A 54,187-nucleotide genomic window follows, 5' to 3' on the forward strand; every position below is an offset into this window, starting at 1 on the left:
GGGGGGTTGGGGGGGGGGGGGGGCGTCCGGCTTGTCCGGTGATGAGGTCAGTACGTGCTGAACAGCATCCCGATCCGCGCCGGCATCACCCAGGCTGCTCTTTTGCTTTGCAAGAGACCTGAAAGATGAACGCCGAAAACCGAATCCACGAACTGCGCGCCGAACTCGACCAGCACAACTATCGCTACTACGTGCTGGACGAGCCCAGTGTGCCCGACGCCGAATACGACCGGCTGTTCAACGAACTCAAGGCCCTGGAAGCCGAGAACCCACACCTGATCACCCCCGACTCGCCCACTCAGCGTGTCGGCGGTGCAGCCCTGGCCGCCTTTACCCAGGTGCGCCACGAGATCCCCATGCTCAGCCTGGGCAACGCCTTCGAAGAGGCTGACTTGCGCGAATTCGGACGGCGTGTGGTCGAAGGGCTCGACCAGGCCGAGGCGGTCGACTACAGCTGCGAGCCCAAGCTCGATGGCCTGGCGGTGAGCCTGTTGTACCGCAACGGCCAGCTGGTGCAAGGCGCCACCCGTGGCGACGGCACGACCGGCGAAGACATCAGCACCAACGTGCGCACCATCCGCAACGTCCCGTTGAAGCTGCATGGCAGCGGCTGGCCCGAAGTGCTCGAAGTGCGTGGCGAGGTGTACATGAGCAAGGCGGGCTTCGAACGCCTCAATGCCGCTCAGGCCGAAGTCGGCGGCAAGACCTTTGCCAACCCGCGCAACGCTGCCGCTGGCAGCCTGCGTCAACTGGACTCGAAGATCACCGCCAGCCGCCCGCTGGAATTCTGCTGCTATGGTATCGGCCAGACTTCGGCGAGTGTCGGCGACAGCCATATCGGCATCCTTGAGCAGCTCAAGGTCTGGGGCATGCCGATCAGCCCTGAGCTCAAGCACGCCGCCGGCATCGAAGAATGCCTGGCCTACTACCAGGACATCGGCGCCCGCCGCAACGCGCTGCCCTACGAGATCGACGGCGTGGTGTTCAAGGTCAACAGCCTGGCGGCGCAGCGCGAGCTGGGTTTCCGTGCGCGTGAGCCACGCTGGGCCATCGCCCACAAGTTCCCGGCCATGGAAGAACTCACCGAGGTGCTGGACGTCGAGTTCCAGGTCGGCCGTACCGGCGCGGTCACTCCGGTCGCCCGTCTCAAGCCGGTCAAGGTGGCCGGGGTGACCGTATCCAACGCCACCCTGCACAACATGGACGAGATCGCCCGCCTGGGCCTGCGCATCGGCGACACGGTGATCATCCGCCGTGCCGGTGATGTGATCCCGCAGGTGATGCAGGTAGTGCTCGAGCGTCGCCCCGATGACGCCCGCCCGGTCGAAGTGCCGAGCGCCTGCCCGGTGTGCGGCTCGCAGGTCGAGCGCACCCAGTTGGTCAAGCGCAGCAAGGGCAAGGAAACCACCAGCGAAGGGGCGGTGTATCGCTGCGTCGGCCGTCTGGCCTGTGGCGCCCAGCTCAAGCAGGCGATCATTCACTATGTGTCCCGCCGGGCGATGGATATCGACGGTCTTGGCGAGAAGAGCGTCGAGCAGTTGGTCGACGAGGGGCTGATCGGTTCGCCGGCAGACCTGTACAAGCTCCAGTTCGAGCAGATCGTCGACCTGGAGGGCTTCGCCGAGGTCTCCAGCCGCAAGCTGCTCGAAGCCATCGAGGCGAGCAAGCGCCCGCCGCTCGCGCGCTTCATCTTCGCCCTGGGCATCCCGGATGTGGGCGAGGAGACCGCCAAGGTCCTGGCTCGCTCCCTGGGTAGCCTGGAGCGGGTGCAGGTGGCACTGCCGCAGGTGCTGACCTACCTGCCGGACATCGGCCTTGAAGTCGCCTACGAGATCCACAATTTCTTCGAGGATGCGCACAACCGCCAGGTCATCCAGCAACTGCTCGACAGCGGCATGCAGTTGCAGGACCAAGGCGAGTTGGCGGCGGAGTTCGCCGCCAGCACCACCCTCGCCGGGATGATCGCCAAGCTCGACATCCCCTCGGTCGGCCCGACCGGCGCCGAGAAGCTGGTGGACAAGCTCGGCACCCTCGACAAGATCATCGCCGCCGACGGCATCGACCTGCGCCAGGCCCTGAACACCAAGCAGGCCGATGCCGTGCGCGAGTTCTTCAAGGTCGAGGCCAACCAGCAACTCGCCCGCGCCATCGAAGCCCAGCTCGAAGCGTTCGGCATGCACTGGCAGAGCGAGAAGAAAACCACCGAGGGCCTGCCCCTGGCCGGTCAGACCTGGGTGCTGACCGGCACCCTGGAGCGCATGAGCCGCGACATCGCCAAGGACAAGCTGGAAAGCCTCGGCGCCAAGGTGGCGGGCTCCGTGTCCGGCAAGACCCACTGCGTGGTGGCAGGTCCGGGGGCTGGGTCGAAGCTGGCCAAGGCCAGTGAGCTGGGGGTCAAGGTGCTGGACGAAGAGGCCTTCGTCGCCTTCCTGGCGGGGCAGGGCATCACGGTCTGATGTTGCCTGCCCTGGCCTCATCGCGGGACGAGCCCGCTCCCACAGGTGCGCCTATACATTTATCCTGTGGGAGCGGGCTCGTCCCGCGATGAGGCCGGCACAAATCCCCGAGAACCTCATCCCTGGCGGACAAGTCCTTGAGAAATGATGGTTTTTTTGCCGTCAAAGGTTGTAACTTCCCCCCGTAACGGTACAATGGCGCGGCTCGTCACCTGATGAGCTGCGTTATGGTGGCCCCACCGGTCCCCCCGCATTGATTACCCGTTAACCTGGTCAGGCCCGGAAGGGAGCAGCCATAGCGGGAACATCGAGTGCCGGGGTGTGGCTGGTGGGGCTGCCTCCATTTCTCTCGAAGTCCTGCTCTCGAACGGCTTTCGCTCTTCACCGCCTGGTGATCCAAAGCGTTACGCACCGTACGCCTAGCCCTCCCTGCTTTTGCTTACCCCGCCACTTGGTCCCATTGTCAACGTTTACGCGTGAACTGCTGTTCCGTAACCGTCGAGCCCCATTGGCTGCCTTGCTCTTCATGAGTCAGTTCGAGGCCCAGCGATTCGAAGAGATGCCGGGCGGGGTCGATCATTGTTGAGGTCTCGCCAGGAATGGTTGCGTAGTACAACCATCTTTGGTTGCATCATGCAACCATCCGTTGGCCCATGGGCGGTTTCGCTGTGGGTGAAGACTGCTTCACAGCCTTGAGGTCCGGTTCTGGACAACTGAAAACACCCTTGTTAGTTTGCGTCCGCCATATATTTCAAAATATGACAGTGACACTTGAGTGATATTGATCTGATATCAATTTATGACGAGCAAGGACGCATTGAATGAAAAGCCTGCAAGGTTTGCCCAGTCTTATCAGCGCTTCGGTAGGCACGCCCGGTAAAGCCCGAAACTTGCCCGCCGATGTTCAATGTATCCAGTACCTGTTCAATCTACTCATTCCGCGGCTCGGTTTTCCGTTGCCCGAGAATGGCCGTTGCGACGGGCAGTTGGTACAGCGCATCAGTCAGTACCAGTTTCGTCATCTGAAGTACGCGCATCCCGATGGCGTCGTCGATCCGAATGGGCGCACCTTCAACAGCCTGGTCGAGGAGGCTGTTCGAGTACCGGTCAAGTTGATTCCCGCACTGCGCCTGCCAACCTTCATCAACGTCTTCGCCAATAATGTCGACGCCCAGGTGCAGGCCACGGTCAATCATTACCTGGACCGGATGCGCGCGGTAATCGAAGCCGAGCGGCGCAATCGGCAGATGGTGCTGCAGGTCACGTGCGATGGCGGCATGACGCTCAGCGACAGCGACTTCCAGAACGCCGCGACTCAATTGGGCAACGGGATTTCAGCCAACCTGATCAAGGCATTTGCCACGGTGGAGTCGGGTGGTCGTTCGGGTTTTGGGCCGGCCAAGCTGCCGGTGATCGCCTTCGAGGGGCATCACTTCCAGCGCTATACCAAGCACAAGTACGACCAGACTCATCCGCTGCTCTCGTACAAGTACAAGAAGAAAGCCGGCCCGCAGTGGCAAGCCAATAACAAAGACCAGACCAAGGCCTGGGAAACCATGGCCACGGCGTTTGGGCTGGATCAGGAGGCGGCATTGAAGTCGGCGTCCTGGGGTATGTTCCAGATCATGGGTTTCAACTTCGCCGATTGCGGACATGCCAATGTGTTCGAATTCGTCGCGGCCATGAAACTCAATGCCGGGCAGCAACTCAAAGCCTTCCTCGGTTTCTGCAGCAAGAACCCGTCGTTTATCAAGGCGGCGAAGAACAAGGATTACGCCGGCATGGCCGCCAGTTACAACGGCAAGGATTACGGCGACTATGACGTGCGTATCAAGAAGGCCTACGAAGCACTTGAAGGGAAGAAGTGACATGGCAAAAAGTTTCTCTCGCCGACTGACTGTTCTGGCCACCGCACTGCTGGGATTGTCCGGGTCTGTTCATGCAAACGCCGCCGTACTGAAGCCTGGGCAATACGATGCGCTGATGCTGGCGGTCACGCCGGATCGCCAGGTGGAGGGCTACTATTCCGAGACCCTTGGCGAAGGTGTGACCCGGCATTGCACCTTCTACCTCAAGGGGCAGATCAGCGGCGATGGGCCGGTTGCGCTGGCCACCTGGGAAGATCAGACCTTCCCCGGCAGCCTGGCGGCCACGGGCGATGGCGTCACCCTCACCGTGGCACGCGGCCGCGAGCATCCCGGCTGCGTCAGTGTGCTGATGCCGGAGATCGCCACGGGGCTGGAGCTCAGCCGCTATGCGGAAAAGCCCTGGATCGCGCTGCTGACGGTCACTGCCGACAAGGCCTATCTGCGCAAGCAGGCGGGCAGCAGCGCGAGCAAACGACCCTATATCGTCAAGGGCGATGTAGTAGGCGTGCTGGCCTTCAAGGACGGCTGGGCCAAAGTCGAGTTCATCAACCAGGACGACCGCTCGTTCACGGGTTGGATCAGTCAGGATCAGTACAGTCGACTCGTTGTGCCAAAGGGCTGAAGCTGTGTGCGGGTGACGGGCCGAGCCCGCCGTACCTGCATTTATCGGCAAACAGGCTTATGATGCGCCTCTCGCAGCCCACCCATTTCTGAGAGAGGCCATCAGCATGGATCAGGTTGACGATCTGACCCGCCAGCGCATCCGCGACTGGCAAGCGCGCCGCCTGGAGATCAAAGACCAGATGGCCACGCACCCCGAGCGCACCCTTGAGCTTTCGAAAGTACTCGACCAGATGGAAGAGGAACACGAGCGCATCCTTGGCGAAGCCACGCCCGCAGCCGACACCATAGCAGCAGTCGATCAGGCGCCGGGGCTGGATTTTCGCCTGAGCGTTTCGGCGCGCAATGCCCAGGACCTGCGCAAGCTGCTGGAAATGGCGCTGCACGAACTCGATAGCGCGCTGGCTGCCGAAGCCCGCTGCGAGAATGACGCGCGGCGTGTCTATCCGGGTGGCATGTCCGGCTCCCTGGGTGCCTACGCCTATGAACTTGAAGCCAATCCCGACACCAGCGAATGACCTGCGCGCATGCAACCTGAACATTACGACTTCGCCGACACCGTGTATCTTCCCGTCGCCCTGGAGGTGTGCCAGGGCCTGCTCGAGGACGCCTCCGGGCTTGATGGGTTGAGCGATCCGGAGCTGGCGGCGGTGCTGGTGATCCAGAACCTGTCCCAGGCGCGCGAGCAGGTGCTCGACCCTGCGGCAGCGGAAAAGGTGCTGGCCAAGTTGCTGCAGTGGTCGGTGCAGGGTCCGCATTCGCCGGGCGTGGGGCTGGGGTCCGAGGCGCGCCGGCTGTTCGATGCGCGCAAGCTGTATTTCGGCCTGGAGGTCATCAAGGGCTCGCGCTTGCAACTGCTGGGGGCCGAGGAGGTGGCGCAGCGCGAATACTTGTTGGAAGACGGCACCTGGGACATGCGCTTCAGGTCGCTTCGCCACCCGCGTCACAATCCGTTCAGCCAGCAAGCCATCACAGGGTTCGATAAAGAGCGCTGGCTGACCCGCGAACAAGACAAGTTGCTGCGAGTGCTGCGCGCCAACCCTGACGAGGACCTGCATGTGCAGGGCTATGCGGGCATCGGCAAGAGCTACCTGCTGGGAGCGCTTGTCGATTGCCTGCCCAGGGGGCGGGTGCTGGCACTGGCGCGCACGCCCGGCAAGCTCGACGCCCTGCGGCGGCGTATTGGAAAAGGCTCCAAGGCTGGCAAGACGTTCGCCGAGTTTTCCCAAGCCCTGCTGAGCGTGCCTGGGCGGCCTGCCGCACGCGCATCGGCACGCCTGCCGGGCAAGCGTGCGGTGGCCGAAACCTTGAACATCCTGGGCTTTCGCCAGTACAACGGCGAGAAGACCCTGGATATCTGCCTGGAGCTGCTGAAGAACTACTGCGAGTCACGCGATCACAGCCTCGCCGGGGGCCACCTGCCGCACTTCGCTCAGGCGCTTTCGCGGCTGGATAGCCAGGTGCTGCTCGAATACGCCAGCCGCCTGTGGACCTACCTGCAGGACAACCCTGCCTGGGATCGCCAGACCGGCTTCCCCACGTTGCTGCTGCTCAAGCGCGCCAGCCTCGCTGGCCACAGTGTGCCGAGCCGCTACAGCCATGTAATCGTCGACGAGAGCCAGGACATGCCTGGCCCGTTGTTGCAGATCATCGAGCGGGGCCGCCAGGTGTTGATCACGCTGGGTGACGAATACCAGCGTGCCGACGGGCCCGGACTGCGCCGCGCGCGTCAGGTGCGCCAGCGCGATATCGCCTTCTCGGTGCGTTGCGGGCCGAAAGTGGAGCGGCTGATCAACCCGCTGATCGGTGTGCATTCGCAAAAATCCAAGCTCGCCTTCGAAGGCGCCGGCAGCGTGGATGTCGGCATCGAGTACTACCCCCTCGATTTCGTGCCGCCGCAAGGCTGTGTGGTGCTTACCGCATCTCCCTGGGATTCGATGAAGTGGGCCATGCAACTGGCCGACAACCAGTGCCGGGTGGGCTTCTCCGATAACGTTGGGATGCAGCGTTTCATGTCCAGCGCCGTGCAGTTGTTCCGTGCCGACCTTTATGGCGCGGGCAGCGATGGCCAGGACACGCACGCCTATTTCGCCCACGCGCTGAACTGGCGACAAGTGCATGAGGACAATCGCTTCGACGAGTCATTCCTGTGGGTCGAGGCGCGGCTGCAGGACGGTTTTCGGATTGCCGAACTCAACGCCTTGTCGGCACGCTTCTCCAATCAGCCGGGCAGCCTGTTGCTGATGCCGGCGCAGGAGGCCGGAGGGCAGGAGTTCGACCACGTGCTGCTGACCCAGGAGCTGATGGCGCTGAACCCGTTCAAGGATGCCTACGCCTTCGACAACCGGGTCTGTGCGGTGTATATCGCGCTGTCGCGTGCCCGGCGCCATCTCTATCTGCCCTACGATGTGGACGAGTGGGTGGCCTACCATAAGGGCCAGAAATTCCGCGAGTCGCACGGCTACTGATCGACCGACAGCGCCTCCTGCACCCGGGTGTAGCGTTCGATGATCCGTTCGATCTCGCCGGACTGCTTGAGGCGCACCAAGGCGCGCAGCACCTGCTGCGCCGGAATGGCCGGGTCGTTGCGCACCATGCAGCCCAGGTCCTGCGCTTCCAGCAAGGCCAGCGGGCGCAGGCGCTGCTCCCGGGGTTGCTGGCGGTTGAACCATTGCAGCGACAATTGGTTGCTCACCGCATAACGATAACGGCTGGCTTGCAGTTTCTGCAGGGCCAGGTCCTGGTTGCGGCTGTCTTCGCGCTTCAGTAGACGCTGCGCGAACAGCGGGTCCAGGGCCGGGTAGGTGTAGCCCAGCACCGTACCGATGGCTTGTGTGGGCAGTTGCGCCAGGCCGCCGGGCAGGCTGTCGCCGGCACGCCCGACCAGCAGGTCGCGTTGATGGATCAGCGGTACGCTCCAGATGAACTCACCGGGCCGTTCGTTGAGCCAGTTGCTGGCCACGTAGCAGCGCACGTCGATGTCGCCATCGGCCATGGCCTGCTCCAGGCGCAGGCGTGCCATTACGTGGTATTGCGGGCGCACCCCGGCTTCACGGGCCAGGGCCTGGATCAGGTCGAAGAGAATGCCTTCCACCGGCACATCGCCCTCGGTGCGCATCAACGGCATGCTCCAGCTCTCCGCGACGGAGAAGCGCAGCACAGGCTGCTCGGCAAGGCCGGTGGAGCACCATAGCAACAGGATGGCGAGAAGTCGCCGCACGTCTATCCTCCTTGGACTTTCTATGTTCACCGGCAGCGTCCAAAGTCTAGACGAGCCTGGCAGGGTGCAATTTTGCCCCCGCTCCGCTAGCATTAGCGATCTTCCGCTCGATCAGGCTGCGATGGTTTTTTGATGAGTTATCAGGTTCTTGCACGTAAATGGCGCCCGCGCTCGTTCCGCGAGATGGTAGGCCAGACCCATGTGCTCAAGGCATTGATCAACGCCCTGGACAACCAGCGGCTGCATCACGCCTACCTGTTCACCGGCACCCGCGGGGTCGGCAAGACCACCATCGCGCGGATCATCGCCAAGTGCCTGAACTGCGAGACCGGTATCACCTCCACACCTTGCGGCACCTGTTCGGTATGCCGGGAAATCGACGAAGGCCGCTTCGTCGACCTGATCGAGATCGACGCCGCCAGCCGCACCAAGGTCGAGGACACCCGTGAACTGCTCGACAACGTGCAGTACGCGCCCAGCCGCGGACGCTTCAAGGTCTACCTGATCGACGAAGTGCACATGCTTTCCACCCACTCCTTCAACGCCTTGCTCAAGACGCTGGAAGAGCCGCCACCGTACGTCAAATTCATCCTCGCCACCACCGATCCGCAGAAGTTGCCGGCCACCATTCTTTCGCGCTGCCTGCAGTTCTCGCTGAAGAACATGAGCCCGGAGCGGGTAGTCGAGCACCTCACGCACGTGCTCGGTGCCGAGAACGTGCCATTCGAGGAAGATGCCCTGTGGCTGCTTGGCCGCGCCGCCGACGGCTCGATGCGTGATGCCATGAGCCTGACCGACCAGGCCATCGCCTTCGGCGAGGGTAAGGTACTGGCCGCCGATGTGCGGGCGATGCTCGGCACGCTCGATCATGGCCAGGTGTACGGCGTGCTGCAGGCCTTGCTCGAAGGTGATGCCCGGGCGCTGCTCGAGGCGGTGCGCGCCTTGGCCGAGCAGGGGCCTGACTGGAACGGCGTGCTGTCCGAGATGCTCAACGTGCTGCACCGGGTCGCCATCGCCCAGGCGTTGCCCGAAGCGGTGGACAACGGCCAGGGCGATCGCGACAAGGTGCTCGCGCTAGCGGCTGCGTTGCCGGCCGAGGATGTGCAGTTCTACTACCAGATGGGCCTGATCGGTCGGCGCGACCTGCCGCTGGCGCCGGATCCGCGCGGTGGCTTCGAGATGGTCTTGCTGCGTATGCTCGCGTTCCGTCCGGCCGATACCGATGACGCGCCGAAACCTGCGCTAAAGCCGGTGGGGATCAGCCAGGCCACAGCTGATCCAGCCAAGCCGGTGGCAACTGCGACCGTGGTTGCCGAGCCTTCCGTGGTTGCCGCTGCGCCTGAGCCTGTTGCGCCGCCCGCACCAGTGGTCGATGAAGCGCCCGCCGCCGAGCCGGTCGCTGCTGTTGCGCCCGCTGTGGCGCCGGAACCGGCCCCTATGATGGAACCTGAACCCGAGCCCGAGCCCGAGCCCGAGCCAGCCGTTGCGCCGCCAGAGGCAGTGGTCGACCTGCCATGGGAAGAACCTTCCCCGCCCGTCGCAGCCCCGGCGCCGGTCACCCCGGCCGTTGTCGCGCAGCCTGCTGGCGAGCAACCGGACTACGACGAGCCGCCCTTCGATCCGTCGGCCTATGCGTCGGTCGGCATGGAGCGCGACGAGGACGGCCCGGATGACGACTATTACGCACCGCAAGCCGATCCGGCAGGTTTCAGCTATCTGGACGAGCTCGCCGAGCATATCCAGGAAGACGCCCCTGCGGCGGCGCCCGAGCCTCTGCCCGCGGCGCAACCGGCCACGGGCCTGGCCTTGCAATGGCTGGAATTATTCCCACAGTTGCCTGTCTCCGGTATGACAGGCAACATCGCCGCGAACTGTACGCTGATCAGCGCCGATGGCGATGACTGGCTGCTGCACCTGGACCCAGGCCAGGGTGCGTTGTTCAACAGCACCCAGCAACGCCGGCTCAACGAGGCGCTCAACCAGCATCTGGGGCGTACGCTGCGCCTGCAGATCGAGCTGGTTCGCCCCGAGCAGGAAACCCCGGCCCAGGCCGCCGCGCGCAAGCGCGCCGAGCGCCAGCACGATGCGGAGCTGTCGATCGAGCAGGACCCGCTCATCCAGCAGATGATCAAGCAGTTCGGCGCCCGGGTGCGGCACGATACAATCGAACCTGTAGACGCGGCCCTGGCAAACCCCGGGCAGTGAAGCGAACCCCTTGCGCCCGGCCTCGTGCCGGCCGCACATACGACCCAATCGAGGATTCTCCCATGATGAAAGGTGGCATGGCCGGCCTGATGAAGCAGGCTCAGCAGATGCAGGAAAAAATGGCCAAGATGCAGGAAGAGCTGGCCAACGCAGAAGTCACCGGCCAGTCCGGTGCAGGTCTGGTCAGCGTGGTGATGACCGGTCGTCACGACGTCAAGCGCGTCAACATCGACGCCAGCCTGATGACCACCGATCCGGACGACAAGGAAGTCCTCGAGGACCTGATCGCCGCCGCACTCAACGACGCCGTGCGCAAGGTCGAGCAGAACAGCCAGGACAAGATGGGCAGCATGACCGCCGGCATGCAACTGCCGCCTGGTTTCAAGATGCCGTTCTGATCGACGGTTTGCAGCACATGGGGAGCACGATCGGCTGATCGCTGCTCCCTTCTTCATTCTGTACCACTGACAGGCCTGCCTACATGAGCTTCAGCCCCCTGATCCGCCAACTGATCGATGCCCTGCGTGTGCTCCCGGGTGTCGGCCAGAAAACCGCCCAGCGCATGGCCCTGCAGTTGCTCGAGCGCGACCGCAGCGGCGGCACGCGCCTGGCCCAGGCCCTGAGCCAGGCCATGGAGGGTGTTGGCCATTGCCGCCAGTGCCGCACCCTGACCGAGCAGGAATTGTGCCCGCAGTGCGCCGATCCTCGCCGCGATGACACCCAGCTGTGCGTGGTTGAGGGGCCGATGGATGTGTATGCGGTAGAGCAGACCGGCTACCGTGGTCGTTACTTCGTGCTCAAGGGGCACCTATCGCCGCTCGACGGCCTGGGCCCGGAGGCGATTGGAATTCCGCAACTGATGGCGCGGATCGAGGAGCAGGGCACCTTCAGCGAGGTGATCCTGGCGACCAACCCCACGGTGGAAGGCGAGGCGACGGCGCATTACATCGCCCAGTTGTTGGCCGAGAAGGGCCTGACTGCCTCGCGGATCGCCCATGGCGTGCCGCTGGGCGGAGAGCTGGAGCTGGTGGACGGTGGCACGCTTGCGCATGCCTTTGCCGGGCGCCGTCCTATCTCGCTGTAAGTGTTGGGGCGCAGCGCGCCCCAAGCCAGTTACTTGTTGGTGTAGATCTGGTCGAACACGCCACCGTCGTTGAAGTGGGTCTTCTGTACGGTGCGCCAGTCACCAAAGGTCTTCTCCACCGAGAGGAAGTCGACTTTCGGGAAGCGGTCGGTGTATTTGGCCAGGACCGTGGCATCACGCGGGCGCAGATAGTTCTGTGCGGCGATTTCCTGGGCTGCCGGCGACCACAGGTACTTGAGGTATTCCTCGGCCACGGCGCGGGTCTGCTTCTTCTCGACGACCTTGTCGACCACGCTCACCGGCGGCTCGGCTTCCGCCGACACGCTTGGGTAGACCACCTCGAACTGATCACGACCGAACTCGCGGGCGATCATCTCGGCTTCGTTCTCGAAGGTGACCAGCACGTCGCCGATCTGGTTGGTCATGAAGGTCGTTGTGGCAGCGCGGCCGCCAGTGTCGAGCACCGGTGCCTGCTTGAACAGCTTGCCGACGAAATCGCGGGCCTTGGCTTCGTCGCCGCCTTGCTTGAGGACGTAGCCCCAGGCCGAGAGGTAGGTGTAGCGGCCGTTACCCGAGGTCTTGGGGTTGGGCACGATCACCTGTACGCCATCCTTGAGCAGGTCCGGCCAGTCTTTCAGCGCCTTCGGGTTGCCCTTGCGCACGATGAACACGGTGGCCGAGGTGAACGGGGCGCTGTTGTTCGGCAGGCGGGTAACCCAGTTGTCCGGCACCAGCTTGCCGTTGTCGACCAGGGCATTGATGTCAGTGGCCATGTTCATGGTGATGACATCGGCCGGCAGGCCGTCGATCACCGCCCGCGCCTGTTTGCTCGAACCGCCGAAGGACATCTGCACATTGACCTTCTCCTTGTGCTCTTCTTCCCAGTGCTTCTGGAACGCCGGGTTGTAGTCCTTGTAGAAGTCGCGCATCACGTCGTAGGAGACGTTCAGCAGGGTCGGCGCGGCCTGGGCCAGGTTGCCGAGAGCCAGGCCTGCGGCGAGCAGCGAGGCGCTGAAGAGTTTTTTCACAGGGGCGTTCCTTGTTGTGAGTGAAAGTTTGGCAATGTGCCAGCAACTATAACCTTTGGTTCTTGAGCCATTAAAGATCAAAACAGACTTTGCTTATGCCTGCTCGGTCACTGTCTTGGGGAACAACGCATTGCCACAGCGCGAACAGAATGCCGCCGTCGGCTCATGGGTTTTCTTGGCACAGGTCGGGCAATCGTGGCGCAGCTGTTCGCCGCGCATGGCGTTGGCCAGCTCGGCGGTGAAGATCCCGGTGGGCACTGCGATGATCGAGTAGCCGATGATCATCACCAGCGAGGACAGTACCTGGCCCAGCGGCGTCTTGGGCACGATGTCGCCGAAGCCGACTGTGGTCAGGGTGACGATGGCCCAGTAGATGCCCTTGGGAATGCTGGTAAAGCCGTGCTCGGGCCCTTCGATCACGTACATCAGCGTGCCGAACACGGTCACCAGGGTCGAAACGCTGACCAGGAACACGATGATCTTCTGTTTGCTGCCGCGCAACGCCTCGAGCAGATAGTGCGCCTGCTTGAGGTAGGGGCTGAGCTTGAGCACGCGGAAGATCCGCAGCATGCGGATCACCCGAATGATCAGCAGGTACTGGGCGTCGCTGTAGTACAGGGCGATGATCCCCGGCACGATGGCCAGCAGGTCGACCAGGCCGTAGAAGCTGAACGCGTAGCGCAGCGGCTTGGGCGAGCAGTACAGGCGGGTGAGGTACTCGGCGAGGAAGATCGCCGTGAAGCCCCACTCGATGCCGGCCAGCAGGCCGGAATAATTGCGGTGCACATCGTCGATGCTGTCGAGGATGACGGTGACCAGGCTGGCCAGGATGATCAGCAGAAGGATCTTGTCGAAGCGTCTTCCAGCGACGGTGTCGGTCTGGAAGACGATCACATAGAGCCGCTCACGCAGGCTCGCAGTGGTGTTCATGGGCTCGTTCCGTTATGCGTTGCGGGTGAGCCTAGGGCCTGCTTCTCAGCCGTGCAAGCGCTGCGCGCTGCGCCGCCGCCCCTGTTGCACAAGGTGGCTGCCCAGGTGCATCAGCCAGCAGGCGATGACGAACGGGGCGGTGAGCGCCGGCAGCGGCCACAGGCTGGACAACGCTTGCAGCAACAGCGCCAAGGCGATGGCCAGCAGGGGGATCCAGGGGCGCTCGCCCTGGCGGCTGAACGCCAGGGCGGCCAGCGCCGCATTGAAGCCATACAGCCCCATCCAGGCCACCGCAGGTTGGTCGGCCAGCAATGCCGCACCGCCGCCGATGGTCGAGCCGAGCAGGGCCCAGAGCGCCGCATAGGGGTTGGCGACCAGCATCCCTAACACGATCAGCAGGCCTGCCAGGGGCTCGTCCAGCAGGAATATCTGGCCCAGGCCGCGCAATACGCCGTGCAACGGGTCGGGCGCGGCCTGCGGGCTGGCCAAGGGTTCGGCCGCCAGCAGGATGATCCAGCCGAGCAGCACGAAGGGCGCGGTGTAGGCGACCAGCAAGGTGCCGCCGCGCTTGCGCCACTGGTGGGTGAGGATGCTCGACAGGCCACCGGCGGCGAGGATCAGTGGCGGCAGGATCGCTGACCAGGGCAGCACCGCGCAGATCAGCACGCCGATCAGCACGCCGTTGTAGCAATACAATCCGGCCTGGCGGTCGGCGCGTTCATAGCCGCGCCGTTGCGCGGTCAGCAGGCCGGCCAGTGCGCCGAGCAGCGCGCCGCCGACCAGGTCGGGCGCAGTGAGGAGGATGGCCAGCAGGCAGCACAGGCCGCACAAGGGACTGCGCAGCAGCAGCACCTGGCTGAAGCCATTGAGCAGTGCCGTGGCCCAGTCTGGGCACGGGTTGACGAAATTCTTGGTGTACATGGGCAGTCGGCAAGGTGAGTGAAAGGCGCTGGGCCTCTTCGGGCCTCGGTTGTGCGCCATCGGATTGTTTTTTGTAGGAGCGGGCTCGCCCGCGAACACGGGCGCAGCCCGTGCCATTCACCGCTGTGCCCTTTTCGCGGGCAAGTCGCAGCGGCGAACCGCCGCTCCTACAAAAGTGCAGAGCCGGTCTTCAGATCAAAGTCTCGATCCGCAGGGTATTGGTGCTCCCCGGCTGGCCGAATGGCACCCCAGCGGTAATCAGCAGGGTGTCGCCGCGGCTGGCCATACCTTGCGCCTGGGCGATCTCCAGTGCAGTCGAGCAGATCTCATCGACCTGGCGCAGACGGTCGTTGACCACCGAATGCACACCCCAGGTGACGCTGAGTCGGCGCGCGGTCTTGAGGTTCGGCGTCAGGTTGAGGATGGGCGCACGCGGTCGCTCGCGGGCGGCGCGCAGGGTCGAGGCCCCTGACTCGCTGTAGTTGACCAGCACCGCCACCGGCAGGATGCCGCTGATGCGCCGAATCGCGCAGCTGATGGCATCCGAAACCGTGGCCTCGGCCTTGGGGCGGCCGACGTCGAGCTGTGCCTGGTAGTCCGGGCCGTTCTCCACCTGGCGGATGATCTTGCTCATCATCTGCACCGCTTCCAGTGGATAGTCGCCGGAGGCGGTTTCGGCCGACAGCATCACCGCGTCGGCGCCTTCGGCCACGGCATTGGCCACGTCGGTGACCTCGGCGCGGGTCGGTGCGGGCGAGAAACGCATCGATTCGAGCATCTGCGTCGCTACCACCACCGGCTTGCCCAGTTGGCGGCAGGTATTGATGATGCGCTTCTGGATCTGCGGCACGCTCTCGGCCGGCACTTCCACGCCCAGGTCGCCCCGGGCGACCATGATCGCATCGGACAGCTCGGCGATGGCCTGCAGTTGCTCGACCGCCGAGGGCTTCTCGACCTTGGCCATCAGGTAGGCACGTTCGCCGATCAACTGGCGCGCCTCGACGATGTCTTCGGGGCGCTGGACGAACGACAGCGCCACCCAGTCCACGCCCAGTTCCAGGCCGAAGGCCAGGTCGCGGCGGTCTTTCTCGGTGAGCGGCGAGAGGTCCAGCACCGCCTGGGGGACGTTGACGCCCTTGCGGTCGGACAGCTCGCCGCCAGCCAGCACTTCGGTGTCGATGGCGTCGGCGTGCTTGGCGGTGACCCGCAGGCGCAGCTTGCCATCGTCGAGCAGCAGGTCCATGCCGGGCTCCAGCGCGGCGATGATTTCCGGGTGGGGCAGGTTGACCCGGCGGCTGTCGCCCGGGGCCTTGTCCAGGTCCAGGCGCAGGGCCTGGCCACGCTGCAACTGCACCTTGCCTTCGGCGAAGCGGCCGACACGCAGTTTCGGCCCCTGCAGGTCCATGAGGATGCCCAGCGGGTAGTTCAGTTGCTGCTCGACCTCGCGGATCCACTGGTAGCGCAGGGCGTGGTCGGCGTGTTCGCCGTGGCTGAAGTTGAGGCGGAAGATATTCACCCCGGCCTCGACCAGTTGGCGGATGTCATCGATGCCGTTGATCGCCGGCCCCAGGGTGGCGAGGATTTTCACTTTTTTATCGGGCGTCATGATTGCGAGGTCTCGAGGATCAGGATGGCGCGGAAGTCGTTGACGTTGGTGCGGGTCGGCTCGGTGACGATCAACGCATCGAGCGCAGCGAAGTAGCCATAGCCGTTGTTGTTGTCCAGCTCATCGCTGGCCGACAGGCCCAGGGCCTGTGCGCGGCCGAAGCTGTCCGGGGTCATCAGGGCGCCGGCGTTTTCTTCGGAGCCGTCGATGCCGTCGGTGTCGCCGGCCAGTGCGTACACGCCAGGCAGGCCCTTGAGGCTTTCGGTGAGGCTGAGCAGGAATTCGGCGTTGCGCCCGCCACGGCCATTGCCGCGCACGGTGACGGTGGTCTCGCCGCCGGACAGGATCACGCAGGGGGCCTTCAGCGGCTGGCCATGCAGGACGATCTGCCGGGTGATGCCGGCGTGCACCTTGGCCACTTCGCGCGATTCACCTTCCAGATCCCCCAGGATCAGTGGGCTGAAACCGGCCTGGCGGGCTTTCACTGCGGCAGCCTCGAGTGATTGCTGGGGTTTGGCGATCAGTGTGAAGTGGCTGCGCGCCAGGGCTGGGTCATCGGCCTTGACGGTTTCCGATGCCGGGTTGTTCAGCCAGTCGATGACCGCTTTGGGCGCCTCGATGTCGTAGCGCTTGAGGATCGCCAGGGCATCGGCCGAGGTGCTCGGGTCGGCCACGGTGGGGCCGGAGGCGATGACGGTGGCCAGATCGCCCGGTACGTCGGAAATGGCGTAGGTATAGACAGTGGCGGGCCAGCAGGCCTTGGCCAGGCGTCCGCCCTTGATCGCCGAGAGGTGCTTGCGCACGCAGTTCATCTCGCCGATGGTCGCGCCGGACTTGAGCAGCGCCTTGTTGATCTGCTGCTTGTCGGCCAGCGTGAGGCCGTCGGCGGGCAGTGCCAGCAGGGCCGAGCCGCCGCCGGAGAGCAGGAAGATGACGCGGTCGTCTTCATCGAGGTTGCTGACCAGTTGCAGCACGCGCTTGGCGACCGCAAGGCCGGCGGCGTCGGGGACCGGGTGGGCGGCTTCGACCACCTCGATCTTCTGGCAATTGGCGCCATGGCCATAGCGGGTCACGACCAGGCCGGAGACTTCGCCCTGCCAGCTCTTCTCGACCACTTCAGCCATGGCGGCGGCGGCCTTGCCGGCACCGATGACGATGACCCGGCCGCTGCGGTCGGCGGGCAGGTGAGGTTCGAGGACCTGACGGGGGTGGGCGGCGGCGATGGCTGTGTCGAACAGCTCGCGCAGGAGTTTCTGTGGATCGACCGACATGGCAGGCTCCCAAAATTCTTGTTGTTCTGCGAAATCGAAAACGCCCCTGGAACTGCCTCCGTGCAGGCCGAACCAGGGGCGGGTGTTGCTCGGGGTCACCGCTGGGCCTGTGGTCGCAGGTTCAGCGGTGTTGGCTTCTTCGCTCCTAGGAGCGGGCTTGCCCGCGAAGAGGCCGGTATGGCTTACAAATTACTGGTCGTCACGAATCGAGAAGTTGGCCATGTGCTCCAGCCCCTTGATCAGCGCCGAGTGGTCCCAGTTGCTGCCACCCAGTGCTGCACAGGTGTTGAATACCTGCTGCGCATTGGAGGTGTTGGGCAGGTTGATACCCAGCTCCTTGGCGCCCTGCAGCGCCAGGTTGAGGTCTTTCTGGTGCAGGCTGATACGGAAGCCCGGGTCGAAGGTGCCCTTGATCATGCGTTCGGCGTGCACTTCGAGAATCTTCGAGGAGGCGAAACCGCCCATCAGCGCCTCACGCACCTTGGCCGGGTCTGCGCCGTTCTTGGCGGCGAACAGCAGCGCTTCGCTGACGGCCTGGATGTTCAGGGCGACGATGATCTGGTTGGCCACCTTGGCGGTCTGGCCATCGCCATTGCCACCGACGCGCGTGATGTTCTTGCCCATGGCTTCGAACAGCGGCAGGGCGCGCTCGAAGGCTTTCGGGCAGCCGCCGACCATGATGCTCAGGGTTGCGGCCTTGGCGCCGACTTCACCGCCGGACACCGGGGCGTCCAGGTAGGCGGCGCCGGTGGCCTTGATTTTCTCGGCGAAGGCCTTGGTGGCGGTGGGGGAGATCGAGCTCATGTCGATCACCACCTTGTTCGGGCCGACACCTTCACCGACGCCATTCTCACCGAACAGCACGCTCTCGACCTGCGGGGTGTCGGGCACCATCACGATGATGAACTCGGCTTCCTGCGCCACCTCTTTAGGGTTGGCCAGGGCCACGGCGCCTGCGGCGATCAGGTCGGCGGGGGCGGCATCGTGGTGGGTGGAAACGAACAGGCTGTGACCTGCCTTTTGCAGGTTCTGGGCCATGGGCTTGCCCATGATGCCGGTGCCGATGAAACCGATTTTAGCCATGAGAATGTGCCTCTCTTGTTATAGGACGCGCGGATCCTGTGGGAGCGGGCTTGTCCCGCGATGGCGGTGGTGGGCTCACCGCCGCCATCGCGGGACAAGCCCTACTCCCCCAGGGAGCGACTGTGTTCGTTAGATCGCGTTATGGGTTTTCAGCCAGGCGAGCCCGGCCTCGGTGGTGGTCTTGGGCTTGTACTCCGCGCCCACCCAGCCCTGGTAGCCGATGCGGTCCAGGTGCTCGAACAGGAAGCGGTAGTTGATCTCGCCAGTGCCTGGCTCGTGACGACCAGGGTTGTCGGCGAGCTGGATGTGATTGATCTGCTTGAGGTGGGTTTCCATGGTCCGGGCCAGGTCACCTTCCATGATCTGCATGTGATAGATGTCGTACTGCAGGAACAGGTTGGCACTGCCCACCTCGGCCTGGATCTCCAGGGCCTGGGCGGTGGTGTTCAGGTAGAAACCGGGGATGTCGCGAGTGTTGATCATTTCCATGACCAGGCGGATCCCGGCGGCTTCGAGCTTGTCGGCGGCGTACTTGAGATTGTCGACGAAGGTCTTGCGCACATCGGCGCACTGCAGGCCTTGCGGACGGATACCGGCCAGGGCATTGACCTGTTTGTTGCCCAGCACCTTGGCGTATTCGATGGCCTTGTCGACGCCGGCGCGGAACTCTTCGACGCGGTCGGGGTGGCAGGTGATGCCGCGTTCACCTTTGGCCCAGTCGCCTGCAGGCAGATTGAACAGCACCTGGGTGAGGCCGTGGGCATCGAGCTGCTGTTTGATCTCGCTGGCGCTGAAATCGTACGGGAAGAGGTATTCGACACCGCTGAAGCCCGCGTCTGCGGCGGCCTTGAAGCGGGCCAGGAAATCCTGTTCGGTGAACAGCATGGACAGGTTGGCAGCGAAGCGAGGCATGGTTGTCTCCTTGCAGATGAAAGCCCCCGGCAGCCTGCGCGGGGGCGTCGGCAATCAGTCGAGCAGCGAGATGGCGGTCGGCGCGTCGTTGCCGACCAGTGCGAGGTCTTCGAACTCGTTGACCGCGTTGATCTCGGTACCCATGGAAATGTTGGTGACGCGCTCGAGAATCACCTCGACCACCACTGGCACGCGGAACTCTTCGGCCATTTTCTGCGCCTTGAGCAGGGCAGGGGCGATCTCGCCCGGCTCGAACACGCGCAGCGCCTTGCAACCCAGGCCTTCGACCACGGCGACGTGATCCACGCCGTAGCTGCCGGCTTCGCTGGAGTTGATGTTCTCGAACGCCAGTTGTACACAGTAATCCATGTCGAAGCCACGCTGGGCCTGGCGGATCAGGCCGAGGTAGGCGTTGTTCACCAGCACATGGACGTAGGGCAGGTTGAACTGCGCACCGACCGCCAGTTCCTCGATCATGAACTGGAAGTCGTAGTCACCCGACAGCGCGACCACCTTGCGTTTCGGGTCGGCCTTGACCACGCCCAGCGCTGCCGGGATGGTCCAACCCAGCGGGCCCGCCTGGCCACAGTTGATCCAGTGGCGCGGCTTGTACACGTGCAGGAACTGCGCGCCGGCAATCTGCGACAGGCCGATGGTGCTGACGTAGCAGGTGTCCTTGCCGAACACCTGGTTCATCTCTTCGTACACGCGCTGCGGCTTGACCGGCACGTTGTCGAAGTGGGTCTTGCGCTGCAGGCTCGACTTGCGCTCCTGGCAGTCTTCCAGCCAGGCCTTGCGGCACTTGAGCTTGCCGGCGGCTTTCCATTCGCGGGCCACTTCCAGGAAGGCGTCCAGCGCGGCACCGGCGTCGGAGACGATGCCCAGGTCCGGGGTGAACACACGACCGATCTGGGTCGGTTCGATGTCGACGTGCACGAACTTGCGGCCTTCGGTGTAGACATCGACCGAGCCGGTGTGACGGTTGGCCCAGCGGTTGCCGATGCCGAACACCAGGTCGGACTTGAGCAGCGTGGCGTTGCCGTAGCGGTGCGAAGTCTGCAGGCCGACCATGCCGACCATCAGTTCGTGGTCGTCAGGGATGGTGCCCCAGCCCATCAGGGTCGGGATCACTGGCACGCCGGTCAGTTCAGCGAACTCGACCAGCTTGTCGCTGGCGTCGGCGTTGATGATGCCGCCACCTGCGACCAGCAGCGGACGTTCGGCGTCATTGAGCAGGGCCAGGGCTTTCTCGGCCTGGATGCGCGTGGCCGAAGGCTTGTGTACCGGCAGTGGCGCGTAGGCGTCGATGTCGAATTCGATCTCGGCCATCTGTACGTCGAACGGCAGGTCGATCAGTACTGGGCCTGGGCGGCCGGTGCGCATTTCGTAGAAGGCTTTCTGGAAGGCATAGGGCACCTGGCCCGGCTCCAGCACGGTGGTGGCCCACTTGGTCACCGGCTTGACGATGCTGGTGATGTCGACGGCCTGGAAGTCTTCCTTGTGCAGACGGGCGCGGGGGGCCTGGCCGGTGATGCACAGGATCGGGATGGAGTCGGCCGAGGCGCTGTACAGGCCGGTGACCATGTCGGTGCCGGCTGGCCCGGAGGTGCCGATGCACACACCGATGTTGCCCGGGTTGGCGCGGGTGTAGCCCTCGGCCATGTGCGAGGCACCTTCGACGTGGCGAGCGAGGACGTGATCGATGCCGCCGACTTTCTTCAGGGCCGAGTACAGCGGGTTGATGGCAGCCCCGGGAATGCCGAATGCCGTCTCTACGCCTTCACGGCGCATGACCAGAACGGCTGCATCGATTGCTCTCATTTTGCTCATGATTTGTGCCTCATCGATTTTGTAATTGTATACAACCTACTTTGCTCCAAAGTGTATTCACGCTCTGAGCTTCAGGTCAATGTATTTTCATCGGGTAGATTGGCTTTCGCTGGAAACCCCACAGAAAAGGCGCTCTATCTGATTGAGTACGATCGTTCAAAAATATTGTATACAAAAAATCTTTCTGTTGTGTTCTATTTGCTTATCGGTTTTCAACTGCCCCTCAGGGCTTCTCACAACAAGAAGAGGACCTTTCCATGAACGCAATGACGCTCAACGTCGCCAACACCTTGGTCGCCGCTGCCCTTGCCGCCGGGCGCAAGATCGACGCCGCACCGCTGACGGTGGCGGTGCTGGATGCCGGCGGCCATCTGCTGGCCTTGCAACGCGAGGACGGCGCCAGTCTGTTACGTCCGCAGGTGGCCATGGGCAAGGCCTGGGGGGCTGTGGCCCTGGGCAAGGGGTCACGCCTGCTGGCGCTGGATGCGCAGCAGCGACCGGCGTTTTTCGCGGCGTTGAACGGCTTGGGCGAGCGGTCGGTGGTGCCCGCGCCAGGTGGGGTGCTGATCCGGGATCAGGCGGGAAAAGTGCTGGGTGCGGTGGGGGTCAGCGGGGACACGTCGGACATCGACGAGCAGTGCGCAATCACTGCCATCGAGGCGCTGGGGCTTACGGCTGATGCTGGCGTGGCTGTCTGATACAGCGTTGGCCTGCGCTCCCGCCAGGGCCAGTCGGCCACGGGTGGGAGCGGTGTACGCCGACCGTCAGGCCGCCTCGGGCTCACACCCCTTGAGCACCAGGCGGATGATGGTTTCGGCGGCGGCGTCGTAATCGCTGTCGGCGAGCTTTGCCTTGCCGGTCACCACGGCAATCTGCCAATCGAAGTCGGCGTAGGTTTGCGTGGCCGCCCAGATGCTGAACATCAGGTGATGCGGATCGACCGGGGCGATCTGGCCGCGCTCGATCCAGCGCTGGATGCACTCGATGTTGTGTCGTGCCTGCTCGTTGAGCTGCTCGACCTGCCCAGGCGACAGGTGCGGGGCGCCGTGCATGATCTCGCTGGCGAACACCTTGGAGGCATGTGGCAGGTCGCGGGAGATGCGGATCTTCGAGCGGATGTAGCCGCTGAGCACCTCTTTGGGATCGCCGTCGGCGTTGAACGGCGTGGACGCCTGCATGATCGGCGCGATGATGCTCTCGAGCACCTCGCGGTAGAGGTTTTCCTTCGACTTGAAGTAGTAGTAGACGTTCGGCTTGGGCAGCCCGGCCTTGGCAGCGATATCGCTGGTCTTGGTGGCGGCGAAGCCTTTGTCGGCGAATTCCTCGCTGGCCGCGCGCAGGATCAGTTCCTTGTTGCGCTCGCGAATCGTGCTCATGGTGTCTGAATCTTCCTGTGACTGGCCGCCTCTAATAGCGATCGGGCATGGTAGCACCGGCCCGGAGAACGGCTCAAGGCGACGGCATTGGGCTAGAATCGGTCCTTTGCAATCATTGGAAACACAACGACATGGCAGGAAGCAGCTTACTGGTGTTGATCGACGACATCGCCACGGTGCTGGACGATGTTTCGCTGATGACCAAGGTCGCGGCGAAGAAGACCGCAGGTGTGCTGGGCGATGACCTGGCGCTCAACGCCCAACAGGTCACCGGGGTACGGGCCGAACGGGAGATTCCGGTGGTCTGGGCGGTGGCCAAGGGTTCGCTGCTGAACAAGGCGATCCTGGTGCCGGCGGCCCTGCTCATCAGCGCTTTCATCCCCTGGGCGGTCACGCCGCTGCTGATGCTCGGGGGTGCCTACCTGTGCTTCGAGGGCTTCGAGAAGCTGGCGCACAAGTTCCTGCACAGCCAGGAGGAGGATCAGGCGCAGCACATGGCGCGCAAGGAAGCCGTGGCCGATGTGAATGTCGACCTGGTGGCCTTCGAGAAGGACAAGATCAAGGGCGCGGTGCGCACTGACTTCATCCTCTCCGCCGAAATCATCGCCATCACCCTCGGTACAGTGGCCGATGCGCCGCTGAGCCAGCAGATCATCGTGCTATCAGGCATCGCCGTGGTCATGACGCTGGGTGTGTACGGGCTGGTGGCCGGAATCGTCAAGCTCGATGACCTGGGGCTGTGGCTGACTCGCAAGGGCTCGAGCCTGGCGCAAGCGGTCGGTAATGGCATCCTGCGTGCGGCCCCCTACATGATGAAGGGCCTGTCGGTGATCGGCACTGCGGCCATGTTCCTGGTCGGTGGCGGCATTCTCGTGCACGGCATCGCGCCGTTGCACCACGCCATCGAGGCCTTTGCCGACGGCCGTGGCGGGGCACTGACCGGAGCGTTGATCAATGGCGTGCTGGGGGTAGTGGCCGGGGCAGTGGTGCTGGCGGTGGTGAGCGTGGTTGGCAAGTTGTGGCGGGTGGTGCGGCCAGCAGCGTGATCGTCGGTGGGTCTGCTTCGCGGTTTTACCCGCGAAGCAGACCCACCGCTCAGATCAGAAGTGCACCTTGACCAGGAAGCTCATGGTGTTCTGGTCGGTGGTGAAGGCATCGCTGTCCTTGATCCCGTACTTGTCGCTCCAGTAGTCATACTCGATACCGACGTACAGTTGCTTCTCGCCCAGGTGCAAGGCCTTGCCCAGGTCATATTTGACCTGCGGGTTGAAGTGCAGGTTGGCGTGGTACCTTCCACGGCTGTTCTCGTCGTTGTCCACCACCCAGTCCATGAAACCGTCGATCAGCACATCCGATGAGCCCACGGGAATGGTGTAGGACCACACCGGAGTGATCTGCCAGACATGATCACCCGGACGGCTGCCATCGGTGGTGCGGTGGTAGAAGTTCAGCTGGAAATAGTCGAAGCCGGGAATCGCCAGGTCGAAGCCAGGGCCGATCAGGTACGCCTCGGTATCACCCTCGCCGAACTCGTAGGTCATGGCCAGCAGCACATCCTTGACCGGGCCGAACTCCAGCTTCTGGTCGAAGATCTTGCCGAACGACAGGCGTGGGCTGATCTCGCCGTAGTAGGTGTTCGGGCCGTTGTTGGCGTCCTTCTTGCCCTGGTAGAAGATCTTGTCGACGAAGATGAAGTTATCGCCGTACTTCCAGGCATCGGCGTGCTCGAAGGTGACGGTCTGCTGGGTCTCGGGGTTGACCTTGAAGTTCTTGCCCCAGAGGTAGGTCAGGCTGTTGGTCTGCCACTGCAGCAGGTCTTCGGCGAAGCTGGTGCCGCAGGCGAGCAGGCCGCCGGCGAGGATCAGGCTGTTGATGATGCGCATTGCGTGTGTCGCTCCCTTGATTGGATATTGCTGTCAGCGCTCGTGTCGGCGCCTTTCTTGTCTTTCGGGTCAGTTTTTTCGGGTTGGCCACAGCTCTCTGGCAAGTGCTGCGCCAACTTTCCGGGTTGGTCACAACCATCCTGCTCGACGTCGTTCTGAACGGATGAAAAGGGTGTTTCTGGCTGGCAAAACATCTACCAACCGCCCGAATTCATTGACTGAGCGGTCAGTAAACGCGGGCAGGATCCGGCCTGCCCTGAGCGAGGGGGCGCGCAGATTACTGGCTTGCGCGCCGGTCCTCAAGTGCTCCGTCCTGGAGCGCGGTGATACAAAATTGGGCGTTCGGTCAGGTTCTTAGAAATGCACCTTGACCAGCGCACTGGCCACGCTCTGGTTGCTCTGTAGATTGCCGCGGCTGTCGATGCCGTACTTGTCCTTCCAATAGCTGTACTCGAAGCCCACATACAACTGCCTGGCGCCCAGGTTGAGGGCCTTGCCCAGGTCGTACTTGACCTGTGGGTTGAAGTGCAGGTTGGCGTGGTAGGTGCCGCGGCGGGTCTGGTCGTTGTCGGTCACCCAGTCCATGTAGCCGTCGATCAGAAGGTCGGAGCGGCCCAGGGGAATGGTGTACGACCAGCCGGGGGTGAACTGCCAGACGTTGTCGCCGGGGCGACTGCCCTCGGTGTTGCGCAGGTAGATGTTGAGGTAGAAATAGTTGAAGCCGGGGATGTCCAGGTCGAACCCTGGGCCGATCAGGTAGGCCGCGTTCAACCCTTCGCCACGCTCGTAGGTCATGGCCAGCAGCACGTCCTTGACCGGGCCGAAGGCCAGCTTGCGGTCGAGGATCTTGCCGAACGACAGGCGCGGGCTGAATTCACCGTAGTAGGTGTTCACACCTTTGCTGGCGTCGGTCTTGCCGTTGTAGAAGATCTTGTCGATGAACAGGAAGGTGTCACCGTACTTCCACTTGTTGGCGTGCTCGAAGGTGATGGTCTGCTGGATGTCCGGGTTGACTTTGAAATCCTTGCCGTAGAGGTAGGTCAGGCTTTCGCCGTGCCATTGCAGCCAGTCGCCCGCGAAGGCGGGGAGGGTGGCCAGCAGGCTGCTGCCCAGCAGCAGGGACGAGGTGGTGCGCTTCATGTGCGAATTCCCGTGCTCTTGTTGTTGTTCGAGGTGTCTTCGGCGCGCAGGCGCCCCGGACGGCCCGCTCCCGTGGGCCGCCGGTACTGCGTTTCACTGCTTGGATGAGACGGGCGACCAGGGCGCCGCCCGCTGACTCAGTGCGGGTGACAGGCCTCGTTGTGGGCCGCGCGTTCGGCGCCCCCGAGGATGTTGAACAGCACGTTCAGCACCAGGGCGCTGAGCGTGGCCATGGCGATGCCGCTGTGGGTGATGGGCTCCATCCACTGCGGCATCTGCGCAAAGAACTCCGGACGCACCACAGGGATCAGACCGAAGCCCACGCTGACCGCGACCAGCAACTGATTGCGCCGATCACTGATGTCGGCCTCCTGGAGGATCTTGATGCCGGTGGCGGTGACCATGCCGAACATGGCAATGGAGGCGCCGCCCAGTACCGCAGGCGGGATCGAGGCGATCAGGAAGGCCGCCTTGGGCAGCAGGCTGAGCAGGATCAACAGTGCGCCTGCAACCACCGTGACATAGCGGCAGCGCACGCCGGTCATCTGCACCAGGCCGATGTTCTGGGCGAAGGAGGAATGGGTGAAGGTATTGAAGAAACCGGCTACGAACGAGGCGCCGGCATCGCACAGCAGGCCGCGACGCAGCATGCCGGGTGTCACTTCGCGGTCGGTCACCTTGCCCAGGGCCAGGAACATGCCGGTGGACTCGACGAAGATGATCACCACCACCAGGCACATCGACAGGATCGGCGCGAGGCTAAAGGTCGGCATGCCGAAGTGCAGCGGTGTGACCACCTGCAGCCACGGCGCTTCGTTCAGGCCCGACAGGTCGACCATGCCGATGGAACCGGCCAGCACATAACCCAGGCCCATGCCCACCAGCACCGACACGTTGACCCAGAAGCCACGCATGAAGCGATTGATCAGCAGGATCACGGCCAGCACCAGGCCTGCGACCATCAGGTAGATCGGCGAGCCGAAGGTTTCCGCCTGCTGCCCGCCGCCAGCCCAGTTGACCGCGACCGGGAACAGCGACAGACCGATGGAGGTGATCACGGTGCCTGTGACCAATGGCGGGAAGAAGCGCACCACCTTGGACATGAACGGCGCGATCAGCATGCCGAAGAACCCGGCAGCGATGGTCGCGCCGAAGATCCCCTGCAAGCCCACGCCGGGCATGCCGGCCATGGCCACCATGCTGCCGACGGCGGCGAAGCTTGCGCCCATCATCACCGGCATGCGAATGCCCACCGGGCCGATGCCGAACGACTGGATGATGGTGGCGACGCCGGCCACGAGCAGGTCAGCGTTGATCAGGAAAGCGACTTCTTCACGGGACAGCCCGGCGGCCTGGCCGATGATCAGCGGTACGGCGATGGCGCCGCCGTACATCAGCAGGACATGTTGCAGGCCCACCAGGATCAGTTGGAACAGGGGCAGGGGCTGTCGTGGCGGCGCAACGGGGATGTACGCCTTGGGTGACTCGGACATGCAGCACCTCGAGTTTTGTTTTTATTCTCGGATCCAAGCGGGCGGCCTCGGGCGGCAGGCCCTTTGTTCAAAGGGCCTGGGGTTCCCGCCAGAGGTCGAACGCTCGATGCTTGCTTGTTGCGGTGTTTCATTGGAAGCGAGGCCGGCAGCACCGGCCTCTATGCGGGCAAGCCCGCTCCCACAAACAGGAAGTGGGGTGTCAGTTGACCGGGGCACCCTTGGCGATCCAGTCGCCGACCAGCTTGCGTTCCTCGACGGTCATCTGGGTGATGTTGCCCAGCGGCATGATCTGGCTGGCCACGGCCTGCGCCTGGATGCGCGCGGCCTGGGCCTGGATCTGCTGCGGGGTGTCGAACATCACGCCGCCCGGGGCGGTGCTGAACAATGGGCTGGTCGGTTTCGACGAGTGGCACACGGTGCAGCGTTCCTGGATGACGTTGTGGATCTTCTCGAAGTTGCCGGGCGCAGCCTGGGCGGTGGCCTGGGCCGGAGCTTCGGCAGGTGCCTGGGCAGCCTTGGCCGCTTCCTCGGCGCGCAGCTCGGCAGCGGTCTTGCCGCCGACCGCGGTGGCTGGCAACGGCTGGTACTCGATCTTCGCGGCAGCCTGCTCGGGCGAGGTCGGCAGCGGCTTGGGACCGGTCACATAGGCCAGGCAGATCATCGCCAGGGCACCCACGGGCAGGGTCCAGGCGTACTTGTTGCTGTCGTGGCGGGTGTTGAAATAGTGACGGATCAGTACCGCAGCCACTGCGATCCCGGCCAGGATCAGCCAGTTGTACTGGCTGCCGTAGGTGCTCGGGAAGTGGTTGCTGATCATGATGAACAGCACCGGCAGGGTGAAGTAGTTGTTGTGTCGCGAGCGCAGCAGGCCCTTGGCCGGCAGTACCGGATCAGGGGTCTGGTTGTTCTCGATCGCCGCCACCAGCTGGCGCTGGGCCGGCATGATGATGCGGAACACGTTGCCGACCATGATGGTGCCGATGATCGCGCCGGTGTGCAGGTACGCGCCACGACCGCTGAACACCAGGCTGAAGCCCCAGCACGCGGCGATGATCAGCACGAACAGCACGGCGCCAAGCAGGGCAGGGCGCTTGCCCAGCGGTGAGTCGCAGAGGAAGTCGTAGACGAACCAGCCGACGATCAGCGAACCGATGCCGATGGCCACGCCTTCTGCGCCGCTCAGGGTGCTGCCCGGTGCCAGCAGGTACAGGGTTGGATTCCAGTAGAACACCACGCACAGCAAGGCGATCCCGGACATCCAGGTGAAGTAGGCTTCCCATTTGAACCAGTGCAGGTTCTCGGGCATTTTCGGTGGTGCGAGCTTGTATTTCTCCAGGTGGTAGATACCACCGCCATGGATGGCCCAGAGGTCACCTGACAACCCATCGCGCGGGTTGCTTCGATTCAGGTGGTTCTCCAGCCAGACGAAGTAGAACGATGCACCGATCCAGGCCACGCCGGTGATCATGTGAACCCAGCGAATGCTCAGGTTCAGCCATTCGTGAAGGTGTGCTTCCACAGTATGTACCTCTGCCGATCACCGACGGGCCGAGACCCGGGATGACCGACCTTTTCTTATTGGTGGGGATTGAGGATCAACATCTGTTCCTCGGTGAAGTAATGCTCGTCGCAGTTGTTGCCGGAACCACTGCGATCAACCACCAGGAAGTCATCCCGCTTTTCGATCGTCAGCACCGGGTGGTGCCAGACGCCGCGATGGTAATTAACGCCCTGCCTGCCGTTGCTGCGGAAGGCTCGGACCAAACCTGATACAGGTGCATCGCCAACTGGCGCGACCACGATCAGAAAGGGGTTGCCGAGCAGCGGGATGAAAGCCTGGCTGCCCAGCGGATGGCGCTCCAGCATGCGTACGGTCAGCGGCATCTCCAGCGCGTCGGCGCGGAAGATGCTGATGATCGCCTTGTCTTCCGGCTCGGCGGTCTCGACCGTGGCGAGCTTGTGGAAGCGCATGGTCGAGCCGTTGTTGATCATGAAGTGGTCGCTGCCATCGGTTTCGATCACGTCACCGAACGGGGCGAAGGCTTCTTTGGTCAGGGGCTCGATCATCAGGGTACGCATGCGGTTATCTCTTCTGTATTCGTTATCGGTATGTAGGGCGGACCTCGTTCGGGCAGGCCCTGGGTGCGGTCGCGTCACGCACTCGGGCCAGTCCCGGGGTTGGTCCTCAAAGCTGCAGCAGGCGGAACAGGGCGATCAGGTTGATCTGCGCCAGGGCTTCCTTGAACTCGGCATCGATGTCGTTGTGGATGCGCTTTTCGAAGGAGGCCAGGATCTGGTGCCGGTTGCTGCCCTTGACCGCCATGATGAACGGAAACTGGAATTTTGCCTTGTAGGCGTCGTTGAGCTCGGTGAAACGTGCGAACTCTTCGGCAGTGCACTGGTGAATGCCGGCGCCGGCCTGTTCGTTGGTGCTCGATTCGGTCAGTTCGCCCTGCACCGCCGCCTTGCCGGCCAGGTCCGGGTGAGCGTTGATCAGCGCCAGTTGCTCGGCGTGGCTGGCGCTGAGCAGGATGTCGCTCATGCGCTGGTGCAGCACCTCGATCTCGTCCAGCTCGCTCAGGTTGCCCAGTGCGTAGGCTTTTTCGGCGACCCACGGCGAGTGCTCGTAGATGTCGGCGAAGGCCGCGACGAAGGCGTCGCGGTCAAGGGCCGAGGGCTTGAGGGTATTGAAAGCGGTCATCAGGCGTTCTCTTTCTTATACGGATGGGTGGCGTGCCAATGGCGGGCGATATCCACGCGACGGGCGAACCAGACCTGCTCGTGGCTCTTGGCGTATTCGACGAAGCGCTTGAGCGCGGCCAGGCGCGCGGGGCGACCGACCAGGCGGCAGTGCAGGCCGATGGAGAGCATCTTCGGCGCTTCGGCGCCTTCTTCGTAGAGCACGTCGAAGGCGTCCTTGAGGTACTGGAAGAACTGCTCGCCGCAGTTGAAACCCTGTACCTGGGTGAAGCGCATGTCATTGGTGTCCAGGGTGTAGGGGATCACCAGGTGCGGCTTGTCGGTGGGGTTGTTTGCTTCCCAGTAGGGCAGGTCGTCGTCGTAGGTGTCGCTGTCATAGAGGAAGCCACCTTCCTCCATCACCAGGCGCCGGGTGTTCGGGCCGGTGCGGCCGGTGTACCAGCCCAGCGGGCGCTCGCCGGTCAGCTCGGTGAGGATGCGGATGGCTTCGAGCATGTGCTCGCGCTCCTGCGCTTCGTCCATGTACTGGTAGTCGATCCAGCGATAGCCGTGGCTGCAGATCTCATGGCCGGCCTCGACCATGGCGCGGATCACGTCCGGGTGGCGCTGGGCGGCCATGGCCACGGCAAAGATGGTCAGCGGTACGCCAGTGTCCTTGAACAGCTTGAGCAGGCGCCACACCCCGGCGCGGCTGCCGTATTCGTAGAGCGACTCCATGCTCATGTTGCGCACGCCCTGCAGCGGCTGGGCAGCCACCATTTCAGAGAGGAAGGCTTCGGACTCCTTGTCACCGTGCAGGATGTTGCGCTCGCCACCTTCTTCGTAGTTGAGCACGAAAGACAGGGCAATGCGGGCGTTGCCCGGCCATTGCGGGTGAGGTGGGTTGTTGCCGTAACCGATCAGGTCGCGAGGGTAGTCAGCGCTCACTGCAGTCTTCCTTATGTTCGTAGGTGCGGGTGGTGGGCGGACCGCGGCGGGTTGTCGCACGCACCGGATGAGGTGATTGTATACAACTTATTTGTCCATTTGTAAGCCCGTTTTTCCGCATTTCTTCCCACTTGTCGCCTCAAACCCAGGCTGGAAAAGCACTGCAAGAAACCTGCCTGATCGGTCAGATAATATCTCGGCCTGCTGCACAGGCCCTGTATTTGCGACTGATGTCCATGCTCGGAAGGCCTGCCATAAGCGGTGCGCAGGGAAGTTCAAAAAATTGTGTACAATCTGAATCGAAAGTGTCTTAATGAGCCCATTCCGGCATTTCGTCAGCCTCGTGTTGGTGCATGCCGTGTATTTTCTGCCCATGCAAACGACAAGAGGCGACAAGCAAATGGGACGTTTGACCACACACGTACTGGATGCCGCTCACGGCTGCCCGGGCAGCTCGATCAAGGTCGAGCTGTACCGTGTCGAAGGCCAGCAACTGGAGCTGGTGAACAGTGCACTGACCAACAGCGATGGCCGCGTCGATGCGCCTTTGTTGCAGGGCGATGACTACCGTACCGGTGTCTACCAGTTGCAGTTCGGTGCCGGGGACTACTACCGGGCCAAGGGTGTTGCACTGCCTGACCAGGCGTTTCTCGATGTCGTGGTGCTGCGCTTCGGCATCGATGAAGGGCAGGAGCACTACCACGTGCCGCTGCTGATCTCGCCGTACAGTTATTCGACCTATCGCGGGAGCTAGTTGGTCGCTAGAAGAATCTTCGTAGGTCCTTGCCCGCTATCACACTGGCGGGCTTTTTTCATTCTGTAGCAATTGTCCGAAACCCCGCCCGATCCCCCAGTCCCGCATCCCTTCGCTATTCCAGGCACGAAAACGTATCAGCGTTCGTCGCAAAGCACTGAGTGGCGCATTGATGGCGTGGTTCTGCTCTTGTATCCTGCGCACCCTTTCGCAGTGATGCGATCAGTTCTCAAGTGACGGATTACTTGCATGTCCCTCTTCCTCCGTGCGCTGGCAACCGGCTTTGCGCTCCTGCCGCTGCTTGCCAGTGCCGCCCCCTTCCAGTCTCCCGGCGACCGCGACCTGATTCGTGACCGTCAGGAAAACCTTCTGCAAGAGCAGCGCAAGCGCCTTGAGGAACTGCAGCAATTGCCCGGCAAGCAGGCCCCTCAGGCTCCTGTGGCGCCCTCGGAGCAAGGGCGCTGCTTCCAGATCCGCAGCGTCGAGCTGCAAGGTGCGACCCTGCTCAGCGAGCGGCAGCGCCAGGCACTGGTGGAGGGCTATGAAGGCAAGTGCCTGCAGGTCGGCGAGCTCAACGGCCTGCTCAAGCGCATCACCGACCACTACATCGACCGCGGCTACCTGACCACCCGTGCCTACCTGCCGCAGCAGGACCTGGGTTCGGGCATCCTGCAGATCATCATCGTCGAAGGGCGCCTGGAAGGCCTGGACAGCTCGGCGCTCGCCAGCCCACGGGAAATGGCCATGACCTTCCCCGGCCAGGTCTCCGAAGTACTCAACCTGCGCGACATGGAGCAGATGGTCGACCAGCTTGGTCGCTTGCCGTCGCGTCAGGTCGAAGTCGAGCTGGTGCCAGGCCAGGAAGTCGGCGGTAGCCGCGTGCAGCTCAAGGGCCAGCGTGACAAGCCCTGGCGGGTCTCGGCCAGCCGCCACAACAATGGTGATGCCAGCAGCGGCGAGCAACAGATGAACCTGGGCCTGGAGTGGGACAGCCCGTTGGGCCTGGCCGATCAGCTGAGCCTCAGGGGCGGGCGTGATGTGGTCAGCGACCACTGGCGCCATTCCGACAGCCATGGCCTGAACTACAGCCTGCCGTGGGGCTGGTGGACCTTCAACTACAGCTACAACCACAACTACTACCGCACCCGCGACACCTCCAGCGGCTTTCCCTTCAAGCTCGACGGCGACAACAGCGTGCACCAGTTCCAGGCCGAACGGGTGATCCACCGCGACAGCCTGAGCAAGACGGCGGTGAACATCGGCGTGAGCCACCTGCGCGCGCGCAACTACCTTGACGACACCCTGATCGATGTCTCCAGCACCCGCATCACCGAGCGTCAGCTTGGCGTCAACCACGGCCGACGCATCGGCAACGCCTTCGTCAACCTCGATGCCGGCTGGCAGCAGGGCATCGGCGCGCTCGACGCCCAGGGCGCAGGCGACCCCCACGGCAACGAACCGGTGTCGCGCTACAACAAGTACACCCTGACCCTGAGCTACCTGCAGCCGTTCCAGCTGTGGGGCGAACAGTTCAGCTTCGACAGCCTGGCCACCGGCCAGCGCAGCGAGGACGCGCTCTACAGTGCGCAGCGCATCAGTGTCGGCGGGCTGACCTCGGTGCGTGGCTTCAAGGATCAGACTCTCACCGGCGACAGCGGCGGCTACTGGCGCAACCATTTGCGCTGGCGTCGGCCGGTCACCTGGGCAGCCCTGCAGCCCTGGTTGCGCGAATACGGCATGGCGTTCGCCTACGACGCCGGTGTGATCAAAGGCCAGCATGGCAATGGCAAGGACCATGGGCGCCTGAGTGGCAATGCCCTGGAATTCAACGTCCGCGGCCAGTACTTCGCCGCCAGCGCAACCTTTGCCCGTTCGCTGGAGCGGCCCGATGCGGTGACCCGCCGCGAGCACCCGATCTATTTCCGCGTCGACGCCTTCTTCTGAGCGTCGGCCCTACCCATTACCCGTGACATCGCTGCCCCTTGCGGGGCAGGCCGGCAACTGGCCTGAGCTGCGACTGGAGTTTGTTCGACATGGATATCCGCACCCCACTGAACCAGTGCATCGCCCTGATCGTTGCTGGCGTGATGTTTCTCAACCCCATCGTCAGCACGGCTGCACAGCTGACCGTCGATGCAGCGGCCAATGCCAACACCAGCATCAACCAGGCCGGCAACGGGGTGCCGATCGTCAATATCGCCACCCCCAACGGCAGCGGCCTGTCGAGCAACACCTTCCGCGACTACAACGTCGGCAGCAACGGGTTGATTCTCAACAACGCCACCGGCAAGACCCAGTCGACTCAACTGGGCGGCATCATCGTCGGCAACCCCAACCTCAGGGGGCAGGCGGCCCAGGTGATCCTCAACCAAGTCACTGGCGGCAACCGCAGTAACCTGCAGGGCTACACCGAGGTGGCCGGGCAGTCGGCACGGGTCATCGTCGCCAACCCCCACGGCATCACCTGCAATGGCTGCGGCTTCATCAACACGCCACGGGCGACCCTCACCACCGGCAAGCCGATCATGGACGGCGAGCGCCTGGACCGCTTCCAGGTCGATGGCGGCGACATCGCCATCGAGGGCGATGCCCTCAACGCCACCAATCTCGACCAGTTCGACCTGATCACCCGCAGTGCCAAGCTCAATACCGAGCTGCATGCCAAGCAACTGAACATCGTCACCGGGCGCAACGACGTCCAGGCCGACACCCTGCAAGCCACCCCGCGTGCCGACGACGGCAGCGAAAAGCCCCTGCTGGCCATCGACAGCTCGGCGCTGGGCGGCATGTACGCCAACACCATCCGCCTGGTCGGCACCGAGCAGGGCGTGGGCGTCAAGCTGGCCGGCAACATGGCCGCCACCACCGGCGATATCCAGGTGGATGCCAACGGCAAGGTGACGCTTGCGCAGACCTCCAGCGCCGGCGACCTGAAGATTGCCGCACAAAGCGCCGAGCTGACCGGCAAGACCTACACCGCCGGCAGCGCCACCGTACGTGTGCGCGACGATGTGAGCGTCGGCCAGAGCCTCGCCGCCAAGGGCAGCATCAGCGTGCAGGGCGCGCGGATCGACAACCAGGGCATCATCGAAGCCGGCGTGGAGCCAGACAACAGCCGCAACGCCCAAGGCGACGTGACCCTCAAGGGCCAGACCCTGCACAACCGCGGTAGCGTGGTCGCCAACCGCAACCTCGAGATCGACAGCAGCGCCAAGCTCGACAACCAGGGTGGCAGCCTCAAGGGCCGCAACACCACGCTGACCGCAGGCTTGCTGGACAACCGCAAAGGCCAGGTGCTGGCCGACGACACCCTGAAAGCCAAGGGCGGTGCGATCGACAACCGTGAGCAAGGCCTGCTGCAAGGCAAGGGCCAGGCCGTGGTGGATATCACCGGCAACCTCGACAACCGTGGCGGCCGCGTGGTCGGTCAGGGGGATCTGCAGGTCAGCGCCGCCCGGGTGGACAACCGCGGCAACGGTCTGATCGGCAGTGACAAGCAGGCCAGGCTGACCACCCGCGCGCTGCTGGACAACCAGGACGGCGGCAAGCTCAAGGCCGATCGCCTCGACATCACCACCGCCGGGCTGCTCAACAGCGGCGGGCAGTTGCTGGGCGGCGACGTGCTGATCGTCGCCAGCGCCGACATCGACAATCGCCTCGGCCTGATCTCGGCCAAGCGTCTGCTCGATCTCAAAGCCGTGGGCCTGGACAACAGCGGCAAGGGCAACCTGCTCAGCGACGGCACCCTGGCCGTCAAAGTGGCCACCCTGAACAACCGCGACAACGGCATGCTGTCGAGCGTCGGCGACCTCGCCTTGCACGGCGAACGCCTCGACAACCGTGGCGGCCTGGTGCTTGCCGACCGCTCGCTGACCGTCACCGGCGGGGACTTCGACAACCGCGACAAGGGCGTAGCCACCACCAAGGGCAAGGCCCACATCGAAGTTGCCAGCCTCGCCAACAGCGATGCCGGTCACCTGCAGAGCGATGGCCGCCTCGAGCTGATCGCCGCTAAGGTCGACAATCAACGCCTGGGCAACATCACCGCCAAAGGTGACCTCGAAGCCCACCTGGGCACCTTGAACCAGCAGGGCGGCAGGCTGACCAGTCTGGGTAGCTTGCTGCTCACCGCCAATACCATCGACAACCAGAACGGCGGCGGGATTGGCGCGACCAGCCTGGTCGACATCCGCGCGGCGCGCGTGCTCAACCAGCAGGGTGAGATCTCCAGCGCAGGCGAGGTCGTGCTCGACGCCAGCGAGCTGCTGGACAACCAGGCGGGCAAGGTCATTGGCGACCGTGGCCTGACCCTGACCGTCCGGCGCCTGCTGAACCAGAACAAGGGCCTGCTCAGCGGCTACGACAGCCTGAGCCTGAAAGGCACCGAACTGCTCAACAACGGCGGCCGGTTGAGCAGCCACAAGCATATCGAGCTGGCCCTGGACGGCCAGTTGGACAACAGCGACGCCGGGCTCATCGTCAGTGACGGCACCCTCACGCTGAACGCCGGCACGTTGCGTAACCGCCAGGGCGGCAAGGTCTCGGCAATCGCTGCCATGGGCCTGACCAGCCAAGGGCTGCTGGATAACCAGGGCGGCATTCTGGTGACCGATGCCGGGCTGGTGCTTGACGCCGCCCGCCTGGACAACAGCCAGGGCGGCGCCATCAGTGCAGCTGGCCATGCCCAGTTGCGCAGCGGCGCCATCGACAACAGCGCCAAGGGCAACATCGGTGCCGGCAGCCTGCTGCTGGTCGCCACCCAGCTCGACAACAGCGCCCGTGGCCGCATCAGTGCCTCCGGCCAGATCGATGCGACGCTGACCGGCCTCGACCAGCATGACCACGGGCAACTGGTCAGCGGGACCGGCATCGATCTCGACCTGCAGCACGGCCAGTTGGTGAACCGCGACGGTGGCTTGCTGCGCTCGCCAGGCAGCCTGCTGTTGCGCCAGATCGGCGCGGTGGACAACCGCAACGGCGCAGAGATTTCCAGCGACCACGGCTTCAGCCTGATCGCCGACCGCCTCGACAACCGTGGCGGACGCCTGATCAGCGCCCAGGACCTGACCCTGCGCATCGCCGGTATTCTGGACAACAGCCTCAAGGGCGTGTTGTCGGCTAGCCACGACCTCGACATCGAGGCCGCCAGCCTCGATAACTTCAGTGGCGGCACCCTGGCCAGCGGCAAGGCCCTCAAGGCCGTGATCGACGGCCAACTCGACAACCACGACCAGGGCATCCTTTCTGCCGCCGCAGCGCTGACCGTCACCAGTTCAGGCGTGCTCAACAGCGAGCGTGGCGTGATGTCGGGCAACACCGGCCTGACCGTCACGACCGGACAACTGGACAACCACCAGGGCGGCCAGCTCATCAGCCAGGCGGCGCTGACCGTCACCAGCGATGGCCTCGACAACCGTGGCGGCGCCTTGAGCAGCAAGCAGGCCATGACCCTGACCACGGGCGACGTGCGCAACGGCGCCGATGCCCTTCAGCGCGGCGGTCGCATCCACAGCGATGCCGAGTTGACGCTGGTGGCCGGGCAGGTCGATTCCAGCGAGCGTGGCGAGATCTCCGCCAAGGGCGATCTGCTGCTGCGGGTGAGTGCGTTGATCCAGCGCCAGGGGCGTCTGATCGGTGAGCAGAAACTCGACCTCGACCTCAACGGCGGCGACCTGACCAACCAGGGCGGCCTGATCAGTGCCAATGGCCCGCTGATCATCCAGCGCCTGGGCACGCTCGACAACAGCGCTGGCGAAGTCACCAGCCAGCAATCCTTCAGCCTGCTGGCCAAGCGCATCGACAACCAGCAGGGCCGCATCCTCAGCGACGGCCGGCTGACCGTAGAGGCGGCACAGCTGGACAACAGCACCAAAGGCCTGATGTCCGGCGTTCAAGGCCTGCAGGTCACCGGCAGCGAACTGAACAACAGCGGCGAAGGCACGTTGTCGAGCAAGGACGGCGATCTTGCCGTGACCCTGACCGGCGCTCTCGACAACCGTGACCAGGGTGCTTTGGTCAGCAAGGGCCGCCAGCAGATCACGGCGGCCAGCCTGGACAACCGCAAGGGCATCGTCTCCTCGGAGCAGGCGATCACCCTCAGTGTCAGCGACCGGCTCGACAACAGCGGCGGCCTCATTTCCGCCACAGGTGACCTGACGCTCGACCAGGACAGCACCGTCATCGACAACCAGGGCGGGCAGATCAACGGCCAGGCGATCAGCGTCGCCGGCAAGCGTCTGGAAAACGCCAAGGGCCAGCTCATCAGCCGCGCGGTGCTCGACCTGACCTTGACCGATGCACTGCTCAATACTGACGGCGCGCGCCTGGTCAGTGGCGCCGACCTGCTGCTCAAGGCCGCGCGTGTCGACAACCAAGGCGGCAAGCTGATCAGCCATGGGTTGCTGCATGTCGATTCGGGCACGCTGGACAACAGCCACGGCGGCAACCTCGCCAGCCAGCAGAACCTGGTGCTGCGCCTGAGCGGCGATCTGCTCAACGGCAACGATGGCCTGTTGTTCAGTGAACACGGCAAGCTCGATATCCATGCCGTAGCCCTCGACAACCAGGCCGGCACGCTCAAGAGCCAGGGCGATATCGACGTGCGCCTGGACAAGCGCCTGGATAACCGCGGCGGTCGCCTGGAGAGCCAGGCAGGCAACCTCGAACTGCACGCGGCGAGCCTCGACAACAGCGGCAATGGCATGCTCAGCGCGGCCAAAGGTCTGTTCAAGGGCGTCTTCAGCGACCTGTTCGACAACGCTGGCGGTACCACCCAGGCGCAGTCCGTGGACATCGCAGCCGATGCCAAGGTGAACAACCAGGGCGGCTACCTTTCGGCCCAGGGCGGTGACGGCAAGATCGTCACCGCCGATCTCGACAACCGCGGCGGCGGGCTGTACGCCGCCGGATTGCTGCAGGTGCAGGGCCAGCAACTGTTCAACCAGAGCGGCAAGATCGGCGCCGGGCGCATCGACTTCGGCCTGAGCGGCGCGCTCTACAACAGCCTCGGCCAGCTGGAAAGCGAGAGCGACCTGCAACTGCGAGCCAGCGAACTCGACAACCGCAGCGGCAACCTGCGCGCCCTGGGCAAGACCGGCACCAGTCGATTGATCGTGGCGGGCAACCTGCTCAACGACAACGGCGTGCTGGCCACCGCCAACCAGGACCTCGACCTGCAGATCGGTGGCCTGAGCAACAGCGGCGGGCAACTGCTGCACACCGGCCAGGGTAGCTTCGGCCTGGCCTCCGACAAGGTCACCCAGGCTGGCGGCGTGCTGCATACCGATGGCCTGCTGAGCATCGCCGCTGCCAGCTGGACCAACAGCAGCGTGCTGCAAGCCCGGCGCCTGGAACTGGACATCGGTCGCTTCGTCCAGACCGCCAGCGGCAAGCTGCTGGCCGTCGAGAGCCTCAAGGGTCGAGGCGGCGACTGGACCAACCATGGCCTGCTGGCCAGCGATGGCAGCCTGCAACTGGATCTGACCGGCAACTATGACGGCAATGGCCGCCTGAGCAGCCTTGGCGCACTGACGCTGGGCGCCAACGATATCCGCCTGTCCAGTACCGCCAGCCTGGCCGGTGGCGCCGACACCGTGGTGACCGCGCGCAACCTGCTGAGCAACGACGGTCGCCTGACCGCCCTGGGCGGCCTGACGGTGACGGCCGCCAGCCTCGAAAACCGCGGCACCCTGGGTGGCGCTGCGGCGGTGAAGCTGGCCGCCAACAGCCTGAGCAACCAGCGCGGCCTGGTGTTCAGCGGCAACGACATGACCTTGCGCGTCGGCAGCCTGAGCAACTACTACGGCGATATCTACAGCCTTGGTGGCCTCGACCTTGCCGGCAACGCCGCTGCCCGCGCGGTGCTGTTGGACAACATCTCCGGCAGCGTGGAAAGCGCCGGCAACATGACCCTGGCGGTGGACACGCTGCTCAACCGCAAGGAATTCCTGAGCTCGACCAAGAAACTGGTCGCCGGCAACGTCAACGTCTATTCCGACGACCGCTGCAAGGGCAAGGGATGCGAGCTGTACTTCTCGGCAACCGAAAGCTGGGAAGACGTCATCGACCGCGATACCCCCACCGCCTTCATCACCACTGGTAGCAAGCTGACCTTCGCCGGTGACGCATTCCGCAATCACTACAGCAGCGTTTCGGCGGCGGGTGACATCGCCATCAACACAGCGGTGTTCGAGAACAAGGGCGCCGGTGGTGGCGAGCAGCGCAACCTCACCGCGAGCATGTATACCCGTGATCGCGGCCAGTACAACGCGTTCATCCAGGCCAAGAACCAGTTCAACCAGAACCCTGGCTCGCTGACCCTCGACCAGGTCATGGCCGCTGCGGGGTATCCGCAGTACAGCATCTACGACGTCATCGACAACAGGACGCCGATCGCTGGCGCCGTGGTTGCCCCGGCGGTCGTGCAGTCGGCTGGTGCCGTGACCATCAACGCCACCCAGCGCATCGACAACAGCGTGGTGCGCGTCAATCAGGCTGGAGCCGGTGCCATCGGGGCCCGTGGCGATGCCACGGCTGATCCGCGCCAGGTCCAGACCCAGGTGCGCGCGCTCAACCCGCAGTTGCCGCCTGACCTTGCCCAGCGCCAGGTCAATCCGGTCACGCTGCCCAGCTTCAGCCTGCCGCAAGGCAGCAACGGCCTGTTCCGCATCAGCACCCAGACCGGCCAGGCCGCGATCAGCGGCGATGCCCTGGGCGCCACCGCCGACCATACCCAAGCAGGCAGCGGCACCTTCATCTCACCGCTGGCCAGCACCACCAATGCCGACAACCGTGCGGCGCAGACGCTGTCCGCCCAAGGCTCGGCTGCGGCCCAAGGCGCCGTCAGCGGCGCCGGTGTGGCGCTGGATGGCCTGGCAGCGGGTGTTCGACTGGTCCAGGGCGTCCCTGAGCGCAGCGGGCCGAGTACCTCGCACAAGTACCTGGTGGAGACCAACCCGGCCCTGACCGACCTCAAGCAGTTCCTGAGCTCCGACTACCTGCTTGGCCAGCTCAACGTCAATCCAGACCAGGCCATCAAGCGCCTGGGCGACGGCCTCTACGAACAACGCCTGATCCGCGAAGCCGTGGTGGCCCGCACCGGCCAGCGCTACATCGATGGCATGACCAGCGACGAGACGCTGTTCCGCTACCTGATGGACAACGCCATCGCCAGCAATGACAAGCTGTCGCTGAGCGTGGGCGTGTCGCTCAGCGCCGAGCAGGTCGCCGCCCTGACCCACGACATCGTCTGGATGGAGCAGGTCGAGGTCAACGGCGAGAAGGTGCTGGCGCCAGTGCTGTACCTGGCCCACGCCAACGGTCGCGTGGCTCCCAACGGCGCGCTGATCCAGGGCCGTGACGTCAACCTGATCAGCGGCGGCGACCTGGTCAACGTCGGCACCCTGCGTGCCACCAACAACCTCGCCGCCAGCGCCACCAACATCAGCAACAGCGGGCTGATCGAAGCGGGCGGGCGCCTGGACATGCTCGCCACCGACTCGATCCGCAACGCCCAGGGCGGGATCATCGCCGGTCGTGAAGTGAGCCTGACCGCGCTGACCGGCGATGTGATCAACGAACGCAGCGTCACCCGCCTGGAAGGCCGGGCCGGTGGCGAGCATGTGACCAAGGACCTGGTCGACACTGCAGCACGCATCGAGGCGGCGAACGACCTGACCATCACCGCCGGGCGCGATATCGGCAACGTGGGTGGGGTGGTCAAGGTGGGTGGGAACCTTGATATGGAGGCCTCTCGCAACCTCAGTCTGACCAGCCAGCAGTCTCTCGAAAGTCACGAGTATCAGCGTCGTCGAGTCAGTGGCTACGACACAACCATCACTCAATACGGAGGCGAGGTAACTGCCGGTGGAAGCATCACCGCGACAGCAGGTCAGGATCTTTCGGTCATCGCTAGTGATATTGAAGCTCGGCGCAACCTGACATTGAGTGCAGGTAACGACATTCTCCTGAGTTCGGCGGCCAATGAGGAGCATGACTACGCCAAGGGTAAGAAAGGCCAGACCAAGACGACAACGCAGTTGGATGACGTTCGTCAAGTAGGTGCCAGTCTGAACGCCGGAGGGGACATACAGGTCGAGGCTGGAAACGATCTGAAGATGGTTGCCAGTAAAGTCAGTGCGGGTGAAGACGCCTATCTGGTCGCGGGTGACAAGCTTGAGCTATTGGCTGAGTACGATAGCCATTACTCACTCTATGACATGAGCAAGAAGGGTAACTGGGGTAGCAGCAAGACCCAGCGTGATGAAGTTACAGATGTAAAAGCAGTTGGCAGTGAGGTCAGCAGCGGTGGCAGCACCTCTCTGGTTAGTGGTGGCGATCAGCTCTATCAAGGCGCCAAAGTCGAAGCTGGAAGTGATCTTGCAATTATCAGTGGCGGTGCAGTGACCTTTGAAGCCGTCAAAGACATGCATCAGGAAAGTCATGAGAAGTCCAAGGGCGATCTTGCATGGAACAGTGCGAAAGGCCGTGGCACGACTGACGAGACTCTTCGACAGAATCAGCTGGTTGCGCAAGGTGTCTTGACAATCAAGGCTGTCGACGGATTGAAGATCGATATCAAGCATATCGATCAGGCAACTGTCAGCCAGAGTATCGACGCCATGATCGTGGCTGACCCCAAGCTTGCGTGGCTCAAGGAAGCAGAGCTTCGGGGTGATGTGGACTGGCGTCGAGTCAAGGAGGTTCACGATAGCTTCAAGTACGATCAGTCAGGTTTGGGCGCGGGAGCTTCACTCGTCATTGCAATCATCGTGACCTATCTGACTTGGGGAGCTGGAGCTTCTGCGGTCGGAGCCGCAAGTAACTCAACGCTCGGTTTTGCCGCCAACTCGGTGGTCAGTGCTGCCGCTACCAACGCTGCCACCAGTGCGGTAAACAACCGCGGGAATCTCGGTGCGGTGGTCAAGGATGTGACCTCCAGTGATGCCATGAAAGGTTATGTGATGTCGGCGCTTGCACCGGGCGGTGACAGCATCGTGTCTCGCATTGCACTCAAAGCAGCGCTGAGTACGGTGGTCTACGGTGGCAGCCTGAAGGACAACGCTGTCCAGGCCGGCCTGGAGATTGCTGCGGACGCATTGAGCGGAGCGATCTTCAACGAGGTCGGAGATCGTCTGATGGGCAGCGGGTTGCCCAAGCGCGTCGCAGTGCATGCCATCGTCGGTGGTCTGATTGCTGAGGCGGCGGGCGGTGACTTCCGCACGGCGGCTTTGGCGGCAGGCGCGAATGAGGCGTTGGTGCAACTGGTCGGGGACAAGATCTTTCCCGGTGAAGCTCACGACCGTGTATTGGGCATGACCTCACAATTGGTCGGTATGACGGTTGCTGCCGGCCTAGGTGCAGATGCCAAAGATCAACAAGTGGCTGCTTGGGTCGCACAGCAGGCTACTCAGAACAATTTCCTTCGACATAAAGAGGTCGAGGCGTTTCTCGCCGAGCTCAAGACGTGTGATGCGAACAATTCATGCGCTGATGTACGCAAGCGGTATGGCGACCTGAATATCGAAAACCAGGAGCGGCTGGAGCGGCTGTGTGCCCGTGACATGGACGCCTGCCGTAGCGAGTACAAGTTGTTCTCGGATGACTACCAGAAAACTCATGCGCTGTTGGCTGGCAGCATGAAGGAAGTCGGATGGAAAGAGCAGTACGCGCTCGGCGCCACGATACTCAGTAACTACCAGGCCATGCAGACACTCGTCGGAACCGCCATGACCAAGGCGATGACCGATGCAGCCCAAGAGGCTGCGGGGCAGGCAGGGGTTGGGGTCGATGCAGAGGATGTCGGCACCTTTGGGATGTGGCTGCGAACTGTCGTCAAGGCCGTCACAAGTCGCAAGGGTGCAGTTGGCGGAACTGAGCGTGGCCCTTGCTGCTTCGCAGCAGGAACCTTGGTTGCGACTCCGGGGGGTGACCGAGCGATTGAAACCCTCAAGGTCGGGGATATAGTCTGGACCAAGCCTGAGCACGGGGGTGAACCCTTTGCCGCAGCGATCACAGCGACGCACATCCGTAACGATCAGCCGATCTATCGGTTGACCCTGGAAAGCACGCGCGCAGACGGTCAGGTTCAGACTGAGACTTTGTTCGTGACCCCCAGTCACCCATTCTATGTACCGGCCAGACATGATTTTGTGCCGATGGGTGACTTGAGGACTGGAGACTTGCTACAGTCCTTGGCTGATGGAGCTGGAAATGATACGTCGAGTCGCGTTGCTTCGATAAGTTTGCATAAGTTAGTCGGCGAGACATTCAATCTTTCTGTGGATGTTGGGCATACGTTTTATGTAGGTAAACTCAAAACCTGGGTTCATAACGTTGGCCCGTGTGGCGAGTCGGATGGTGTCAAGCCAGGGGGGGTGAAAAAGGAGTAGGAGCCGCAGGCCAAAAGCTGCCATCTACTTTACCAGATAACTTGACTGGTTATGCGAATCCGAAAGATATCCGGTTCACGCAAGATAGTGTTTCAAATACCTTTAAGGATGGCAAAACTCTCCAGTCGACAATTGACGGACTGAAGTCAGGGAAGATTTCTCCAGATGACTTGCCTCCTATCCGGGTATTTGAGAAGGATGGAAGGGTTTACAGCTTGGATAATAGACGATTACTTGCTGCGTCAGAAGCGGGCGTTCCAATCAAAATTGTTCCGGCTACGCCAGCAGAGGTTGCCAAGGAGGGATGGAAAATGACTACGCCCAATAATGGTTCGATTATCTGTGTTCGAGGCGTTTGTAAGTGAGGGTTGTATGAGTTTTGAACGAGTTAGAGCTATACAGACAAAAGAAGATCTTGCGGATTTTGTTGGAGAGTTCAGGGAGGGATTAGTGCTTAAGCCCGATGACTGGGAAAATCCGGACTTAGAGAGATTTTTAGCTGCAATGGAAGCCTGGATTAGGTCAATAGACATGTATGCAAAAAACTCTGGCGACAATGATGTTATTAGCCCTAGTTGGAGTACTTTTGCAAAGATATTGTGTGCATCGAAAGTTTATGAGTAGTTATTCTGTATAATAAGAATAATCACAAGATTGTTCGCAGTAACCCGCCATCTATCCCGTCTGGCATTGATCGGTCGGATTTTGATAGGTGGCGCTCTGCCGTGAGTAACTTTGATGTTGCGCTGGCAAGTCCAGAGCTTTTGCAACGCGCTCAATCCTTAGGAATAGGTTTGAGGCGTGGCGGAACTGGTACGGGGCCCTTGAGTGCAAGAGACTTCCAAGCCCTTGGTCTGAAAGATTTGTCGAGTAAGATGAGTGCCCAAGCAGGACGCGAAGTTAATTTTATGATCTATGACTCTGTGGCAACAGCCGCAAGTCGTGCTCCGAGTGCGGTGTTACCGAAATGACTATTGTGTATGATCTGTACGGTGCGGAAAAATCATGTCTTCTGTCGGCGAGAAGTGATGTGGAAAGAGCGCTGGGAGAGATTTTTGAGGAAAGGGATAGCTCTTATCAGGGTGGTATCTACTATATGTGGGGTAGGAGTGATTCAGAGAATTTTGTTTTAAAATTGAATGTTGATCATTTGGATGGCTATCCAGTAGAACAGAACTACGCGATCTATAAAATCTTACTCTATGTAAACGCTACAAGTCGTTCAGTTGATATAGAGAAATTGATTAGCCAAGGTGGTGGCTTTAAGTTGCTGAGGCATGAGGTTTTTTAACGAACACCAAGGCTGATCGGTCCAAAAGCGACAGGGCAGATTGTACCTGACGTAATTAGTCCTACTTATCGAGAGTTTCATGGGTTAAATAAAGGATTTCAGGCGCATCACACCTTGCCTAAATATTTGCGGAAGATGCTGGGGTATACGAAAAAATAACATGCCGGATCACCCTGCGGCTTTAATTATCCAGTGCTCTCATACGGGAAAGATGAATCCTGATGCTATGCATAAAGCTATTAGTAAGTATTTGCCTCCAATGATAGGTGGTAAGCCGGCTAGGTATACTGCGGGGCAAATAAGCTCGGGGCTGCAGAAAGCCTATGGCGATATAGGGCGCCCCGAATTGTTTGACTCAATCAGGTGCTTGATTAAATAGGTATGCAAGCATGACTGATAAGCAAATATATGAATTGGATGTTAATGATCTCACTTGTTTTGGTGTTTGGTACTTTCCTATGGATGAGTCTGCTGAAGATGAGCTGACAATTCGTCCTCTCCTTGATAAGGAAGCTTGTGCCGACGCTCAAGTAATCGTTCGTGCTAGTTTTGTCGGGAGGGATGGTTCTAGTTACTTAGGCTATCTGTACTGGGATGGCGGCGGGGGAGTGGATTGCTTGAAGCCTGTCATTCTTCTTGAAGATGGCTCCTTTGTTACATTCTGGAATGGGGTGGTTGAGCCGTCTTGGGCAGACTACTCTGCAAGAGCTCAAGAGCTCAGGGACGGACTTCCTTTTTCATATGTTTCAGAATGTCTTCTCGAGCTGCCTGAAATTTCAGGAACGCTTGAGGGGCTATATTATTTAAATGAGGATAAAATTTCCTGGATAAGTTGATGGTGCAGAAGGGGCTGGAGCAGCGGGGCGGCAGATGGTGCGATCAGACCTTTGCCAGGGCCAAGATAAATAGAAATATCTTGGAGTGCGAACGCTTACAGTAAAGGCGGCTTGATGATTGGTATTGATTTCGTGTTCTACCGTCATGGGCCAAGCTCAGGCTTCTAAAACGTTGGTAAGTTTTCTCAGAGAACATCTATTAAGGATGTTTCCAGCTATGTAGGCTGCGCGCTGAGATATGTGGAGATTTCTCAAAATGGTCCAGGCGGTTATGTTGTCGAGTACAACGCAGGAAAGGCGGGAGGTGCCTCCGTGGCATCCCAGACGTCCGAGGTCGTAGGCGGTAGGTTAGGGGGAATGGGAGATGATGAGTGATAAGGCCTAAGTCGAGGTTTCAAGCTTATGTACTACTTTTTATATATTTAGTTGCTTTGTTTTTCTTTACAGGTGTTATGGCAAAATTTTTAGGGGCTATAATTATTTATTATGAGCATAATGTGTGGGATTTTGGCTGGTCTGATATTTCCGGATTATTTCCTGGTTTTTTAGCTTATGCAGTACCTGTGTGGTTTGGGATATGTGTTGCCTCATATTTCAAATGGGGTGATGGGAAGTAAATTTTGAAATGATTCTCGAGCACGGATTGCTTGAGCCAAAAAGGGTCCGAGCTTGAGTGAAGCATGCCTCCCTACATCGACCCTGTGAGAGCAATTTAATGCGTCGCAGAACTACATAGCCCATTGTTAACTGCACGGACTAAAGTAGGTTGATCCTAAGCCATTGCCACCTCTGCCTAAATTGTGAGGGCTCAAGTGTGGGAAATTTGTTGTCAGATTGGTGTGCTTTTTGTAAAGGGGAGAGTGGGTTTGATAAGTCCCATTTCCTTGGGTTGCTGAAAGCTCACAATTCCAATGAAGATCTTCGAACAATATTTGGATATTTTCCATTTGCAGAGAACTTGATGGGTAGGGCTGCAAGTGTCATTGAGTCGGCGAGAAGCGAGGGTTCTCTATATCTTTTACCTAAAATTGAGGCCGATCAGTACACGCTTGTTCGGTTAGGGGGCGAATGGCTTAAGACTCAAGAAAAGATATGTGAAGCTTTGGGTGTTTCCGAAATCACTGAAATTTGTCGTAGTGCTGAGGTCTTATTCGTTGATCAGCAAAGGCTGGAAAGTGCGCTTGAACAAAATATTCCCCATTATTGGTTGTTTGACGAGGTTGGGGATGCTATTCGGGCTAGCAAGATTTCCGATTCGGATCAGATCTATGCCTTGTTCGAGTCTCTCTATGGGCTGGCTGCAGATTATTATCTTGCTTGGTATATTGCGCAGCCTTTGTTTGCGTTTGATATTGATTTGGAGTCGTATTATAGGTTTTGGCGCGCAGGGGGGAAGTGTGCCCTTACTGAGAATGGATTTTTAGTGTCTACTTGAAATCGGGACTGTTTTCCCGTGGATTATACGTCCCTTGATAACGTCAAGGGAGGGTACTGGTTCACTTCCATTTCGGAAAGGGTGCTTGTGGAATCGTGTTTGGCTCTTGTGGGGCGGGGCAATCAAGGCATGTGTTCAAATGAAAAAATGCAGCGCGTAGTACGGGGCTTGAATCGTAGTGGCTCTGTTCTTGAACGTGAGCTGGTCGAGATTGCTAATTCAGGGTTTTTGCTGTCGGAAGGATGCGTATTTCTAAATGCTTTGAAGGCTTCGTGTTCTAGCGCTACGGCCTCGAATTTTCAGGATTGCACGGGGTTTGAGTGCTTTGTTAATTCTCTGCATATAGATGACTATGTGTCTGGGGATTATCTGGTGCAAGCGCTTTTGTTTGTCTCTGAAGTCTTCTCGTTGTGGCGAGATTTCAAGTTTTTATCCGGTGATTTTGCCGCGATTGTTTTGCTGGATGAGCTTGGAGTGGTTGTAAAGTTTCATCTTGTAAGAGGCGGCGAGTCGTGGCTAGCAAGTGATTTGGAGAGGTATGAAGAGGCTGTGTTGTACATGTTGTCGTCTGACGCGCCAACAAAATTCGATTTTAACGCGCACGGCAGTTGAGAGGTTTCGATTTATCTTTTTTGGAAAGAAGCCAGCAGGTTGACGTCAAGATGATGGCGAATTAATATCGCCGCCGCTATTCCGCCCCTACCACCCTTTCGTAAGCAAGGAAGCCTTTGTGATCAAGACCCTCCTCAAAGCCACCGCCGTACTCTCCATTGCGCTGCTTTACGGCTGCGCCTCCACCCCCTCGGCGGACAAGATGCAGGCGGAGGTCGCCAACTACTCGCTGCCCAAGGCTGCGGTAGCCGACAAGGCCCTGGTCTACGTCGTTCGCCCGAGCAACGCCGGGATGATGGTGCGTTTCAACGTCTTCCTCGATAACAAGGAAGCCGAGTCGGAAATGGGCTACAACCGTGGCAATCAATACATCTACTTCTACGTGACCCCGGGCACCCACGTGATCAGCTCCAAGGCCGAGAACTGGGCCGAGATGACCGTGAATGCGAAGGCCGGTGAGGTCATCTACCTCAAGCAGGAAGTCGAAGTCGGCGTGCTGATGGCGCGCAACAGCCTCAAAGTGCTGAGCGACCTTGAAGGCCGCTACCTGGTCAAGGATGCATCGCTGGGCACCCTCGCGAAGGAAAGCAAGTAAGCGCTGTCGATCCATGCGCTGATCGGCAAGTACACAAAGGCGACCCTTGAGTCGCCTTTGTTGTGTGCATTGTCGATGCGTCTTCGACCTCTGCGCAGGCAAGCCCGCAAAGGGGGCCTCCACCTCAGATCTCGGAAACGAACGTCCCCGTTCCCTCAAGAATATTGCGCAGCGTCAGCGCCACTTCCTCCAGATCGCTACCGGCCGACGTGAGCAGGATCTCCAGCGATTCATCACCCCTGAGTGCATCCCGATCCCCCGGGGAGACCTCGATCAGCAGGCGCTCGGCACTCAAGGTCACTTTCAGCCCGTCCAGCGTCGAAGGCTCGTCATCGAGCGTCAGGTCGACGGTGTTTTCGTCCGGATAGCGGGTGAGCAGGAACATCTGGCCCTTGTCGCTGTGGCAGCACAGGGTCGCCATGTTGTCTTCCTCGTCATCGCAGGGGGTGGCGAAGAGCAGGGCGGTTTTCAGTTGCATGGGCAGCTCGGTTCAAGGAAATGAAATGCGATTGTGCCAGTCTGGGCCTTGCGCATAAACGCAATGTTACCGCCCTTTGACCGAATATGTCGCAGCGCTGCAAGCCGGGATGACCGCTCAGTCGTTAAGCTGCCCAGTTGATGGACAACCGTAAAGACACAGCCACCGGCAGTCGTCTTTGCAGCTGCCCATCCCTGGAACATGGACGCGAAGGAATCGTCCTACGCCTTGGTTTTACCGTCTTCCTGCTACGGGTTGGCTATCGTTGATCCGTACATGGCGCACGTACACGACGCTTCACCTATAACAAAGCCCAAGCGGAGTACCACAGATGGCGTTTTTCACCGCAGCCAGCAAAGCCGACTTCCAGCATCAACTGCAGGCGGCCCTGGCGCAGCACATCAGCGAGCAGTCCCTGCCACAAGTGGCGCTGTTCGCCGAACAGTTCTTCGGCATCATCTCTCTGGACGAACTCACCCAGCGTCGGCTGTCCGACCTGGCCGGCTGCACCCTCTCTGCCTGGCGCACCATCGAGCGCTTCGACCCGAGCACTGCGCAGGTGCGGGTCTACAACCCTGACTACGAACGCCACGGCTGGCAGTCCACGCACACCGTGGTCGAAGTCCTGCACCATGACCTGCCGTTCCTGGTCGACTCGGTACGCACTGAACTCAACCGCCGCGGCTACAGCATCCACACCCTGCAGACCACCGTGCTCAGCGCCCGCCGCGGGCCGAAGGGCGAGTTGCTCGAATTGCTGCCCAAGGGCACCCAGGGTGAAGGCGTCAGCCACGAGTCGCTGATGTACCTGGAGATCGACCGCTGCGCCAATGCCGCCGAGCTGACCAGCCTGACCCGCGAGCTGGAGCTGGTACTGGCCGATGTGCGCGTCGTCGTTGCCGACTTCGACCCGATGAAGGCCAAGGTCCGCGACCTGCTGGCGCTGGTTGGCGAAAACGCCTTCGGCCCAGCGCAGAACGACAAGGCCGAGGTGCAGAGCTTCCTCACCTGGCTGCTGGACAACCACTTCACCTTCCTCGGCTACGAAGAGTTCGTGGTCGAGTCCGACGCTGCCGGTGGCAGCCTGGTCTACGACGAATCGTCCTTCCTCGGCCTGCCGCGCGTGCTGCGCAGCGGCCTGAGCAATGAAGACCTGCGCATCGAGGACTACGCCGTCAGCTACCTGCGCGAGCCGCGCCTGCTGTCGTTCGCCAAGGCTTCGCAACCAAGCCGCGTGCACCGTCCGGCCTACCCGGACTACGTGTCGATCCGCCAGATCGATGCCGATGGCAAGGTCATCAAGGAATGCCGCTTCATGGGCCTGTACACCTCGACGGTGTACGGCGAAAGCGTGTACACCATCCCGTACATCCGCGGGAAAGTCGCCGAGATCGAGCGCCGCTCGCACTTCGACCCCAAGGCGCACCTGGGCAAGGAACTCACGCAGGTGCTCGAAGTGCTGCCGCGCGACGACCTGTTCCAGACCCCGATCGACGAGCTGTTCAACACCGCCATGTCGATCGTGCAGATCCAGGAACGCAACAAGATCCGTGTGTTCCTGCGCAAGGACCCGTACGGCCGCTTCTGCTACTGCCTGGCCTACGTGCCGCGTGAAATCTACTCCACCGAAGTGCGCCAGAAGATCCAGCAGGTCTTGATGGAGCGCCTGAAGGCTACCGACTGTGAGTTCTGGACCTTCTTCTCCGAGTCGGTGCTGGCACGTGTGCAGTTGATCCTTCGGGTCGACCCGAAGAACCGCATCGACATCGACCCGCAGCAGCTGGAAAACGAAGTGATCCAGGCCTGCCGTTCGTGGCAGGACGACTTCTCCGCGCTGGTGGTGGAGAACTTCGGCGAAGCCCAGGGCACCAACATCCTCGCCGACTTCCCCAAGGGCTTCCCGGCTGGTTACCGCGAGCGCTTCGCCGCGCATTCGGCGGTGGTGGACATGCAGCACGTGCTGGCGTTGTCCGAAGCCAAGCCGCTGGCCATGAGCTTCTACCAGCCACTCACCCAACTGGGCGAGCGCCAGCTGCACTGCAAGCTGTATCACGCCGACACGCCGCTGGCGCTGTCCGACGTGCTGCCTATCCTGGAGAACCTCGGTCTGCGTGTGCTGGGTGAATTCCCCTACCGCCTGCGCCATGCCAACGGCCGCGAGTTCTGGATTCACGACTTCGCCTTCACCTACAGCGAAGGCCTGAGCCTGGACCTGCAGCAGCTCAACGACACGCTGCAGGACGCCTTCATCCACATCGTCAAGGGCGACGCCGAGAACGACGCCTTCAACCGCCTGGTGCTCACCGCCGGCCTGCCATGGCGCGATGTGGCGTTGCTGCGCGCCTACGCCCGCTACATGAAGCAGATCCGCCTGGGCTTCGATCTGGGCTATATCGCCAGCACCCTGAACAACCACACCGACATCGCCCGCGAGCTGACCCGGTTGTTCAAGACCCGCTTCTACCTCGCGCGCAAGCTCGGCCAGGATGACCTGGACGACAAGCAGCAGCGCCTGGAGCAGGCAATCCTCACCGCCCTGGACGATGTCCAGGTGCTCAACGAGGACCGCATCCTGCGTCGCTACCTGGACCTGATCAAGGCCACCCTGCGCACCAACTTCTACCAGCCCGACGCCGCTGGCCAGAACAAGTCGTACTTCAGCTTCAAGTTCAACCCGCGCCTGATTCCCGAGCTGCCCAAGCCCGTACCGAAATTCGAGATCTTCGTCTATTCGCCACGGGTCGAGGGCGTGCACCTGCGCTTCGGCAACGTCGCCCGTGGCGGCCTGCGCTGGTCGGACCGCGAGGAAGACTTCCGTACCGAGGTGCTGGGCCTGGTCAAGGCGCAGCAGGTGAAGAACTCGGTAATCGTGCCGGTCGGCGCCAAGGGCGGCTTCCTGCCGCGTCGCCTGCCGCTGGGTGGCGGCCGCGACGAGATCGCCGCCGAGGGTATCGCCTGCTACCGCATCTTCATCAGTGGCCTGCTCGACATCACCGACAACCTCAAGGACGGCGGCGTGGTGCCGCCGGCCAACGTGGTGCGTCATGACGACGACGACCCCTACCTGGTGGTGGCCGCAGACAAAGGTACCGCGACCTTCTCCGACATCGCCAACGGCATCGCCAACGACTATGGCTTCTGGCTCGGCGATGCCTTCGCCTCCGGTGGTTCGGCTGGCTACGACCACAAAGGCATGGGCATCACCGCTCGTGGTGCCTGGGTGGGCGTGCAGCGCCACTTCCGTGAGCGCGGCATCAACGTGCAGGAAGACCCGATCACCGTGGTTGGCATCGGCGACATGGCCGGCGACGTGTTCGGCAACGGTCTGCTGATGTCCGACAAGCTGCAACTGGTGGCCGCGTTCAACCACCTGCACATCTTCGTCGATCCGAATCCGGACCCGGCAACCAGCTTTGCCGAACGCAAGCGCCTGTTCGAGCTGCCGCGCTCGGCCTGGACCGACTACAACAGCGCGATCATGTCCGAAGGCGGCGGGATTTTCCCGCGTAGCGCCAAGAGCATCGCCATCAGTCCGCAGATGAAGGAACGCTTCGCCATCGAAGCTGATCGCCTGACCCCGACCGAACTGCTGCACGCACTGCTGCAGGCGCCGGTCGACCTGCTGTGGAATGGCGGTATCGGCACCTACGTCAAGGCCAGCAGCGAGAGCCATGCCGACGTCGGCGACAAGGCCAACGACGCCCTGCGCGTCAACGGCAACGAGCTGCGCTGCAAGGTGGTGGGCGAGGGCGGCAACCTGGGCATGACCCAGCTCGGTCGTGTCGAGTTCGGCCTGCATGGCGGCGCCACCAACACCGACTTCATCGACAACGCCGGTGGCGTGGACTGCTCCGACCACGAGGTCAACATCAAGATCCTGCTCAACGAAGTGGTGCAGGCTGGTGACATGACCGAGAAGCAGCGCAACCAGCTGCTGGGCAGCATGACCGAGGAAGTCTCTTCGCTGGTGCTGGGTAACAACTACAAGCAGACCCAGGCCCTGTCGCTGGCGGCCCGTCGCGCCCGCGAGCGGATCGCCGAGTACAAGCGCCTGATGGCCGACCTTGAGTCGCGGGGCAAGCTGGACCGCGCCATCGAGTTCCTGCCGACCGAAGAGCAACTGGCCGAACGTCTTGCCGCCGGCCAGGGCCTGACCCGTGCCGAGCTGTCGGTGCTGATCTCGTACAGCAAGATCGATCTCAAGGAGCAACTGCTCAAGTCGCTGGTGCCGGACGACGACTACCTGACCCGTGACATGGAGACGGCGTTCCCGCCGTCGCTGGTCAGCAAGTTCGCCGAGGCCATGCGCCGTCACCGCCTCAAGCGCGAGATCGTCAGCAACCAGATCGCCAACGACCTGGTCAACAACATGGGCATCACCTTCGTGCAGCGCCTGAAGGAGTCCACCGGCATGAGCCCGGCCAACGTTGCCGGTGCCTACGTGATCGTGCGCGACATCTTCCACCTGCCGCATTGGTTCCGCCAGATCGAGGCCCTGGACTACCAGGTGCCGGCCGAGATCCAGTTGACCCTGATGGACGAGCTGATGCGCCTTGGGCGGCGTGCCACCCGCTGGTTCCTGCGCAGCCGTCGCAACGAGCAGGATGCTGGTCGTGACACCGCTCATTTCGGGCCGAAGATCGCGCAACTGGGGCTCAAGCTCGACGAACTGCTGGAAGGGCCGACCCGCGAACGCTGGCAGGTGCGCTACCAGGGCTTCGTCGAAGCCGGGGTGCCGGAGTTGCTGGCACGCATGGTGGCAGGCACCACTCACCTGTACACCCTGTTGCCGATCATCGAGGCCTCGGATGTGACCGGCCACGATCCGGCCCAGGTGGCCAAGGCGTTCTTCGCCGTGGGCAGCGCGCTGGACCTGACCTGGTACCTGCAGGAAATCAGCAACCTGCCGGTGGAGAACAACTGGCAGGCCCTGGCCCGCGAGGCGTTCCGCGACGATATCGACCTGCAGCAGCGCGCGATCACCATTTCCGTGTTGCAGATGGCTGATGCACCGGACGACATGGATGCCCGTGTGGCCCTGTGGGCCGAGCAGCACCGGGTAATGGTCGAGCGCTGGCGCGCCATGCTCGACGACCTGCGCAACGCCACGGGCACCGACTATGCGATGTACGCGGTGGCCAACCGCGAGCTGGTCGACCTGGCGCTGAGTGGGCAGTCGGTGGTGATTCCGTCCTGACCTTGGCACTGAAATGAAAAACCCCCCCCCCGGGGGGGGGGGGGGG

Annotated in this window: 38 protein-coding genes and 1 other RNA gene; 21 read left to right on the forward strand and 18 right to left on the reverse strand. The window is 62.0% G+C overall.

Annotated elements, in window-relative coordinates; all coding sequences use genetic code 11:
* Nucleotides 1-125: 125 nt before the first annotated feature.
* The 6 genes from ligA (at nt 126) to HU729_RS07070 (ending at nt 7,413) form a co-directional block, all read left to right on the forward strand.
* Complete coding sequence (gene ligA, locus HU729_RS07045) at nt 126-2,456, forward strand: NAD-dependent DNA ligase LigA (RefSeq protein WP_186709315.1); 2,331 nt, start codon at nt 126-128, stop codon at nt 2,454-2,456.
* A 237-nt stretch (nt 2,457-2,693) separates the two neighbouring features.
* An RNA gene (gene ffs, locus HU729_RS07050) (signal recognition particle sRNA small type) lies at nt 2,694-2,790 on the forward strand.
* Nucleotides 2,791-3,277: 487 nt separating this feature from the next.
* Nucleotides 3,278-4,324 carry an N-acetylmuramidase family protein gene (locus HU729_RS07055; protein ID WP_186709316.1) on the forward strand — a complete coding sequence of 349 codons (1,047 nt, stop codon included), beginning with the start codon at nt 3,278-3,280 and terminating at the stop codon, nt 4,322-4,324.
* Nucleotide 4,325: 1 nt separating this feature from the next.
* Nucleotides 4,326-4,946: a hypothetical protein gene (locus HU729_RS07060; protein WP_238348324.1), complete on the forward strand. Its 621-nt coding sequence runs from the start codon at nt 4,326-4,328 to the stop codon at nt 4,944-4,946.
* Nucleotides 4,947-5,052: 106 nt separating this feature from the next.
* The gene (locus HU729_RS07065) at nt 5,053-5,463 is read left to right on the forward strand and encodes a hypothetical protein (protein WP_186709318.1); all 411 of its coding nucleotides are present in this window, start codon (nt 5,053-5,055) and stop codon (nt 5,461-5,463) included.
* 9 nt (nt 5,464-5,472) lie between these two features.
* Complete coding sequence (locus tag HU729_RS07070; protein WP_186709320.1) at nt 5,473-7,413, forward strand: hypothetical protein; 1,941 nt, start codon at nt 5,473-5,475, stop codon at nt 7,411-7,413.
* Here the strand turns inward: HU729_RS07070 and HU729_RS07075 are convergent.
* Entirely contained in the window at nt 7,407-8,165 is a 759-nt protein-coding gene (locus HU729_RS07075) for an ABC transporter substrate-binding protein (RefSeq protein ID WP_186666738.1), read from the reverse strand. The genes HU729_RS07070 and HU729_RS07075 overlap by 7 nt on opposite strands.
* A 132-nt stretch (nt 8,166-8,297) precedes the next feature.
* Between HU729_RS07075 and dnaX the strand changes: the two genes are divergently transcribed.
* The 3 genes from dnaX to recR all read left to right on the forward strand — a co-directional run bounded on the left by dnaX (nt 8,298) and on the right by recR (nt 11,454).
* Nucleotides 8,298-10,370 carry a DNA polymerase III subunit gamma/tau gene (gene dnaX, locus HU729_RS07080; protein WP_186709322.1) on the forward strand — a complete coding sequence of 691 codons (2,073 nt, stop codon included), beginning with the start codon at nt 8,298-8,300 and terminating at the stop codon, nt 10,368-10,370.
* A gap of 62 nt (nt 10,371-10,432) precedes the next feature.
* A complete protein-coding gene (locus HU729_RS07085) occupies nt 10,433-10,768 on the forward strand; it encodes a YbaB/EbfC family nucleoid-associated protein (RefSeq protein WP_186666736.1) in 336 nt (111 codons plus the stop codon).
* An 83-nt stretch (nt 10,769-10,851) separates the two neighbouring features.
* Entirely contained in the window at nt 10,852-11,454 is a 603-nt protein-coding gene (gene recR, locus HU729_RS07090; protein WP_054893641.1) for a recombination mediator RecR, read from the forward strand.
* 29 nt (nt 11,455-11,483) lie between these two features.
* On the opposite strand, the gene HU729_RS07095 is transcribed toward recR, so the two are convergent.
* The 8 genes from HU729_RS07095 to gcl all read right to left on the reverse strand — a co-directional run bounded on the left by HU729_RS07095 (nt 11,484) and on the right by gcl (nt 21,035).
* Complete coding sequence (locus HU729_RS07095; RefSeq protein ID WP_054893642.1) at nt 11,484-12,482, reverse strand: sulfate ABC transporter substrate-binding protein; 999 nt, start codon at nt 12,480-12,482, stop codon at nt 11,484-11,486.
* A 93-nt stretch (nt 12,483-12,575) separates the two neighbouring features.
* Entirely contained in the window at nt 12,576-13,412 is an 837-nt protein-coding gene (locus HU729_RS07100; protein WP_186709323.1) for an ion transporter, read from the reverse strand.
* A gap of 45 nt (nt 13,413-13,457) precedes the next feature.
* Nucleotides 13,458-14,333 (reverse strand): urea transporter, encoded by an 876-nt coding sequence (locus tag HU729_RS07105; RefSeq protein WP_186709324.1) that lies wholly within the window; start codon nt 14,331-14,333, stop codon nt 13,458-13,460.
* 190 nt (nt 14,334-14,523) lie between these two features.
* The gene (pyk, locus tag HU729_RS07110; RefSeq protein ID WP_186666733.1) at nt 14,524-15,939 is read right to left on the reverse strand and encodes a pyruvate kinase; all 1,416 of its coding nucleotides are present in this window, start codon (nt 15,937-15,939) and stop codon (nt 14,524-14,526) included.
* The gene (locus tag HU729_RS07115) at nt 15,936-17,210 is read right to left on the reverse strand and encodes a glycerate kinase (protein WP_186666732.1); all 1,275 of its coding nucleotides are present in this window, start codon (nt 17,208-17,210) and stop codon (nt 15,936-15,938) included. The genes pyk and HU729_RS07115 overlap by 4 nt, the downstream gene beginning before the upstream one ends.
* Nucleotides 17,211-17,399: 189 nt before the next feature.
* Nucleotides 17,400-18,293 (reverse strand): 2-hydroxy-3-oxopropionate reductase, encoded by an 894-nt coding sequence (locus tag HU729_RS07120; RefSeq protein WP_186666731.1) that lies wholly within the window; start codon nt 18,291-18,293, stop codon nt 17,400-17,402.
* A 129-nt stretch (nt 18,294-18,422) separates the two neighbouring features.
* Nucleotides 18,423-19,205, reverse strand: a complete 783-nt coding sequence (gene hyi, locus HU729_RS07125) for a hydroxypyruvate isomerase (protein WP_186709326.1) — start codon at nt 19,203-19,205, stop codon at nt 18,423-18,425.
* Between the two features lie 54 nt (nt 19,206-19,259).
* Nucleotides 19,260-21,035: a glyoxylate carboligase gene (gene gcl / locus HU729_RS07130; protein WP_151924134.1), complete on the reverse strand. Its 1,776-nt coding sequence runs from the start codon at nt 21,033-21,035 to the stop codon at nt 19,260-19,262.
* Between the two features lie 257 nt (nt 21,036-21,292).
* Here gcl and HU729_RS07135 point away from each other — a divergent pair, with 257 nt between their 5' ends.
* Nucleotides 21,293-21,733 carry a heme-binding protein gene (locus HU729_RS07135; RefSeq protein ID WP_186666729.1) on the forward strand — a complete coding sequence of 147 codons (441 nt, stop codon included), beginning with the start codon at nt 21,293-21,295 and terminating at the stop codon, nt 21,731-21,733.
* Between the two features lie 66 nt (nt 21,734-21,799).
* Here the strand turns inward: HU729_RS07135 and HU729_RS07140 are convergent, their stop codons facing one another.
* Nucleotides 21,800-22,411, reverse strand: coding sequence for a TetR/AcrR family transcriptional regulator (locus HU729_RS07140; RefSeq protein ID WP_054893651.1), 612 nt, complete (start codon nt 22,409-22,411; stop codon nt 21,800-21,802).
* Nucleotides 22,412-22,542: 131 nt separating this feature from the next.
* Here HU729_RS07140 and HU729_RS07145 point away from each other — a divergent pair, with 131 nt between their 5' ends.
* Entirely contained in the window at nt 22,543-23,457 is a 915-nt protein-coding gene (locus HU729_RS07145; RefSeq protein WP_186666728.1) for a DUF808 domain-containing protein, read from the forward strand.
* Between the two features lie 54 nt (nt 23,458-23,511).
* On the opposite strand, the gene HU729_RS07150 is transcribed toward HU729_RS07145, so the two are convergent.
* From HU729_RS07150 to puuE, 7 genes are all read right to left on the reverse strand, one after another.
* A complete protein-coding gene (locus HU729_RS07150) occupies nt 23,512-24,294 on the reverse strand; it encodes an outer membrane protein OmpK (protein WP_186709328.1) in 783 nt (260 codons plus the stop codon).
* Nucleotides 24,295-24,648: 354 nt separating this feature from the next.
* Nucleotides 24,649-25,434 carry an outer membrane protein OmpK gene (locus HU729_RS07155; protein WP_186709330.1) on the reverse strand — a complete coding sequence of 262 codons (786 nt, stop codon included), beginning with the start codon at nt 25,432-25,434 and terminating at the stop codon, nt 24,649-24,651.
* 137 nt (nt 25,435-25,571) lie between these two features.
* Complete coding sequence (locus tag HU729_RS07160; protein ID WP_065861332.1) at nt 25,572-26,927, reverse strand: nucleobase:cation symporter-2 family protein; 1,356 nt, start codon at nt 26,925-26,927, stop codon at nt 25,572-25,574.
* 199 nt (nt 26,928-27,126) lie between these two features.
* The gene (locus HU729_RS07165; RefSeq protein ID WP_186666725.1) at nt 27,127-28,446 is read right to left on the reverse strand and encodes a urate hydroxylase PuuD; all 1,320 of its coding nucleotides are present in this window, start codon (nt 28,444-28,446) and stop codon (nt 27,127-27,129) included.
* Between the two features lie 56 nt (nt 28,447-28,502).
* On the reverse strand, nt 28,503-29,006 hold the full coding sequence (locus HU729_RS07170) for an ureidoglycolate lyase (RefSeq protein ID WP_133331566.1): 504 nt from the start codon (nt 29,004-29,006) through the stop codon (nt 28,503-28,505).
* 106 nt (nt 29,007-29,112) lie between these two features.
* A complete protein-coding gene (gene uraD / locus HU729_RS07175; RefSeq protein ID WP_186709333.1) occupies nt 29,113-29,628 on the reverse strand; it encodes a 2-oxo-4-hydroxy-4-carboxy-5-ureidoimidazoline decarboxylase in 516 nt (171 codons plus the stop codon).
* The gene (puuE, locus tag HU729_RS07180) at nt 29,628-30,554 is read right to left on the reverse strand and encodes an allantoinase PuuE (RefSeq protein ID WP_186666723.1); all 927 of its coding nucleotides are present in this window, start codon (nt 30,552-30,554) and stop codon (nt 29,628-29,630) included. Before puuE ends, uraD begins: the two co-directional genes overlap by 1 nt.
* Nucleotides 30,555-30,954: 400 nt before the next feature.
* On the opposite strand from puuE, the gene uraH reads away from it, so the two are divergent.
* The 9 genes from uraH (at nt 30,955) to HU729_RS07225 (ending at nt 48,466) form a co-directional block, all read left to right on the forward strand.
* Nucleotides 30,955-31,308 carry a hydroxyisourate hydrolase gene (gene uraH, locus HU729_RS07185; RefSeq protein ID WP_186666722.1) on the forward strand — a complete coding sequence of 118 codons (354 nt, stop codon included), beginning with the start codon at nt 30,955-30,957 and terminating at the stop codon, nt 31,306-31,308.
* 249 nt (nt 31,309-31,557) lie between these two features.
* Nucleotides 31,558-33,252: a ShlB/FhaC/HecB family hemolysin secretion/activation protein gene (locus tag HU729_RS07190; RefSeq protein ID WP_186709335.1), complete on the forward strand. Its 1,695-nt coding sequence runs from the start codon at nt 31,558-31,560 to the stop codon at nt 33,250-33,252.
* Between the two features lie 89 nt (nt 33,253-33,341).
* Nucleotides 33,342-43,697, forward strand: a complete 10,356-nt coding sequence (locus HU729_RS07195; RefSeq protein WP_186709336.1) for a filamentous hemagglutinin N-terminal domain-containing protein — start codon at nt 33,342-33,344, stop codon at nt 43,695-43,697.
* Nucleotides 43,698-44,069: 372 nt separating this feature from the next.
* Nucleotides 44,070-44,321, forward strand: coding sequence for a hypothetical protein (locus tag HU729_RS07200; RefSeq protein ID WP_186709338.1), 252 nt, complete (start codon nt 44,070-44,072; stop codon nt 44,319-44,321).
* Between the two features lie 343 nt (nt 44,322-44,664).
* Complete coding sequence (locus HU729_RS07205) at nt 44,665-44,988, forward strand: hypothetical protein (protein ID WP_186709339.1); 324 nt, start codon at nt 44,665-44,667, stop codon at nt 44,986-44,988.
* 389 nt (nt 44,989-45,377) lie between these two features.
* Entirely contained in the window at nt 45,378-45,824 is a 447-nt protein-coding gene (locus HU729_RS07210) for a hypothetical protein (protein ID WP_186709340.1), read from the forward strand.
* 814 nt (nt 45,825-46,638) lie between these two features.
* Nucleotides 46,639-47,259 (forward strand): hypothetical protein, encoded by a 621-nt coding sequence (locus HU729_RS07215; protein WP_186709341.1) that lies wholly within the window; start codon nt 46,639-46,641, stop codon nt 47,257-47,259.
* Between the two features lie 18 nt (nt 47,260-47,277).
* Entirely contained in the window at nt 47,278-47,871 is a 594-nt protein-coding gene (locus HU729_RS07220) for a hypothetical protein (RefSeq protein WP_186709342.1), read from the forward strand.
* Nucleotides 47,872-48,073: 202 nt separating this feature from the next.
* Nucleotides 48,074-48,466: a DUF2846 domain-containing protein gene (locus tag HU729_RS07225; protein ID WP_186667000.1), complete on the forward strand. Its 393-nt coding sequence runs from the start codon at nt 48,074-48,076 to the stop codon at nt 48,464-48,466.
* Between the two features lie 124 nt (nt 48,467-48,590).
* Here the strand turns inward: HU729_RS07225 and HU729_RS07230 are convergent, their stop codons facing one another.
* The gene (locus HU729_RS07230) at nt 48,591-48,944 is read right to left on the reverse strand and encodes a hypothetical protein (RefSeq protein WP_186709343.1); all 354 of its coding nucleotides are present in this window, start codon (nt 48,942-48,944) and stop codon (nt 48,591-48,593) included.
* A gap of 331 nt (nt 48,945-49,275) precedes the next feature.
* On the opposite strand from HU729_RS07230, the gene HU729_RS07235 reads away from it, so the two are divergent.
* Nucleotides 49,276-54,141 carry an NAD-glutamate dehydrogenase gene (locus HU729_RS07235; RefSeq protein ID WP_186666715.1) on the forward strand — a complete coding sequence of 1,622 codons (4,866 nt, stop codon included), beginning with the start codon at nt 49,276-49,278 and terminating at the stop codon, nt 54,139-54,141.
* Nucleotides 54,142-54,187 lie beyond the last annotated feature (46 nt).

Source organism: Pseudomonas sp. RW10S2 (assembly GCF_014268985.1).
Lineage (GTDB): Bacteria > Pseudomonadota > Gammaproteobacteria > Pseudomonadales > Pseudomonadaceae > Aquipseudomonas > Aquipseudomonas wayambapalatensis.

Bases quoted from the DNA above. Each gene is read 5' to 3' on its own strand.
- ligA (WP_186709315.1), top strand. From the start codon at position 126: ATGAACGCCGAAAACCGAATCCACGAACTGCGCGCCGAACTCGACCAG.
- HU729_RS07055 (WP_186709316.1), top strand. From the start codon at position 3,278: ATGAAAAGCCTGCAAGGTTTGCCCAGTCTTATCAGCGCTTCGGTAGGC.
- HU729_RS07060 (WP_238348324.1), top strand. From the start codon at position 4,326: ATGGCAAAAAGTTTCTCTCGCCGACTGACTGTTCTGGCCACCGCACTG.
- HU729_RS07065 (WP_186709318.1), top strand. From the start codon at position 5,053: ATGGATCAGGTTGACGATCTGACCCGCCAGCGCATCCGCGACTGGCAA.
- HU729_RS07070 (WP_186709320.1), top strand. From the start codon at position 5,473: ATGCAACCTGAACATTACGACTTCGCCGACACCGTGTATCTTCCCGTC.
- dnaX (WP_186709322.1), top strand. From the start codon at position 8,298: ATGAGTTATCAGGTTCTTGCACGTAAATGGCGCCCGCGCTCGTTCCGC.
- HU729_RS07085 (WP_186666736.1), top strand. From the start codon at position 10,433: ATGATGAAAGGTGGCATGGCCGGCCTGATGAAGCAGGCTCAGCAGATG.
- recR (WP_054893641.1), top strand. From the start codon at position 10,852: ATGAGCTTCAGCCCCCTGATCCGCCAACTGATCGATGCCCTGCGTGTG.
- HU729_RS07100 (WP_186709323.1), bottom strand. From the start codon at position 13,412: ATGAACACCACTGCGAGCCTGCGTGAGCGGCTCTATGTGATCGTCTTC.
- HU729_RS07105 (WP_186709324.1), bottom strand. From the start codon at position 14,333: ATGTACACCAAGAATTTCGTCAACCCGTGCCCAGACTGGGCCACGGCA.
- pyk (WP_186666733.1), bottom strand. From the start codon at position 15,939: ATGACGCCCGATAAAAAAGTGAAAATCCTCGCCACCCTGGGGCCGGCG.
- HU729_RS07115 (WP_186666732.1), bottom strand. From the start codon at position 17,210: ATGTCGGTCGATCCACAGAAACTCCTGCGCGAGCTGTTCGACACAGCC.
- HU729_RS07120 (WP_186666731.1), bottom strand. From the start codon at position 18,293: ATGGCTAAAATCGGTTTCATCGGCACCGGCATCATGGGCAAGCCCATG.
- hyi (WP_186709326.1), bottom strand. From the start codon at position 19,205: ATGCCTCGCTTCGCTGCCAACCTGTCCATGCTGTTCACCGAACAGGAT.
- gcl (WP_151924134.1), bottom strand. From the start codon at position 21,035: ATGAGCAAAATGAGAGCAATCGATGCAGCCGTTCTGGTCATGCGCCGT.
- HU729_RS07135 (WP_186666729.1), top strand. From the start codon at position 21,293: ATGAACGCAATGACGCTCAACGTCGCCAACACCTTGGTCGCCGCTGCC.
- HU729_RS07140 (WP_054893651.1), bottom strand. From the start codon at position 22,411: ATGAGCACGATTCGCGAGCGCAACAAGGAACTGATCCTGCGCGCGGCC.
- HU729_RS07145 (WP_186666728.1), top strand. From the start codon at position 22,543: ATGGCAGGAAGCAGCTTACTGGTGTTGATCGACGACATCGCCACGGTG.
- HU729_RS07150 (WP_186709328.1), bottom strand. From the start codon at position 24,294: ATGCGCATCATCAACAGCCTGATCCTCGCCGGCGGCCTGCTCGCCTGC.
- HU729_RS07155 (WP_186709330.1), bottom strand. From the start codon at position 25,434: ATGAAGCGCACCACCTCGTCCCTGCTGCTGGGCAGCAGCCTGCTGGCC.
- HU729_RS07160 (WP_065861332.1), bottom strand. From the start codon at position 26,927: ATGTCCGAGTCACCCAAGGCGTACATCCCCGTTGCGCCGCCACGACAG.
- HU729_RS07170 (WP_133331566.1), bottom strand. From the start codon at position 29,006: ATGCGTACCCTGATGATCGAGCCCCTGACCAAAGAAGCCTTCGCCCCG.
- uraD (WP_186709333.1), bottom strand. From the start codon at position 29,628: ATGACCGCTTTCAATACCCTCAAGCCCTCGGCCCTTGACCGCGACGCC.
- uraH (WP_186666722.1), top strand. From the start codon at position 30,955: ATGGGACGTTTGACCACACACGTACTGGATGCCGCTCACGGCTGCCCG.
- HU729_RS07190 (WP_186709335.1), top strand. From the start codon at position 31,558: ATGTCCCTCTTCCTCCGTGCGCTGGCAACCGGCTTTGCGCTCCTGCCG.
- HU729_RS07195 (WP_186709336.1), top strand. From the start codon at position 33,342: ATGGATATCCGCACCCCACTGAACCAGTGCATCGCCCTGATCGTTGCT.
- HU729_RS07200 (WP_186709338.1), top strand. From the start codon at position 44,070: ATGAGTTTTGAACGAGTTAGAGCTATACAGACAAAAGAAGATCTTGCG.
- HU729_RS07205 (WP_186709339.1), top strand. From the start codon at position 44,665: ATGACTATTGTGTATGATCTGTACGGTGCGGAAAAATCATGTCTTCTG.
- HU729_RS07210 (WP_186709340.1), top strand. From the start codon at position 45,378: ATGACTGATAAGCAAATATATGAATTGGATGTTAATGATCTCACTTGT.
- HU729_RS07225 (WP_186667000.1), top strand. From the start codon at position 48,074: ATGCAGGCGGAGGTCGCCAACTACTCGCTGCCCAAGGCTGCGGTAGCC.
- HU729_RS07230 (WP_186709343.1), bottom strand. From the start codon at position 48,944: ATGCAACTGAAAACCGCCCTGCTCTTCGCCACCCCCTGCGATGACGAG.
- HU729_RS07235 (WP_186666715.1), top strand. From the start codon at position 49,276: ATGGCGTTTTTCACCGCAGCCAGCAAAGCCGACTTCCAGCATCAACTG.